Source organism: Pseudoxanthomonas sp. 134C1 (genome assembly GCF_057773065.1).
Window position 1 is genome coordinate 1 of the sequence record NZ_JBYMTH010000005.1, and the last position, 57,671, is coordinate 57,671.

Annotated in this window: 44 protein-coding genes and 1 riboswitch (1 of these 45 running past the window's edge); of the genes, 15 read left to right on the forward strand and 29 right to left on the reverse strand. The window is 68.0% G+C overall.

What is annotated here, in order from left to right; all coding sequences use genetic code 11:
- Nucleotides 1–39: 39 nt before the first annotated feature.
- The 9 genes from AC3DEZ_RS11335 to AC3DEZ_RS11375 form a co-directional block, all read right to left on the reverse strand.
- A complete protein-coding gene (locus AC3DEZ_RS11335) occupies nucleotides 40–1,758 on the reverse strand; it encodes a putative porin (RefSeq protein WP_488388304.1) in 1,719 nt (572 codons plus the stop codon).
- A gap of 54 nt (nucleotides 1,759–1,812) precedes the next feature.
- Nucleotides 1,813–2,499, reverse strand: coding sequence for a cell envelope integrity protein TolA (gene tolA, locus AC3DEZ_RS11340; protein ID WP_488388305.1), 687 nt, complete (start codon nucleotides 2,497–2,499; stop codon nucleotides 1,813–1,815).
- 4 nt (nucleotides 2,500–2,503) lie between these two features.
- Nucleotides 2,504–2,914 carry an ExbD/TolR family protein gene (locus AC3DEZ_RS11345; RefSeq protein WP_488388306.1) on the reverse strand — a complete coding sequence of 137 codons (411 nt, stop codon included), beginning with the start codon at nucleotides 2,912–2,914 and terminating at the stop codon, nucleotides 2,504–2,506.
- A 10-nt stretch (nucleotides 2,915–2,924) separates the two neighbouring features.
- Entirely contained in the window at nucleotides 2,925–4,730 is a 1,806-nt protein-coding gene (locus tag AC3DEZ_RS11350; protein WP_488388307.1) for a DUF2341 domain-containing protein, read from the reverse strand.
- Nucleotides 4,731–4,765: 35 nt separating this feature from the next.
- On the reverse strand, nucleotides 4,766–6,382 hold the full coding sequence (locus AC3DEZ_RS11355; protein WP_488388308.1) for a ShlB/FhaC/HecB family hemolysin secretion/activation protein: 1,617 nt from the start codon (nucleotides 6,380–6,382) through the stop codon (nucleotides 4,766–4,768).
- A 168-nt stretch (nucleotides 6,383–6,550) separates the two neighbouring features.
- Nucleotides 6,551–20,101 carry a filamentous hemagglutinin family protein gene (locus AC3DEZ_RS11360; RefSeq protein ID WP_488388309.1) on the reverse strand — a complete coding sequence of 4,517 codons (13,551 nt, stop codon included), beginning with the start codon at nucleotides 20,099–20,101 and terminating at the stop codon, nucleotides 6,551–6,553.
- Between the two features lie 301 nt (nucleotides 20,102–20,402).
- Nucleotides 20,403–21,431 carry a FecR family protein gene (locus AC3DEZ_RS11365; protein ID WP_488388498.1) on the reverse strand — a complete coding sequence of 343 codons (1,029 nt, stop codon included), beginning with the start codon at nucleotides 21,429–21,431 and terminating at the stop codon, nucleotides 20,403–20,405.
- Nucleotides 21,431–21,967: an RNA polymerase sigma factor gene (locus AC3DEZ_RS11370; RefSeq protein ID WP_488388310.1), complete on the reverse strand. Its 537-nt coding sequence runs from the start codon at nucleotides 21,965–21,967 to the stop codon at nucleotides 21,431–21,433. Before AC3DEZ_RS11370 ends, AC3DEZ_RS11365 begins: the two co-directional genes overlap by 1 nt.
- Nucleotides 21,964–22,635, reverse strand: coding sequence for a TonB C-terminal domain-containing protein (locus AC3DEZ_RS11375; protein ID WP_488388311.1), 672 nt, complete (start codon nucleotides 22,633–22,635; stop codon nucleotides 21,964–21,966). The genes AC3DEZ_RS11370 and AC3DEZ_RS11375 overlap by 4 nt, the downstream gene beginning before the upstream one ends.
- Before the next feature lie 147 nt (nucleotides 22,636–22,782).
- On the opposite strand from AC3DEZ_RS11375, the gene AC3DEZ_RS11380 reads away from it, so the two are divergent.
- The gene (locus tag AC3DEZ_RS11380) at nucleotides 22,783–23,181 is read left to right on the forward strand and encodes a hypothetical protein (RefSeq protein ID WP_488388312.1); all 399 of its coding nucleotides are present in this window, start codon (nucleotides 22,783–22,785) and stop codon (nucleotides 23,179–23,181) included.
- Nucleotides 23,182–23,194: 13 nt separating this feature from the next.
- Here the strand turns inward: AC3DEZ_RS11380 and AC3DEZ_RS11385 are convergent, their stop codons facing one another.
- On the reverse strand, nucleotides 23,195–23,671 hold the full coding sequence (locus tag AC3DEZ_RS11385; RefSeq protein WP_488388313.1) for a hypothetical protein: 477 nt from the start codon (nucleotides 23,669–23,671) through the stop codon (nucleotides 23,195–23,197).
- Between the two features lie 200 nt (nucleotides 23,672–23,871).
- Here AC3DEZ_RS11385 and AC3DEZ_RS11390 point away from each other — a divergent pair, with 200 nt between their 5' ends.
- Nucleotides 23,872–25,524, forward strand: a complete 1,653-nt coding sequence (locus AC3DEZ_RS11390; protein ID WP_488388314.1) for a GMC oxidoreductase — start codon at nucleotides 23,872–23,874, stop codon at nucleotides 25,522–25,524.
- A gap of 16 nt (nucleotides 25,525–25,540) precedes the next feature.
- On the opposite strand, the gene AC3DEZ_RS11395 is transcribed toward AC3DEZ_RS11390, so the two are convergent.
- The 5 genes from AC3DEZ_RS11395 to AC3DEZ_RS11415 all read right to left on the reverse strand — a co-directional run bounded on the left by AC3DEZ_RS11395 (nucleotide 25,541) and on the right by AC3DEZ_RS11415 (nucleotide 30,012).
- Complete coding sequence (locus AC3DEZ_RS11395; protein ID WP_488388315.1) at nucleotides 25,541–26,890, reverse strand: acetate kinase; 1,350 nt, start codon at nucleotides 26,888–26,890, stop codon at nucleotides 25,541–25,543.
- Between the two features lie 28 nt (nucleotides 26,891–26,918).
- On the reverse strand, nucleotides 26,919–27,425 hold the full coding sequence (locus AC3DEZ_RS11400) for a hypothetical protein (RefSeq protein WP_488388316.1): 507 nt from the start codon (nucleotides 27,423–27,425) through the stop codon (nucleotides 26,919–26,921).
- A 13-nt stretch (nucleotides 27,426–27,438) separates the two neighbouring features.
- Complete coding sequence (locus AC3DEZ_RS11405; RefSeq protein WP_488388317.1) at nucleotides 27,439–28,131, reverse strand: C39 family peptidase; 693 nt, start codon at nucleotides 28,129–28,131, stop codon at nucleotides 27,439–27,441.
- The gene (locus AC3DEZ_RS11410; protein ID WP_488388318.1) at nucleotides 28,128–28,607 is read right to left on the reverse strand and encodes a hypothetical protein; all 480 of its coding nucleotides are present in this window, start codon (nucleotides 28,605–28,607) and stop codon (nucleotides 28,128–28,130) included. Before AC3DEZ_RS11410 ends, AC3DEZ_RS11405 begins: the two co-directional genes overlap by 4 nt.
- A gap of 139 nt (nucleotides 28,608–28,746) precedes the next feature.
- Nucleotides 28,747–30,012: a hypothetical protein gene (locus tag AC3DEZ_RS11415; protein WP_488388319.1), complete on the reverse strand. Its 1,266-nt coding sequence runs from the start codon at nucleotides 30,010–30,012 to the stop codon at nucleotides 28,747–28,749.
- 278 nt (nucleotides 30,013–30,290) lie between these two features.
- Nucleotides 30,291–30,356, forward strand: a riboswitch (Fluoride riboswitch).
- Between the two features lie 56 nt (nucleotides 30,357–30,412).
- Here AC3DEZ_RS11415 and crcB point away from each other — a divergent pair.
- Entirely contained in the window at nucleotides 30,413–30,799 is a 387-nt protein-coding gene (gene crcB, locus AC3DEZ_RS11420; RefSeq protein WP_488388320.1) for a fluoride efflux transporter CrcB, read from the forward strand.
- Nucleotides 30,800–30,824: 25 nt separating this feature from the next.
- Here the strand turns inward: crcB and AC3DEZ_RS11425 are convergent, their stop codons facing one another.
- The 3 genes from AC3DEZ_RS11425 to AC3DEZ_RS11435 all read right to left on the reverse strand — a co-directional run bounded on the left by AC3DEZ_RS11425 (nucleotide 30,825) and on the right by AC3DEZ_RS11435 (nucleotide 35,464).
- Nucleotides 30,825–32,126, reverse strand: a complete 1,302-nt coding sequence (locus AC3DEZ_RS11425; RefSeq protein WP_488388499.1) for a replication-associated recombination protein A — start codon at nucleotides 32,124–32,126, stop codon at nucleotides 30,825–30,827.
- 187 nt (nucleotides 32,127–32,313) lie between these two features.
- A complete protein-coding gene (lolA, locus tag AC3DEZ_RS11430) occupies nucleotides 32,314–32,940 on the reverse strand; it encodes an outer membrane lipoprotein periplasmic chaperone LolA (RefSeq protein ID WP_488388321.1) in 627 nt (208 codons plus the stop codon).
- Nucleotides 32,941–33,097: 157 nt separating this feature from the next.
- Nucleotides 33,098–35,464 (reverse strand): DNA translocase FtsK, encoded by a 2,367-nt coding sequence (locus AC3DEZ_RS11435; protein ID WP_488388322.1) that lies wholly within the window; start codon nucleotides 35,462–35,464, stop codon nucleotides 33,098–33,100.
- A 310-nt stretch (nucleotides 35,465–35,774) separates the two neighbouring features.
- Here AC3DEZ_RS11435 and trxB point away from each other — a divergent pair, with 310 nt between their 5' ends.
- From trxB to AC3DEZ_RS11465, 6 genes are all read left to right on the forward strand, one after another.
- Complete coding sequence (gene trxB, locus AC3DEZ_RS11440) at nucleotides 35,775–36,728, forward strand: thioredoxin-disulfide reductase (protein ID WP_295380967.1); 954 nt, start codon at nucleotides 35,775–35,777, stop codon at nucleotides 36,726–36,728.
- A gap of 18 nt (nucleotides 36,729–36,746) precedes the next feature.
- Nucleotides 36,747–37,682 (forward strand): metallophosphoesterase, encoded by a 936-nt coding sequence (locus tag AC3DEZ_RS11445; RefSeq protein WP_488388323.1) that lies wholly within the window; start codon nucleotides 36,747–36,749, stop codon nucleotides 37,680–37,682.
- A 10-nt stretch (nucleotides 37,683–37,692) separates the two neighbouring features.
- Nucleotides 37,693–38,823, forward strand: coding sequence for a GNAT family N-acetyltransferase (locus tag AC3DEZ_RS11450; protein ID WP_488388324.1), 1,131 nt, complete (start codon nucleotides 37,693–37,695; stop codon nucleotides 38,821–38,823).
- Between the two features lie 46 nt (nucleotides 38,824–38,869).
- Nucleotides 38,870–39,616 (forward strand): leucyl/phenylalanyl-tRNA--protein transferase, encoded by a 747-nt coding sequence (aat, locus tag AC3DEZ_RS11455; RefSeq protein WP_488388325.1) that lies wholly within the window; start codon nucleotides 38,870–38,872, stop codon nucleotides 39,614–39,616.
- A gap of 84 nt (nucleotides 39,617–39,700) precedes the next feature.
- Nucleotides 39,701–39,919 carry a translation initiation factor IF-1 gene (gene infA / locus AC3DEZ_RS11460; RefSeq protein WP_079726088.1) on the forward strand — a complete coding sequence of 73 codons (219 nt, stop codon included), beginning with the start codon at nucleotides 39,701–39,703 and terminating at the stop codon, nucleotides 39,917–39,919.
- A 201-nt stretch (nucleotides 39,920–40,120) separates the two neighbouring features.
- The gene (locus AC3DEZ_RS11465; RefSeq protein ID WP_488388326.1) at nucleotides 40,121–40,474 is read left to right on the forward strand and encodes a hypothetical protein; all 354 of its coding nucleotides are present in this window, start codon (nucleotides 40,121–40,123) and stop codon (nucleotides 40,472–40,474) included.
- A gap of 103 nt (nucleotides 40,475–40,577) precedes the next feature.
- Here AC3DEZ_RS11465 and clpA read toward each other — a convergent pair whose 3' ends face one another.
- Both clpA and clpS read right to left on the reverse strand, forming a co-directional pair.
- Nucleotides 40,578–42,860, reverse strand: a complete 2,283-nt coding sequence (gene clpA, locus AC3DEZ_RS11470; RefSeq protein ID WP_488388327.1) for an ATP-dependent Clp protease ATP-binding subunit ClpA — start codon at nucleotides 42,858–42,860, stop codon at nucleotides 40,578–40,580.
- Between the two features lie 125 nt (nucleotides 42,861–42,985).
- Nucleotides 42,986–43,306, reverse strand: coding sequence for an ATP-dependent Clp protease adapter ClpS (gene clpS / locus AC3DEZ_RS11475; RefSeq protein WP_447102086.1), 321 nt, complete (start codon nucleotides 43,304–43,306; stop codon nucleotides 42,986–42,988).
- A 77-nt stretch (nucleotides 43,307–43,383) separates the two neighbouring features.
- On the opposite strand from clpS, the gene AC3DEZ_RS11480 reads away from it, so the two are divergent.
- Genes AC3DEZ_RS11480 through hflD form a run of 4 tightly spaced genes read left to right on the forward strand, consistent with a single transcriptional unit; the run spans nucleotide 43,384 to nucleotide 46,074 of the window.
- Nucleotides 43,384–43,872 carry a type III secretion system chaperone family protein gene (locus AC3DEZ_RS11480; protein WP_488388328.1) on the forward strand — a complete coding sequence of 163 codons (489 nt, stop codon included), beginning with the start codon at nucleotides 43,384–43,386 and terminating at the stop codon, nucleotides 43,870–43,872.
- 14 nt (nucleotides 43,873–43,886) lie between these two features.
- Nucleotides 43,887–44,351 (forward strand): NUDIX hydrolase, encoded by a 465-nt coding sequence (locus AC3DEZ_RS11485; RefSeq protein ID WP_488388329.1) that lies wholly within the window; start codon nucleotides 43,887–43,889, stop codon nucleotides 44,349–44,351.
- Complete coding sequence (gene mnmA, locus AC3DEZ_RS11490; RefSeq protein ID WP_488388330.1) at nucleotides 44,348–45,466, forward strand: tRNA 2-thiouridine(34) synthase MnmA; 1,119 nt, start codon at nucleotides 44,348–44,350, stop codon at nucleotides 45,464–45,466. Before AC3DEZ_RS11485 ends, mnmA begins: the two co-directional genes overlap by 4 nt.
- A complete protein-coding gene (gene hflD, locus AC3DEZ_RS11495; protein ID WP_447102082.1) occupies nucleotides 45,463–46,074 on the forward strand; it encodes a high frequency lysogenization protein HflD in 612 nt (203 codons plus the stop codon). The genes mnmA and hflD overlap by 4 nt, the downstream gene beginning before the upstream one ends.
- Nucleotides 46,075–46,099: 25 nt before the next feature.
- On the opposite strand, the gene AC3DEZ_RS11500 is transcribed toward hflD, so the two are convergent.
- On the reverse strand, nucleotides 46,100–47,608 hold the full coding sequence (locus AC3DEZ_RS11500; RefSeq protein WP_488388331.1) for an MFS transporter: 1,509 nt from the start codon (nucleotides 47,606–47,608) through the stop codon (nucleotides 46,100–46,102).
- 150 nt (nucleotides 47,609–47,758) lie between these two features.
- Here AC3DEZ_RS11500 and AC3DEZ_RS11505 point away from each other — a divergent pair, with 150 nt between their 5' ends.
- Complete coding sequence (locus AC3DEZ_RS11505; protein ID WP_488388332.1) at nucleotides 47,759–48,601, forward strand: LysR family transcriptional regulator; 843 nt, start codon at nucleotides 47,759–47,761, stop codon at nucleotides 48,599–48,601.
- A gap of 96 nt (nucleotides 48,602–48,697) precedes the next feature.
- Here the strand turns inward: AC3DEZ_RS11505 and acnB are convergent, their stop codons facing one another.
- The 8 genes from acnB to AC3DEZ_RS11545 all read right to left on the reverse strand — a co-directional run bounded on the left by acnB (nucleotide 48,698) and on the right by AC3DEZ_RS11545 (nucleotide 57,521).
- Entirely contained in the window at nucleotides 48,698–51,301 is a 2,604-nt protein-coding gene (gene acnB / locus AC3DEZ_RS11510) for a bifunctional aconitate hydratase 2/2-methylisocitrate dehydratase (protein WP_488388333.1), read from the reverse strand.
- A gap of 46 nt (nucleotides 51,302–51,347) precedes the next feature.
- The gene (locus tag AC3DEZ_RS11515) at nucleotides 51,348–51,752 is read right to left on the reverse strand and encodes a type II toxin-antitoxin system VapC family toxin (protein ID WP_488388334.1); all 405 of its coding nucleotides are present in this window, start codon (nucleotides 51,750–51,752) and stop codon (nucleotides 51,348–51,350) included.
- Nucleotides 51,753–51,762: 10 nt separating this feature from the next.
- Nucleotides 51,763–52,008, reverse strand: coding sequence for an AbrB/MazE/SpoVT family DNA-binding domain-containing protein (locus tag AC3DEZ_RS11520; protein ID WP_249887757.1), 246 nt, complete (start codon nucleotides 52,006–52,008; stop codon nucleotides 51,763–51,765).
- Between the two features lie 112 nt (nucleotides 52,009–52,120).
- The gene (locus tag AC3DEZ_RS11525; protein WP_488388335.1) at nucleotides 52,121–53,566 is read right to left on the reverse strand and encodes an OprO/OprP family phosphate-selective porin; all 1,446 of its coding nucleotides are present in this window, start codon (nucleotides 53,564–53,566) and stop codon (nucleotides 52,121–52,123) included.
- 102 nt (nucleotides 53,567–53,668) lie between these two features.
- Nucleotides 53,669–54,442: an ABC transporter permease gene (locus tag AC3DEZ_RS11530; RefSeq protein WP_488388336.1), complete on the reverse strand. Its 774-nt coding sequence runs from the start codon at nucleotides 54,440–54,442 to the stop codon at nucleotides 53,669–53,671.
- Nucleotides 54,426–55,199, reverse strand: coding sequence for an ABC transporter ATP-binding protein (locus tag AC3DEZ_RS11535; protein ID WP_488388500.1), 774 nt, complete (start codon nucleotides 55,197–55,199; stop codon nucleotides 54,426–54,428). Before AC3DEZ_RS11535 ends, AC3DEZ_RS11530 begins: the two co-directional genes overlap by 17 nt.
- 99 nt (nucleotides 55,200–55,298) lie before the next feature.
- Nucleotides 55,299–56,348 carry an ABC transporter substrate-binding protein gene (locus AC3DEZ_RS11540; protein WP_488388337.1) on the reverse strand — a complete coding sequence of 350 codons (1,050 nt, stop codon included), beginning with the start codon at nucleotides 56,346–56,348 and terminating at the stop codon, nucleotides 55,299–55,301.
- 57 nt (nucleotides 56,349–56,405) lie between these two features.
- Nucleotides 56,406–57,521, reverse strand: a complete 1,116-nt coding sequence (locus tag AC3DEZ_RS11545) for a 4-oxalomesaconate tautomerase (protein ID WP_488388338.1) — start codon at nucleotides 57,519–57,521, stop codon at nucleotides 56,406–56,408.
- A 91-nt stretch (nucleotides 57,522–57,612) separates the two neighbouring features.
- Here AC3DEZ_RS11545 and AC3DEZ_RS11550 point away from each other — a divergent pair, with 91 nt between their 5' ends.
- Nucleotides 57,613–57,671 carry the start of a LysR family transcriptional regulator gene (locus AC3DEZ_RS11550; RefSeq protein WP_488388339.1) on the forward strand. It continues 841 nt past the right edge of the window, so only the first 59 of its 900 coding nucleotides appear in the window; it begins with the start codon at nucleotides 57,613–57,615; its stop codon lies beyond the right edge, outside the window.

Consider the following 57,671-nt stretch of genomic DNA (forward strand, 5'->3'; position numbering starts at 1 on the left):
GGATACGCGGCCACCGCAGGGGGGCCGCGGCGTACGGCCTCAAAACCCGGCGTTGACCTCCAGCTGGAACACGTCGATGGACAGCGGCGGGCCGAACACCTCCTTGGCCGCCATCCAGCGGCCGGTGAGCCAGACGTTGCGGTCGAAGGCATACGAGGCGCCCAGGGTGTAGCCGCGCGCATTGGTGCCGCCCAGGTGGAAGTTGGAGTCGTTGAACCCGTCGGGCAGCGCGTCCGGGTCGATGTGCTTGTAGCCCAGCCACAGGTTCCAGTCCCCGGCCTGGCGCAAGGCCAGGTCCCCGAAGGTGGCCTGGAACAGCCAGGCGGTGTCGCCGCTGCGGATGTCCGCGGCGGTGGGGGCCGCGCCGGCCGGGGTGGCCAGGTTGGTGACGATGCCGCCGTGGGCGCGGGTCCACAGGGCCTGCGGGTCGTAGGCGGTGTTCTTCAGCCAGTGGCCTTCCAGGCGCAGGCGGGTGTCGGCCAGGGCCGGGGTTTCCCAGCTCAGGTTCACGTCCACCAGCTTGAAGCTGGCGGCCAGGCCCACGTACTGCGGCAGCGGGGTGTTGGCCGGGTCCAGCGGGTCCAGGGCCAGGTTGCGCAGGAGCATGAGGGTGTTGCCCTTCTGCATGAAGGCCGGGCGGGTGCCGTCGGTGCTGCAGACCTGGGCGCCGGCATACAGCGCGCAGGGGGCCGAGTACTCGCCGGAGATGTTGCGGAACTGGTAGTAGGCCAGGGCCGCGCGCAGGCGCTGGTCGTCCCCGAAGCGCCAGTTGGCCCCCACCTGCAGGCCGTTGAGCCACTTGTCGCGGCTGGCCTGCTTGTCCTGACTGGTGGCCGGGAAGTTGTCGGCCGAGTACTCCAGCGGGCTCAGGCCCAGGGTGGCGAACAGGTCCAGCCCTTCGCCCGCGGCCCGTTCGTACTTGACCGCCACGCCGTCGAAGTTCAGGTCATTGGAGAACAGGATGTCGGTGGAGCGGTACGGGTTGGCGAAGCGTCCGCCGGTCAGTTCCAGGCCCGGCAGCGGTGTCCAGGCCAGCCAGGCCTGGTCCAGCCAGGCGTCCTTCTTGGCCAGTCCGCCGCCCAGGGTCTGGGTGGTGGAGACCGGGCTGGTGTCGTTGCCGGTGGCCAGGCGCACGCCGGCGCGGGTGTGTTGGCCCAGTTGCGCCAGCACGCCCAGGCGGGCGCGGATGCGCCAGGAGTTGTTGCGGTCCTGGCGGGTGTTGCGCAGCGGCGGCAGGTCCAGGTGGGTGTTGGGGTTGATGTCGTAGCCGGCCCCGGCGTTGATGCGGGCCCAGTCGGTCTCGATGGGGCTGTTGCGTTCGGAGAACAGGCGCGACTCGTTGCGCACGCGCACGTCCCCGGTCACCTGCACCCGCTGGGTCCACTCGGGCACCGCGTCCGGGGCGGCCCAGCGTTCGGCCTGGGCCTGGGCCAGCACGTCGGCCTTGACCTCCTCGCGCAGGCCCTGGCGCACGGACTCGGACAGGTAGGGCACGCGCACGTCGCCCGGTTCCAGCGCCGGGCCGGCGGCGGTGGCCGGGCGGGCGGCGGCTTCGCGGCGGGCCTCGTCCAGCAGTGCCTGGCCCACCTCCGGGGTGAGGGCGCCGCTGTCGATGAGGCCGCGGATGAGCTTGACCAGGGTGCTGTCGGGGGCCGGGGCGTCCTGGGCCCGGGCGGCGGTGGACAGGGCCAGGGCCAGGCCCAGGCCGGCGGCCAGGGCGGCCAGCGGGCGGGCGCTACGGAGGGGGGAACGGGTCATGGGGGGCTCGCAGAAAGTCATCAGGAAAAGAGGAAGAAAGGCGGACGGGCCGGCTCAGCCGGCCGGCCGGCGGCCCTGCACCAGCACCCGGGCCGGGAAGGCCAGCGAGGCCGGCGGGCGTTCGTCCAGGCGGCCCACGGCGCGGATGGCCGCCAGCACCGCCTGGTCGGCCTCGGGGTTGCCGCTGCCGCGCACCAGTTCGACCCGGCTCAGTTCGCCGCCGGGGTCGAGCCAGATGTTGAGGGTCAGCTGGAAGGCCAGCGGGCGCAGGCGCTCCTCGCGGGCCACGGCCTGCTGCAGCACGTAGCCCAGGTAGCGGCCATAGGCGGCGTTGCCCGCGCCGCCCGCGCCCGCGCCGCTCATGCCGCCGCCGCTGCCGGACTGGATGCCGAAGTTGTCGCTGCCGGCCTGGGCGTCGGCGTTCATGGTCACCGGGTCGGCGGTGTCCGGGGTGGGGGCTTCCTCGGTGGGCTTGGGCACGTCCTCCAGCGGTTCGGGCTCGGGCATGACCTCTTCGGGTTCCACGTCCGGTTCGGGCGTGGGTTCCGGTTCCGGCGGCGGCGGCGGGGGTGGCGGCAGGGCCAGCAGCGGCACCGGGGCGACCGGCCGCTTGCTGCTGGCCGGGCCCTGGAACAGCAGCCACCCGACCGTCAGGGCCAGCAGCGCCAGCAGGCCCAGCACGCCGGCGGCCACCGGCCAGCGCCGCGCGCGGGCCGGCGGGGGGGACGGGGGCAGGCTCATGCGCTCACCCCGGCACCTTGCCGGTGACCAGGCCGACCTGGGTCAGTTCCAGCTTGCGCAGCAGGTCCAGCACCTCCACCACCCGCGCGTACTGCACCTGCGCGTCTCCGCGCACGATGACCGGCAGGTCCGGGTTGACCGCCTGCTCGGTGCGCAGGCGCTCTTCCAGTTCGGCCAGGCTCACCGGGTAGGCGTCCAGGAAAACCTGCCCGGCGTTGTCCACCGTGATGGCCTTGGTCTGCGGCTTCTCCAGCGCCACCGAGGCGCTGGCCTTGGGCAGGTTCACTTCAATGCCGGGGATGGTGGCGTTGCTGGTCAGAATGAAAATGACCAGCACCACCAGCAGCACGTCCACGAACGGGGTGACGTTGATGCCCTTCTCGCGCTTCTTGACGCCGAATCTCTTGGCGGCCATGGCGCGCTCCTCAGGCCCGCACCGAGTGCAGCACCGGCGGCGCGGCGCCGGCGGCGTCGAACTCTTCGGCCAGGCGGGCGCTGAACTCGTCCACGAACACCGCCATGTCCGCGGCGATGGCCTCGGCGCGGGCGGCCAGCCAGTTGTAGCCAAACAGCGCCGGGATGGCCACGCCCAGGCCGGCGGCCGTGCACAGCAGCGCCGCGGCCATGCCCGGGGCCACCGAGTTGATGTCCACCGCCCCGGCCATGGCCGCCACGGCGAACACCAGCATGATGCCGATGACGGTGCCGAACAGGCCCACGTAGGGCGCCCCTTCAATGGTGGTGGAGAGCCAGTTCATGCGCCGGCCCATGCGTTCGGTCTCGCGGATGAGTTCGGCGTCCATGGCCGCGCGGATGGCCGCCAGCGCGGCCGCGCTCAGGCCGTGGGCGTGGGCCTGGCGGCCCTTGAGTTCGGCCATGGCGATGGCGTACAGCCGCCACAGGGAGGAGGCCTGGCACACGTCCTGGCCCAGGGCGCCGGTGCCGGCGCGTTCCTGCAGGGCGGCGGCCGGCTGGCCGGCGACCTGCTGGTACTGGGCCGAGAAGGCCGCGTTGGCCCGGGTCACGGCCCCGAAATAGCGGCCCTTGGTCAGCATGAGGGCCCAGGACAGCAGCAGCATGGCGGTCAGGATGGCCACCACCACCCAGGCATCGACCGGCATGGCCTTCAGGATGAACCCGAAATGGCTCACCCCGGCGTTCTGTTCGTCTTCCCCGAAGGCGGTCAGGCGCGAGGCCGCCCCCTGCGAGAGCGCCTCGGCCCGCAGCAGGCCGGCCGGGCGCGCGACCTTGGACAGGCGCACCTCGTCCAGGGCCCCGGCGAAGGGCTGGGCGGCCGGCACCGGGGCGCTGGCTTCGGCGGCCAGCGGGTCGGCGCCCAGCCGCGCCGGGCCGGCCAGCGCCGGCAGCGGACTGGCCAGCCGCGCCGCTTCGCGCCCGCCCACATACAGCACCACCCCGCCGGCATCGGCGGTGAAGGCCAGGTGGCTCCACTGCCCGGCCGTCAGCGCCGGCACCGGCGCGCTGCGCGCCTGGTCCACCTGCACGAACGGCACGCCGTTGTCCACGCCCAGCAGCAGCACGTGCTCGCCGTCGCGGCGCGCGTACACCGCCTGGGTCGGGCCCAGCTGCTCGGGCTTGACCCAGGCCGAGAACGTCAGGGAGCCGCCGGCCGGCACCGCCAGCGAGGCCGAGGCCGGCAACTGCAACGCCTCCCCGCGCTGCGCGCCGCGGCCGATGACCGCCGCGGCCAGCGGGGTGAACGCGCCGGTGGCGTGGTTGGCGTAGGCGGTGACGTCGCGGGCCTGGGTGTCCGGACCGGCGAAGTGGTACACCGCGGTGTAGTCCGGGTCGAACACCAGTTGCCCGTTGCCGGCGGCCGGGGCCTTCGGGTTGCCGTAATACATCCACAGGGTCTGCGCGCTGGCCGTCACCGCCGGCACGTCCACCCAGATGAGGGCCATGCCCAGGTCCGCGTCGTACAGCTCGACCTGGTGGTTGAGCACCGTGCGGCCGTCGGCGGCCAGGAAGCGCAGGTCCTTGCCGCCCTGGCCCACCCCGTCGAAAGCGAAATTGCCGGTGTGCAGGCGCACCAGCACCGGCATGCGCCCGACGCTGGCGCCCAGCCCGGCGCCCTGCGGACCGGCGTCCACGGTGATGGGCTTGCGGTACTTCCAGTCGGCCTGCCACCACGGGGCCGGGGCCTGGGCCCAGGCCAGCCCGGGCAGGAACAGGCCCAGGCACGTCAACAACAGAATGAGCACGCGTTGCATGTGAATCTCCAGAAAAGAAAGACGGGGGAAGGCGCTCAGTAGCTGGCGCCCACGCTGATGTGCAGGCGGTCGGCGCCGCGGGTGGTGGTGGGGCCGTCCAGCAGGCTGTGGCCGTAGTCCAGGCGCACGTTGAAATGCTCGGTCACCTGGAAACTGGTCCCGAACCCCAGCGCGGCCAGCGAGGCCTCGGCGGCCTGCTCGGGCAGCGGCTTGCGCAGCCCCAGCCAGGCCCCGTCCAGGTAGCCGTGGAAGCGCCAGTCGCGCAGGCCCCAGCGCGCCACCGGCGCGCTGCGCCACTCCAGGGTGAACATCGCCCCGTAGTCGCCGATGGCCTCGGCCGAGCGGTAGCCGCGGGTGGTGTACATGCCGCCGGCGGCGAACTGCTCGCCGGACACCAGCGGCTGGTCGGTCAGCTGCGCCGAGACCTTGGCGAACCACTGCGCCCCGCTGGCCAGGGTGAGGGTGTCGCTGACATCGGCCTTGAGCACGAAAAAGCTGGCATCGGCATAGGCCCGCTTCCAGTCGAACGCGTCCGCGCCGCTGCCGTAGCCCAGCAGGCTGCGCGCCCCGAACACCGCCTGCAGCCCCAGCGCGAACTGGTGCCGCTCGCCCTGCCGGAACCCGCTGTAGGCCAGGCTCACCGGCGCGTACTTCAGCGGCGCGAAGTCGGCCGCCATCCCGGTCAGGGCCACCGCCTCGTCCATGTCCTTGAAGTCCACCCCCACCGCGACCTGGTGCCACCAGGGCCCGCTCACCGGCAGGGTGCGGCTGAACTTGACCCCCAGCGCGTGGCCCTTGCCGGTGACCTGGGTCTGCCCGCTGGACACCACGTTGCTGTCGGAACGGTAGCCGGACACCTCCAGCGCCCCGTCCGGGCCGCCCAGCGGCAGCCGGTAGGACCCGGACCACACGCTGGCCTCGTCCCGGTCCTGCGGGGCGGCGAACCAGGTCAGCGAGGCGCTGTGCTCGCGCTGCCACAGGTTCTCGTGGCCCACCGTCAGAATGCTGCGGGTCGGGGTGGTGTCCACGCTGTGGTCGTTGTTGACCGTGGCGCTGACCCGCCACGGCGAGGCGTCCTCCACCTTCAGGTCCACGTCCATCGTCCCCTCGCCCGCCCCGGGCTTGACCAGCGGCACCACCTGCCGGCGCGCGGTGCGGTTGAGCGCGGCCAGTTCGGCCTGGGCGCGGGTGAAGTCCGGCACCTGGCCGGCCGCCAGCGCCGGCACCGCCGCGCGCAGCCGCGCCGGGTCGTGGTAACGCGCCCCCACCACCTGCACCGTCCCCACCCGGGTCTGGGTCACCTGCAGCAGCACCACCCCGCCGCTGACCTGCTGCCCGGGCAGGTCCACGTACACGGACTGGTAGCCGCGCTGCTGGTAGGCCGCCTGCAGCGCCGCGCGCGCGGCTTCCACGTCGGCCAGGGTCCGCCCCGGGCCCAGGTACGGGCTCACCGCCTGCTCGATGGCCCGCGCCTCCAGCACCGTGTTGCCCCGCACCCGGTACTCCTGGATGTTCACCCGCGCCACCGGCGCGCTCGCCCCCGCTCCCGGCTCGCCGGCCTGCGCCTGCGCCTGCGCGAGGGGGGGACTGCCGAGCATGAGCAGGCACATGCCCAGGGGCGCCAGCATCGGCGCGTTCTTGGTTGACGACATCGGTTCGGTTCTCAATGCGTGAAGAAGGACGAAAGCGGTGGGTGGATGGCTCTCGCCGGGTGACGCCGCCGCGTTCGCGGGAACGTCACGGAGTTCGTGGCGGCGGAATTGCCGGGGACGGCGCGTCGCACGGAAGGCGTCCGATCGCGACGCGTCGTCGTTTCATTCTCAGTGGCGTCCTTGACGTGGATTTGACGATGCGGGACGCCTGCGCGATTCGGTCGCCGGTTCCCCCATGCTCACCTGCACCACGCTGTTGGCGTCGTAACCATCGTCTTCGTTGCGACGCGGCGCCGCGCTGCCGGCGTCCGCGCCGAAACCGATCACCTGCACGCTGATCACGGAAGGACGGTTTTTCGCGGTCTGCCGTCTGACCACGTCCTGCGCCGCCTGCACCGCGTTGGTGGCGGCCGCGCTGGCGTTGGACAGCGCGTTGACATTCACCGTCGCGATCACCGGAATGCCCTTGGCTTCGCCCTGCACCTGGATGTTTTCCGCGTTGACCACCCGCAGGGCGGCCAGGTTGACGTTGCCGGACACCCGGATACCCGCTTCGCCCGCGTCGATCGTGCCCAGCGGCGCGATCAGATCCACGTCGCCCGGCGGCACTTCCGCGATGGGATTGAGCGTGGCGATGCCCGCGCCGGTGTTCGGCGTGGTCGGCGACAGCGACACATTGCCGATGTCGTCGTAGGCGCGCCGCTGCGGGGTATAGACGATGGTGGTCTTGCTGCCGCGACCGGCGTTGATGTCGCCTTCCGCCGACCACGCCAGGATGTTGCCGCCGAACGTGGTGAAGATGCGGCTCTGCCCCAGCAGGATGCTGCCCAGCGAATAGATGTTGATGTCGCCATCGCCCTGGGTCAGCACGCCGGAGCCTTCCGCCGGAGTGAATCCCCCGTCCACGCCGACCAGCGTGCGGCCACCCGGCACCAGCAGGTTGATGTCGCCGCCGAAGTCGGTGTGGATGCCGGCGTCGAGGACCTTGTAGAACGGCACGCCGCCGGGCCTGCCGCGGGCGAACCATTCGTCCTCGCGGATGTAGCTCTGTCCCTGCCGGGGCCGCGCGGAGGGGGTCTCGCCGAAGTTCTCGTAGTACAGGGCGCTGCTGAACATGGTCAGGCCGCCTTCGTAGCGGATGGCGTTGCCGGCAGCGTCCTTCGCCGGCAGCAGCGTGGCGATCGCTTCGCGTCCGCGCAGATAGCTGCCCTCGCGCGGGCCATCCGCCTGGTTGTATTCGCGGCCGGCGGCCTTGAGTTCGTTGTAGTAGGCATTGCGCAGGAACACACGCTGCTGTTCCGGCGGCAATGCCGCGAAGAATGCGCGTGCATCCATCTGCGCCGCATCGAAATGCAGGCCCAGGCCGTTGGCGCCGCCGAAACGCGCGGTGAGCCAGTTCACCAGATGCAGATCGCTCTCGCGCTGGAACTCGCTTGTCAGGTTGCGGTTGCTGGCGCTCTTGCCCGCCGCCAGCGCGGTGTTGCGAATCCGATCCAGTTCCGCCTGCTTCTCGAGCATGAATGTCGTCGCGCCGGCATCGTCTCCGCTGTAGCCGAACTCGCGTGCCAGCCATTGCGCCAGGGTCAGGCTGCCGTCGTAGATGCGCACCGCCTTGCCGGGCTGTTCGGCCAGCGTGCGTTCCGGATCGGCCTGGTTCGCCGGGTCAAGGTAGCGCGCGGCGAAAGCCGCCCAATCCGCGCCATGCTCGCCCACCCCGGCCATGACGGTGATGCCCGCGCCGCTGCCCCGATCGCCGGGAGTGACGTTGTAGACCGGACCGATGCTGCGCAACTCGGCCTTGTCGGCCATGTACACGTCGCGGCCGGCGGTGAGTTCCAACTGGCCGGGACCGGCGATGTAGAAGGTGCTGTAGCGGATGTCACGCCCCGCTTCGACCACCGATACGTCGTCGGCGCGGGTGTGCACGATCAGATTGCCGCGCGACGTGCCGGTGCCGACGTGGTCGGGCTTGTGGGGAGCGGAGAGGTCGAGGGTCGTCGGGACACCGAACCAGCCGAGCGCTCCACTCTCCTGCCCATAGGTCTGGCCAAGCGTATCGAACTGACCCAGCTGGGTGCCCGCGTTGACGATGTCGCGGCCCGCGCGGATCGCGACCGTGCCGCCCCCGTCGTACCACGACGGATACTTGCCGCGTTCGCCGGTATGCAGACCACGATAGACGATGCCGCCGAGTTGCAACCCCACCAGATCGCCATCCACCGCGTAGTAACGCGCGGGCTGGCGACCCGCATACACATGGCCCGACGCGGTGGGCGGCGTGAACGAGAACAGCGGATAGGCCTGCGATGTACCCAGCGGCCCGTCGCGGCCGACGCCGAACAGCGCCGCCGGCGCCAGCGCATCGGGACTGACGTTGTGCCAGACGCGACGCCCGTACCAGACGTTTTCATCAAAGCCTACGAAGCCGGGATTGAAGGGGCTGGGCAAGCGGGTGGGATCCGCGCCCGACATCGAGAATCCATTGCCACCCGCGTAGATGGAATCGCGTGCCAGCAATTCGAGTTGGCCGGCGCCTTCCACCGCGAAGCGCGCGTCCACGGGCGAAGGCGCCAGGACCACGCCGTTGGCGTTGTTGTTGATGCCATAGAACAAGCTGCCGCTGGCGGCGACCGCGCGCACGATCGAGGGATAGATGAAATTGCCGTCGGTGGCCTGGAAGTCGCTGTAGGCGCCCCGATCCAGTTCACCCAGCGTCGGGGTCAGGTTGCCGCCGGCGGCGAACAGATCGACCGATGTCGAAGGTGTCCACAGCGAGAACCAGGTCCAGCCGCCGCCATCGCGCAGCGTGTTGTTGATCCGGTACGGGGTGCCGCCGTGGAACTGCGGCACCCGGCCGCCGTCGGCGGCGCCGGTCAGGACCAGATCGCCGCGCGCGTCGATGCGCGCGGTCGCGTCGCCCAGCACCAGCAACGGGCCACCACCGGAGGTCGACGCCGTTGCCGTATACACGTCATTGGCGCGCGACTCCTTGGGATCCATGCCGCCAAAACGAAGTTCGATACCGCCGACCGATCCCGCCTCCATGCGCAGCGCGCCACGCAGATTGGTGAAACTGCCGTTGAGATCCAGGCGATGGACATTGTTGGCCGGGAAGACATTGGCCTCCGGCACCAGATTTCCGACCGGGAAACTGCGCTGGGACGGTTCCGGATTCAGGCCCCCGCCGATACGGATGTCCAGATCGCCGCCGCCGGTCTGCACCAGTTCACCGGACGCGGTCACCCGGCCCGTGCTGGCCACCGCCAGGTTCACGCCCTGGCTGCGGCTGATCACGTAGCCCATATCGCCACGCCCCTGCAGCATGCCGGCGTCACCCCCCGTTTCCAGCAGCAGATTGCCGCCACCCAGGGTGCCGAAACCGGTGAACGCCATCATCCGCGGCATGGCATCGAATCCGGACATGCCGTTGTCCCGGTTCGGCGCGACGTAGCTGCCGAAGTTGATCCACCACGCCGTAGCCACGTTGCCGCCGGCGTCGCCGACGCTGCCGCTGCCCTGGCGCCATAGCCAGTTGCCGATGGACGCGCTGCCGGTCAGCGGCATGGTCCGGTAGCCATTCGCATCCGGGCGGATCACGCTGGTCGGTTTGCCGAGGCTGTCACCCATGATGTCGCCGCGTGCGCGCAGCAGCAGATTGCCGCCGGCTTCCGGGAACCAAGCCTGGTACAGACTCCCGCTACCGCCATCGACCAGATGTTCGAAGAGGCCGCCGCTTGGCCCCAGTATCGTCCCGTCCACAACCGCGCCACGCGGCAGGTTGAACGGCTCGCCGCCATCGGCCGCGATGATGCGCGCCGACGGCGTGCCGGCGGTGTAGACGCCGTACAGCGAGGTGGTCAGGATGTCGTCACCGGACACCAGTTTCAGGTCGCCGGTGCCGGTACGCACCACGCTGGCCAGTTGCTCGCGCACCGGCAGGGTCACGAATTCCATGTCCGGAGGCGTGGCCGGGGTGACCATTGCGGTCAGGTCGCCGTAACCCCAGATGTTCAGTTCACCCGGGTCGACGCCGACGATGCCCAGCAGCTTCAGCTCCTCGACTTCCGCGGGCGTGATCACCGCGCCCGCGACGATCGGGAACGAATACCCGAACAACGACACCAGGTCGACGAATTCCGGGTTGGGTGCGTCGTCCCAGCGGTACACCGCCGGTGAGCCCGTGCCCGGCACCGGCAATTCCTGCATGCCCATGCCGTAGTGGTTGTCGGACAGGCGCAGGCCGCCGGTGCGTTCGCGCGCGACCGCCAAGCGATCCGCCGCCTCCGGATCCGCACCGCCGACCAGGGTGATGTCCCAGGACTGCGAACCGGCCGCGAGCATCGGCGCCAGCGTCCACTGGCGACCCTGATGGCCGTCGGCATCCTTGTCGCGCAGATCCACCAGTTGCACGTCGCCCGGCAGCTTGACGTCGGTCTCGCTGGGAATGAAGGCGCCCTTGGCGAGAATCAGGTCGGCCGCCAGGGTGACGCCCGAACCACGCGACGGTGCCGGCAAGGCGACGCCGGCCGGCCAGATCATTTCCTGTGCCCACGCGGCCACCGGCAGACGCAGTCCCGCACCCAGGCGCGTATCGGCCGGCAGCACCACCGCGTCCGCCAGCACCGTGCCCGCGGCGTACAACAGATTTCCACCCGCGTCGAACACCGGCGCTCCGAGCACGGTGCCGCGTGCCAGCGTCATCGGCTGCGCGAGCGTAACGTCGGCAGGCAAGCGGGTGCCCGCCGCCACTTCCATGCCGGCGATGCGCACGTCGTAGTTGAGTACCTTGCCGGAAGGGAACACCGTTCCGGCGACCAGGGTGACCATGCCGCCATGCGGCACCACGACGTCCGCGCCGTGCGGCTGCCGCCCCCGGGTCAGGATCCAGCCCTGATCATCGAAGCCAGGGGTCAAGCGCGAGCCGTCGAAACCGTCGCTGACGCTGCCGAATACTTCCAGATCGCCGCGCGCGCGGATCACCAGCGCGCCGGCTTCGCCGGATCCGCGTACGCCGGTCCGCTGCGAATGCGGATTGACGCTGGCATAGCGATAGCCGGACAAATCCAGATCGCCGTCCACGTGCAGGTTGCCGTCCGGATTGATGGCCGGATCGGTGCTGCTGACGATCTGCACGCCGGGGCGCAGGTGGAACTGGTCGCGATAGTCGCGCAGGCCCGCCAGGCGATGCTCCATCAAGTCCGCATTGCCCAGGGCGGCATTGATGAAGGTGGTGTTCTGCCCGTGCAGGCGATCCAGGTAGTCTTGATCGATGATCTGGTAGCTGCCGCCGTCGGTCGCGGCATCGGTGCCCGGCCGTGCGCTGTCGTCGCTGATGAAGGCATTGACGGTGATGGATTTGGCGCCTTCGATGGCGATGTCGCCACGGGCATCGATCGCGACATCGTCGCCGCCGACGCGCGGCGCATTGAGCGCCACCGTGCCGTAGCCGCGATCGGCGCCGGCCACGCGCAGGTCCATCCGCGCGCCGCTGTCGATCCGCAACAGGCCTGCGCCGGAATCCACTTCGATGACCGCGCGGTTGGGTGCTTCGATGACCTGTCCATAGCTGTCCCGGCGCAGCACGTCGGCGCTGGCATCCAGTACGGCGGTGCCGGCCAGGGTGATCCCGTCACGCGCGGCCAGGCGGATACTGCCGGCCTGTTCGCCGCTGGCATCGATCCTGCCGTTGACGGCGAGCTGCCCGCGATCGAGCGCGACATTGATCTCGTGCGCCTTCAGCTCGTCGCCGATGATCAGGTCGCCCTCGCCCAGCCGGAAGCCGCGGCCGCCGGTCACGCCGTCGGCGGTCAGCCGCGCATTGAGTCCGCTGAAATCGGCGATGTGGCGACCATGCACGTCGATGCGCCCGGCCATGAACGGCACGTCGGTGCCACCGGCGTCGTAATGGCCGCTGCTGGTACCGAGAATGCGACCTGCCAGATCCACCGTGCCGGCCTGCGCGATCGCGTCGAGCTTGCCGGCGCGGTTGAAGCGCGCGGACAGATCGATCTGCGCCGCCGCGGCCTGGCGCACGTCGCCGGCCCGGCTTTCCAGCACCACCTCGCCACCCCAGCTGTACTTGCTGACGTCGAAGAACTCGAGCCTGCGACCGGCCAGATCCAGCCGCGCGGCGTCGCCCAGCAATACATCGTCCCGCGCGCTCAGCGTGAGCTTGCCACTGGGCAGCCAGGCCAGGCCATCGAACGCCAACCGGCCGCCCCGGCTGTCCAGCGCGATCTCCGCGCCCAACGCGTCGCTGGCCGCGGTTTCCGGAACCGCGGCGGTGCCGGAGCCGGTCACGTGGATGTCGCCACCGGCGGTGATCCGGTTGACCGAACCCGCCGCGCCGGTCAGCAGCGGCGTGGTGATGTTCAGATCGCCACCGTGGTACGTGAACGCCTTGCCTGCCGGATCCCATTCGCCCAGCGACTGGTACACCGACAGCGTTCCCTTGTGCGAGGCGGTGACCCGTTCGCTCGCGTTGAGGTTCACGCCCGCGAAGCCGAGCGCCAGACGGTCATAGCTGCGTGCGGTGTCCGGCTGGCTCCTGGTCGCATGACCGAAATCGATGACGCGCGCGTCGATCACCAGTTGTCCGCTGCCGGTGCCGGGACCTTGCGCGACCACGCTGCCGCCCGCCAACCGCGAGCCGGTCCAGACCAGGGTATCGGTGTGGATGCGCGCCACATCATCCGTGTCGCCGTAGCCGAATATCGCGGGGGTACCGAGGACCAGCTGTTCCAGCGCGGACTTGCCGGTCTCCGGGTTGAAGGTGGACAGGGTGACCGACTCGTAGAAATTGATTGACTCGCGCACGGTCAGCGCCAGGTTCTGCAACGCCGGCGCGCCGTTGCGGGTATCGCCAAGCAGCAGCCGATCCAGAACCTGCTGGTTGAGGGTCATGCCCGCCGGAAGTGCGCCACGCTGTGCCGCGGCGGCCAGCGCGGCCTCGCTGCCGACATTGATGCCGCCCACCGCGAGCACCAGATTGCGGGTGCCGTAGCGGACCTCGTCGCCCAGCACGAAGCGGTTGTCGGTCGCGGTGGCGATGGTGCCTTCGGAATAGAGCCGGGTTTCGCCCTGGCAGACCTTGCCGATCGCGCAGACGCCGATCTCGATGGCCCCCGCACCGTCGCCCGATGAGTTGGCCGCCGTGGGCGCCAGCAGGTCGAGTCCGCCATTGGAGACGGCGAGCATCGAATTGGCACCCGGGCTGTACACGTACCCCTGCCCGGCCCCCTGCGTGGAAGCGCCCTTGCCCAGCGTGTTGATGCCGGCGCCCTGCTCCAGCGTGATCGCGCCATCGACCCGACTGGTGATCAGGAAGACGTCGGTGCCTTCCAGTACCGCGCCCTCGCGTAGCACGATGTTCGTCGTCGAGTTGCCGAAGATGCCGATCTGGTTGGCTCTCTGCTGGCTGCCGGTATGGTCCCGCTGCGTACTGACCAGGCGTCCGCCGATGACCAGGCGCGCGCCACCAAGGGCGTTCAGCTCGCTCGCATGGACCGAAACGCCGGTGAAGCCCTCGGTAGGCGCGGCGCCATCGGCGAGAATTTCGTAGCTCCGGGCGTACCAGAGGTTGGTCAGGCTGCCATGCCCGCCTTCTTCAGGCTTCGCCAGCACGGTGGCATCGAAACGCAACGAGGGCGCGCCGAGCGATCCTTCCTGGCTCATTTCAATCAGGCGAAGACTGATCGCCTTGGCGTCGCGTTCCAGCAGCGCACGCGGCACCCCGTCGCGCACGGCGCTGTCGATGGCGAACTGCGCGTAGGACGTCTCGTTGTACTGCGAATAGCTGCGCAGGGTATCGGCGGAGGTCAGGATCACCTGGGTCGGCAGCACGTCGCGCAGCCCGGTGTTGGCGGTTCCCAACTGCGCCGCGGTGCTCCAGGACCCGTTGCGCATCGGCGTGATGCTGCCGAACGTCGCCGCGGAACCGGCCAATCCGTTGACCTCGACGCGGAACGCGCCCGGCAGCAACGCATAAGTCGACGGCAGCAGCGTGTAGGTTCCCGGCGGCAGGCCAGGCACCCCCGCGCCGATGGTGATCTGGCGGCCCAGCGCGGGCGCGCCCGCCCCCATCTCTCCATCCGTCGGCGCCTGGCCGGCCTGTACCCCCGGGACGATCGCATAGACCGGATTGGTCGACAGGCCCGGCAAGGTGAAGCCGCCGCCGTCAGCCGCCATCTGCACCAGAGGATGCAGGCGCGCATCGGTGGAACCGCCACGTCCGGAAAGGAATGCCGCGCCGGCAAGTTCGCCGCCGCCGGACAGGTCCACCGTCGCACCGGCCTGCGCATTCACCGCATGGCTCTGGAATTCGACCTTGGGCTCGCTGCCGATGCCCCGGAAATCCACGTCGACGCCGTCGTACTGATAGACCAATCCATCGACCGTGCCGCCGTACGGCATGATCAGATCCCGGGCGCTGACCGAGGTGATGCTGCCCGGAAGCAGATTGACCAGGCCGGTCTTGCCGTTGCTGTCCGCGCTGCCGAGGGTGATGGCGCCCAGCGGCGCCCGCAGCACACCGCCCTGGTTGACGGTGGCGGCGGCGAAACTCATCGCGCCGAACACGCTGTAGGGCATCGGCGGCAGTTCGTTGCCAACCCGGGCGATGTCGAGACGACTGTCCGGATCGTAGTACTGCTCCAGATTGTTCCACTGGTTGACACGGGTGCGCAGGCCGACGACGACGCTGCCGTTGCCGTAGATCTGGCGTGCCGCCAGCCGCGTGTCGCCCGGCGAGAACAGCTTGGCGCCGCGCAGGCGCAGATCGCCGCGGCTGTGCAATTGCAGGGCTTCGAATGCGTCGCGCCGGACCTGCAGCGGCGTGCCGCTGTTGTGGATGATCTCGCCATTGACGCCCATGCCGACTTCGCCGACGAGATCAATCAGATCCGCTTCCAGACGCAGCGTGGAGCCTTCGGCGATGCCGGGGGTGCCGAGGGTACCGGCGCCGGCGCCGGCATTGCGGGAGCCGAACACCGGGTTGGGCATCATCTCGCCGTCGCCCTGCCGACGCGCGCTACCGGACACTCTCAGGTAGGGCGCCGCGAGCGTCACCCGGCTGTCGCGGGCGGCATCGGCGCCCAGGCCGATGCCGCTGGCGGTGAGATAGAGCGCCTGCCGCATGCGCAGATCAATGTCGCCGGCGAAGCTCAGCAGGCCATTGGCGTACAGCGAAGTGGTGTCGAATCCACCCGCATGGATGGCGTCCACGCCATAACGGGCGTTGCCGTACTGCAGGCTCTGGTGCGCCACCCCGGCTTCGGCGTCCGCGGCCAGGCCGCTGCCGCCGTAGATCTGTTCCAGCAGCAGTTCGCGCGGTACCCGCACGCCGTCGCGGACATCGTCACCCAGATAGTCCCAGCGTCCGACTTCACCGTAGCGCGGTGTCTCCAGGTTGAGCGCGAGCGTGCCGCCGGCCGCACCGGCGCCGCCGGCGGAGGCGCGCAACCGGCCATCGACGTACAGGCCGTTGCTCGCGCTGAGCGCGATGACGCCGCCATGGCTCGGGATGAGCGTGCTTCCCAGGCCCGGCAAATCGAGCGTCGCCTGAGCACCCGACGCCTCCAGGCGCGCACCGGGGCGAACCACCAGGAAAGCATCCACGGCATTGATGTCGCGCGACTCGAGATTGTGGCTCGCGCCTATTTCGATGGTGCCACCATCCAGCACCTGGCCAAAGCGGCGGCCCTGCGTATCGACGCCCGTGTAGGCGCGTCCGGAGACATCCAGAAGCGCCTGGTCGCCAATCCAGATGGACCGCGCGTTCGGCTGTCCATTCGGACGATTCCTTGCGCTCCCCTGCCCCGACTCGCCCGGCAGAATGGAAATGCGCCCGCCGTGCGCCCTCAACTCGCCCTCGACGGTGATCTGGTCATTGCCGACCATGCGGATCGACTGACCCGGGTCCACCGCGATCCGGCTGCCTTTTCCGATTTCAAGAAGGCCGTTGGCGTAGATCGAACCAGCAACCAGCGACAGGCTCGCACCCGAACGCAACGTGGTGCGCCCCTTCGCGGCGTCATCCTGCTGCAGCGGAGGAAGCCAGGCATTCAGGACATCGGCAGGATCCGCGCCGGTCAAGACCTGACGCGCGCGTTCACGATCGTAGTCGAGCACCGGCATCACCACCGACAGATCGGTGCCCGGCTGCACGATCACGCCGTCCCGACCCTGGACGGTGTACGACTTGAAGCCGGACTGGAACAGCGCGCCATCCAGGGTCAGGAACGACAGCACGTCGACGCTGTCCGGCCACACCGTGCCGGGTGGGATGCGTTGCCCGCGCGGCACCACGATCGATGTCGTGGCAATGCTGCCCGCGGTGTATGTCGCGGTGTACGAATTGATCGGCAGACCTTCCGGAAAGACGTCGCGTGGCACGACGAAACCGGCATCCAGCTCGGTGATCGTGTGCAGTACCGTGCCGGCGGGCAATACCGTGCCCGCATAGCGATAGACGCCGTCAGCCGTCATCACGGTCACCGGCACGCGCCAGTCGGCCTGCAACGTGACCGGATTGCCTTCATTGACGAGCGGGCGGGTGCGCGTGGGTATCGCCTGGCCGCCCATCACGCGGGTAAGGGTGACGCTGAAATCGAGCGGAATCCTTTCCCCGGCCTCGAGCACGTAGTCGTTGGCCAGACGCAGCGGAAGTTTGCTGGTCTCCCCTGCCGGCAGCGTCTCGACCGCCTGCGGCGCGTCGCCGCCGATGCTGATCAGGGTGCCGTTCTCGATCTCGAGCCGGCCGCCACCCTTGACGCCATAGCCACGCACCGCGCCATCCAGCGCGAGTACGCCGGCGCCGCCGTGCATGCCGGCGGCCAGGGTCACGTTGCCGCCACGTCCGCCCTGCAGGCGATCATCGACGGCGAGAGTGGCACCCGAGGACACATCGATCAGGCTGTCCTTGCCCAGCATCACATGGCCGTCGCTGCGCAGTGACACGCTGCCGCCATCCACATACGGCAGGCCGGAGATGTCGCTGCCTTCGCGCTGCCGGTTGTTCCAGATACCGCGCGCATCGAGCGTGACCCCATCGGCCAGACTCACCTGGCGGACATGGCCCTCGGGCGTGACCTCGCTTATCGCGAGATCCAGCCAGCTCCCTCCGCTACTGGTGGTGTGCTGGGTGACGATGTTGCCGAGCCGGATCTGACCGCTGCGCGCGGTCAGATCCGCATTGACGTCCACCTGGCTCGCGTGCAGGGCGATTGTGCCCCCCGGCGAAACCGTCAGCGCCTCGTCCACCCGCACGCCGCCACGCGCATGGACCTCCAGGCCGCCCAATCCCTGGCGGTTCAACCAACCCGCGTCCAGCGAGATCCGACCCGCTTCCGGTTCGGCGTCCTGCGCCGCTTCGCCGATGGTCACCGTGGTGACGACCGCTCCCGGCGAGTAACGCAGATCGCCGGTTTCCTTGTCGTAGACCGGGCGGTGGCTGCCAATCACCAGGGTCGAGCCGCGCGCGACCGCGGTCTGCGCCTGCTGGTAACTCTCCAGCGCGACGTCACGCGCCCGCTGCTGGCGGTCCCCCTGGAAGGTGCTGCCTTCGACGTCGCCTTCGAGCACGGCGCCGCGCGTGGCGACCACCAGCTTGCCCGCGTCGCGGCCCACGACGTAGCCGCTTTCGAGCCGCGTGCGCGGCGCGATCAGCGGGTTGTAGTAGTACGAGGTGGTCTGGGATCCCCAACGCTCGTGACGATCCTCGAAGCCCTTGTACAGGCCGGTGTAGAGCAGATCGCCGGGGGCGTTCGACGCGTTGTAGAGATTGCCGTCGGCCCCCTTGAGGAAGGTCTGGTTGACGTAGCCGGTCTGCACATCCAGGGTGCCGCCGGACAGATTGATCCGGGATCCCGCCCGGGTCACGACCTCGCCGCCGCTGAACTGCACGGTGCCACCCTGTGCGGACCATTCGCCGATGCCATGGCCGGTGACCCCCAGGTAACCACCGACTTCGAGCAGGCCGCCGGCGGTGTACCAGCGATCGGTCTCGTAGCCGTTGGTGCCGGCCGGGACCAGCACCAGATCGCGGCGGTCCAGCCAGATGTTGCTGTTGTTGAGGCTCTTGTCGTCGCGATTGCCGGACGCATCACGCTGTTCATTGCCCTGCACATTGATCAGGACGTTGTTGGCTTCCATCGCGATGCGCACGCCGACCGCGCCGGACACGTCGATGCGGGCGCCATCGGCCACCGTCGACCTGCCGGCGGCGTCCACCAGCACCTGGCCGCCCGTGGCCAGGGTCAATGATTGGCCCTGGAAATCGACGTCGCCGCCACTGCTGATCTGGATCAGCGACTGATCCCGGCGGTGGGTGATGTTGCCATCGGGCTTGTCGGTATCGCGCACCAGGGTTTCGCGCTGGACGTCCAGCGCGGTGGTCGCGCTTTCGTCCAGCACCACCGCGGTGACGCTGTCCCGATCCAGGACGATGCGTCCATCGGTATCGGCGGCCGCATTGGTGAGGTGGATGGTGCCGCGGGTGTGCACCGAAGTGGTCGCGACGGCGGTGCCCTGCTGGCGGATATCGTGGCCCACCAGGCTAATGTCGCCGGTGCTGGCCTGGATCAGGCCGGTATTGGTGACCTGGCCAGTCGCCGTGCCTTCACTGCCCTGCGAGCGCAGGACGGACACCAGGTTGCCGCGCGTGGTCGAGGCCTGGTTGCCATCGGTGTCCATGCCCTTGCGGATGACGAAGGCGTCGCCCGCGGCCAGCGTGGTCTGACCGTTGGCGGTGGCGATCTGGCCGTGGTTCTCGACCTGTTGGCCCAGCAGCAGCACATAGCCGCCGCCTTCGGTCACGGAAGTGGGCACATGCGTGGTGATCTGCGCGCCCTGCTCGACGATGACGGCGCCGGTCGCCGCGCCGTGCTGGAAGCTGCTGGCCGTGGACGTCAGATCGTTGGCGAAGGTGGGAATGAAATCCTTGCCCTGCGCCTGGCTGTACAGCCCGTTGCGGAACTGCGCGTCACTGATGTTGACCGCCGAAGCGGCGAGGTTCTTGACGTTCACCTGGCTGGTGCCGTTGAACACCACGCCGTTGCGGTTGATCAGGAACACCGTGCCATCGGCCTTGATCTGGCCCTGGATCTGGGACGGCCGCGCGCCCGGATCGTTGATCCGGTTGAGCACCGACCAGGCCGCGTCCTGTTTGAAATCGACCGTGGTGTTGCGGCCGACATTGAAGGTTTCCCAGTTGAGAATGGCCTTGTCGGCGGTCTGCTCGATGGTGACGGTGGTCTTGCCGTCCGCCACCTGCTGGGTCGGATCCTTGGCGTTGTGCCAGCCGCGGGTGAGCGCGTCCTGATCGACCTTCAACCCGCCCTCGCCCAGGCCATCGGGAATCGTCGGCGCCTGCAGGCGGGCCGCTTCGCGCGCGGCCTGCTGCAGGCGCTGCTGCATGGCGATGGCCTGCGCGGCGGTGGCGAGGTTGTCCACCGAGGTCTTGAGCTTGTCCCGCGCCTCGCGGTTCTGCTGCTCCGGGCGCGGCAGGTTGCTGGGCATGCCGTTGGGGAGCCGCCCGGATTGCGCGGCGGTCTGCTGGTTGGCGCCCTTGGTGGCGAACCAGGCCGCGCTGAAAGCCTGCTGGGCGCTGGCGGTTCCGATCATGCCGCCGGCCACCAGCAACGCGGTGATCGCATGGGCCAGAGGCTTGATGCCGAGGCCATCGGCCGTGGAAGGAGTGCCCGTGCGTTGCGCCTGCTTCACCATTGCTCTCACCCGTGGAATGTCGTTCGCTGGATGCGCGTCCCGTTTCCTCCCGTGCCTGCGATCATCACGGTGGAATGCGTTGCGCGCGTTACGATGGGTAAGACCGCCGCCGCCGACGACGACTGAACTCCTGCAACAAAAAATTCATCTGCGCGGCCAATCGACGGCTTCCGACGATGAATTTCATGTTTCCGTCATATCGACGTGCTAAGGCACCGCATGGACGTGCGAGGACTCGTCGTCGCATCCGCGTACTTTTGCGAAGAACCGCATGGGCGACGTGACGTCGCCCGCGCACTCAGCCGAGCAGGGTCACGCCACCGGGCATCTGCACGACGCGCGCGCCGTAGACATCCTTGACCAGGGCCAGGAAGGTATCCGCCTGACGGATCGGAATACGTGCCTGCACCTTCCTGCGTCCCAGTTCCGCGCGCGTGATCAGGATGCGTCCCGGCCGGTAGCGGTTGATCTCTTCGACGACCTGCGCCAGCGGTTCGTTGTCGAACACCAGGAATCCTTGCCGCCATGCATCGACGCGCGTCGCATCCACCGGCGCCACCGACGCAATCCGGCGTCCGGCCAGCCGCACCTGCCAAGCGGGTTGCAGCACCACCACGCGCCCACCCTGCTCCACCCGCGCCTGTCCGGACAGGCAGGTGACACGTTGGTCCTCGGCCACGCAGCGAAGATTGACGCGCGACCCCGCCGCAAGCGTGACCACGCCATCCCCCACCCGTACGCGCAGCGGTGACGGAGCCGCACGCGATGTGGTGATCTGGGCTTCTCCCTGCACCAGTTCCATCCAGGCGGAACCTGCTCGTTCCTCCCGGTTCAGGGCGGTACGCGCGCCCAGCGCCACCTGCACTCCCGCGATCTCCAGATCGCGCCGCTCGCCCACCGCGGTGCGGTAGTCGGCTGCCGCTTCCTCCCAGCCAGGCCACAGGCCCAGCGGAGGGCGCGCGATCAGCCAACCCGCGGATGCCGCGACCGCGCCACCGATGAACGCCCGCCGGCCCCGATTGATCGCCCGTGGCCGACGCGTGGCCTGCGCCGTCTTCGGGTGGGCAGGCGTGCGGACGGGATGATGGGCCAGGACGGCCGGCATGGGCGCGGCAGGAGCCGCCGCCAGTTCCGCCGCCGGCCCCAGCGCCGTCCACAGGCGGCGCGCTTCGCCGAACGCGCGCGCGTTCACCGGATCCGCGCGCCAGCGGCGGAACGCCTCCGCGTCCTCGGTGGTCGCGCGTCCGGAGAACAGGCGCAGCAACCAGTCATGGGCCTGGGCCTGCGCGGCGGATGCCTGGGGGGATTCTTCCGGCCTCATATCCATCACGACTGTTTTCCCGCGCCGGGACCGAACCGTTGCACGACCCGACGGTCGAGCCGGGTCGCGCAGTGCTGCAACGCCTTCTTCAGATCCTTGCCGATCATCCGCAGCGAAACGCCGTGGCGGCGCGCGATCAGATCCAGCGGTTCCTGCTCGACCCGCGCGGCCAGCAGGATGGCGCGCTGGCGGCGCGGCAGCTCCTGCAGGGCCTCGGCCAGCGCCGCGATGTCCGCCTGGCCGAGCGCGATACGGGCGGGATCCTGATCGTCGGCCACTTCGTCCATCAATGCTTCGATTTCCATCCCGGTGAGCACCCGCGCCTGCGCCACCCGCTGGTCGGTGGCGGCATTGACGGCCATGCGGAACAGGTAAGCCACCGGATTGCGGTCCGGCTGCGCGCTCTCGCGCATGCGTTCCACCCGCAGCCAGGTTTCCTGCAGGGCGTCCAGCGCCAGATCGTCCGAACCCAGGCGTCGGCGCAGGCGTCTGCGGAACTCCTCGTAGTGATCGAGCAGCAATGTGCGCAGGCCGGCGCTCATCCTCCGTTCCCCTGGCATGGCGGGGTTGACGTCGATGTCCGCGGCAACAGGGTCAGGGTGATCGGTTGCGGCAGATCATCCGGCAAGCCGGGCAGTGGCAGGCCTGTCACGCGGGCCAGGATGGCCCCATCGCGCGCGGCCTCGCCACTGGATTCGCGCAATTCCGGTTGCTGGATACGCCCTTGCCTGTCGAGGCGAAAGCTTATCGTCGCGCGATAGCCGCCCGGGCGCGTCAGCGGGTCGGCGCAGAGCGCGTCTTCCAGTCCACGCTGGAGCGCGCGCGCGCTCCGTCGGCGGCTTGCGGCATCGGCGACCGCATCGTGGCGAGCGGGCGCGATGACCGGAGCCGGAAGCGCTTCTTCCTCGCTCGCGACAACCAGGGTGAACGCATCGTCACCGACGAACCGGGGCGCGAGTCCCGTCCCCGCCAGCATCCGCCGCAGCGCCTCGTCGTCGCGGAAACGCCCGCGAACCTCGCGGGAATCCAGATCGACCAGCATGCGCGCATCGACCAGCACCGCCAGGCCCGTCATCTGGCCGTATGTCTGCAGGGCGCGCTCCAGCGGTTGCGCGGGCAGATCGAACCAGCGCGAATCGGATTCATTCGCGGACGTTCCCGCGAACGGCGACAACAGCGATGCCAGCAACATCGCGAGCTTCGGCATCATCGGATGCCGGCTCGCCGTGCGGCGTGGTCCCAGGGGGGCAGCGGTCGTCCCGCAAATGACTGTCATCAAACTGCAGGCAGAACGCGCCAGTATCGAAACGCCAGGCACGGCACACTATTCGGCCATCGTTGCAGTCCGGTGACACTCATGCCACGAATCCTTCTCCCTGCGGCGGCGCTGTTGATCCTCGCGAATGGCATCGCCCCCATCGCCTTGTCCGCCGGCGAACCGCAGGCTTCATCCACGCCCGCACCCGCGACCGTTCCCGCCGGGACCCGGCGCGACACGCGCTGCCTGGAGGTGGAGGTCAACGGCGAACGCATCCCCGACTATGCCTGCCTGGGCCAGTTGATGACCGCGACGCCCGCTACGTCGCCCCCCACGGCTCTTCCGGGCTCGGAACGGATCGCGCGACGTCCGCCTGCCGAACTCGGTCTGGCCAATCGGGCAGCCACCCAGCAGCGGATGGGCAATGCCTTCGGGGTCTCGACCCGACCGCAGCGCCCACCGCCACCACCGCCGCCGCCCGTGATTCCGGGACGCTGACGACGACCCGCCACTAGGGAGAAACGGTTTCCTTCGACGCCGCGCCGGTCGTGTCCGCTTCGCCGTCTCCCAGCGACAGGCCCAGTACCAGCGGCTGGCGCATGTCCGCGGGAGGCTGCGCCAGGCGGGTGCCCCGCAGCAGTGCCTTCAACGCCGCGTCGGCGCCGGCATCACCCAGCGAATCGAATTCACTGCGCTCGACCTCGCCGCCGGCGTCGATCCACAGTTTCACCACGATCGGATCCTGGCGCTGCGGCTGTGCCGCAGAACGCTCCATCCAGCCGTGCAGTTCGGTGGTGGTGACGTTCTCCTCGGCCAATCGCTGCTGCAAGGTCATGCCCGCCTGCTGCGCGTAAGCCAGCCAGTGCGCGGGAATCTCCGCCGGCGCGGCGGAGGCCGCGCCCACCGCGCTCCAGGCCAGCACCGCGGCCAGCCATCGCCGCAGCAGGCCGGATGCGCCATGACCGGCGGCATTCTTCGCATCCTTCATCGCATCCATCCGTTGCCCAAACCAACGGACTGTGCCCGTTCCAGATGACGGGATGATGGCACCCGCCGGGTATCGGGCGGCGGCATGGCCTGCTTCCGCCACGGCTTGCGTAGCTTCTCCCTGTGCGGCCCGGATCGCGGGCCGGGCGAGGCGATTCCGATGAGGAAGCCAATCCTTGATCACGCGAAAGGCACGTCGGCGTGCTGATCGACTATCGCCACGCCTCCGCGCCCGATGACTTCGACGCCCACCTGTGCATCGTGGGTGCGGGCCCGGCGGGCATCACGATCGCACGCCAGTTCGTCGGCACGGCGATCCGCGTTTGTCTGCTGGAAGGCGGTGGGCTGTCCGGTGACGCCGACAACCAGTCGCTGTATGCCGGTGACTCGATTGGCGTCCCCGAACTGGACCCGGGCGCCAGCCGGCTGCGTGCCTTCGGCGGCAGCACCAATGTCTGGGGTGGCGGCTGCATTCCGCTGGGCCGGCTGGATCTGGCGCCACGGGACTGGGTGCCCAACAGCGGCTGGCCGATCTCTTATGCGGAACTGGAGCCCTACTACGCGCGGGCACGCGACATGTTCGCGATCGAAGAGCACGAATTCGAAGCCGGCGGATTCCTGACCTCGCCGGCGCGGCAGCCGCCCGCCTTCGATCGGCAACATCTGGTCAATCGCAATTTCGTGCTCAGCCCGGTGTTCTTCGGCCGCACCTACCGGACCGAACTGGAGCGCGCGCCGAACATCCAGGTGGTGCTGCACGCCAACGTGCTGGAACTGCTGGCCGATGCGGAGGGCGAGCATGTGCGCCAGGCCAGCATCGGCACGTTGCAGGGACGTCGTGGACACGTGCGCGCGCATCGCTACGTGCTGGCCTGCGGCGGTATCGAGAATGCGCGCCTGTTGCTGCTGTCGAACTCGTCCCTGCCGCGCGGCCTGGGCAACCGCCAGGATCTGGTTGGACGCTACTTCATGGATCATCCGCGTGGGCGTCTGGGCACCCTGCGCGCCCGCGCGGTCACCCCGCTCACCCGTCCATATGATCGTTCCGGCGGCAAAGGCGCGGCACCCGCCTTTCCGGAACTATGCCTGTCCGACGACGCCATGCGCGTCCATCGTCTGCTGGCGGGACGCGTGCGGCCGGTCGCGGTGGAAGGCCCGGTGCCACGCGGCATCCATGCCGCGCGCAGGTTGCGCTCGGCATTGCGCAAACCGCGCCCCGACGAAGGCCGCTCGCTCGAGGGACAGATGTCGCAGTCGCTGAGCCTGCATGCGCCCTCGCAGGACGATGCGCCGGTCCGCGAGAACATCGCCCGCCTTGCGCTGGCGTTGGCGCCCGGCGTGGGCGACCTGGCGCGCGGTGTGCTCAACAAACTCGCCGACCGTCCGATCGTGCGTCCGGATCACGTCGACGTGATCGGCTACTTCGAGCAGGCGCCCAATCCCGACAGCCGCGTGCACCTGGGTCGGGAACTGGATGCCCTGGGGCAGCGCCGGGTGTGCGTCGACTGGCGGCTGACGCCGCTGGACTGGCACACCTACCGGACCGCCGCGCAGTTGTTCGGCGACCAGCTCGCGCGCGCCTGCGCGGGAAGCTTCCAGCTCGAGCCGTGGCTGCGCGGGGACAACACACCGCAGTTGCAAGGCACCGCGCATCACATGGGCACCACGCGGATGGCCGACGATCCCGCCGGGGGCGTGGTCGATCGCAATCTGCGCGTCCATGGCATGGACAACCTGCACGTGGCCGGCAGTTCGGTGTTCCCGACCAGCGGCTGGGCCTTCCCCACCTTCACCCTGGTCGCACTCAGCATGCGCCTGGCCGAGCACCTGCGCGACTGCCTGTTCCTGCTGTAGCGGCCGGCAGCCGTGTTCAGAAGGTGATCGGCACCCGCGCGGTGAAGGTCACGTCGGGCGTATCGCGGGTCAGCCCGGCACCCAGCGCCACGTTGAGCGAGACCCGTTCGTTGAACCGGTAGGTACCGCCCAGCAGCAGCGTGGCGAGGGTCACCCGCACCGCGCCCGCCACGTCCTGTCCGTTCTGCCGGGTCTTGTCGACCACGTTCATGTCGTAACCGATGCTGATGGCGGCCTTCTCGTTCAACGCCAGGCCCATGCCCAGGTTGAAGCCGATGATGTCACCGGCCTCGATGTCGCCCAGGGACTCGCGCTTGCCGTCGACCAGCAGACGCGACACGTTGCGGCGCTTGAAGTTGTGCAGATAGCTGAGACTGCCGAAGAACACCACCGGATCGGAGGGATACAGCCAGGTCACGCCGGGTTGCAGCGCCTCGAATCCGGAGCCGGTCGGCAGGTCCAGCGGCAGGCCGGTGCCCGTGGTGTTGGCGACGCAGCGGGTCACGCAATCGGTGACCACCTCGAACAGATCCTTGCCGGTGCGGCTCTTGTAGCGCAGCCAGCCGATGTAGAACGCCTGGTCGGGACCGCCCTGGTTGATCTGATACCGTGCCGTCAGCTCGACGTCGCCGATGCCATTGCCGCTGGCGTTGAACACCCGATCCTGTGCCGACCCGGTGAAGATCTCGCGACTGACCGTATCGCCGTTGATGTAGACATACGGCAGCTTGGCTTCCAGTTCGAAACGCCGGTTGAGTCCGTAGCGCCCGGTCAGCGTGGCCACCGCGGTGGTGGTCTTGACCTGGCGCACGTCGATCAGGCCGATCAGGATGGCGGGAATGACGGTGTAACCGACCAGCGCGACGCGATCGTTCGCCGAGTACCCGTACTGCAGGGAGGGTTCCAGCACGAACTTCCCGGGCGGCGTCAGCACGCCGGGCTGGTCGAAGATCTGCGCCACTTCCGGTGGGCGCGAATCCGATTCGGGAGCCTGCCCGACCGGCTGCGAAGCCGGCCGCGCGGGCGGTGTGGTCTGCGCCGGCGCGGCCTGCGCGGCCAGTACCGGGGCCTGGCCGAGCACCGGCATCACCACCGGCGCGGGCGCGCCGCGCGCCCGGGCATTGGCCAGCACTTCCTCGTTCAGCGCGGACTGCAGCCGGGCGAGGGTCAGCTGTTGTTGCTCCAGGGATTGCCGGGTCTGTTCGAGCTGACGGGTCTGCTCGTTGATCTGGCGTTGCAGGTTGTCCAGGCGGTCCTCGCCTTCGACGGATGCGGGTGATGCCTGCTGCGCCCAGGCCGGACAGGCGGCCAGCAGACCGGCGGCGAGCGGCAACGGCAGCAGGCGGGATAGCGACGTCCTTTTCATCGGGTTGTCTCCGTGGCGGAAGTGCGGATCAGCGGGTACCGGCCGAACCGATCAGCGCGTCCTGCAGGGCGCTGCCGGCATTGAGTCCCTGGAAGCCGCCCAGCACATGGCTGTCCACCTCCAGGCGGGTGATGGTGATGATGTGCTGGTCATTGAGCGTGTTCTGGATCACCACGCCGCCGGGCAGGTGCATCGGCTCGAAGCGGTTGCCGTCACCGCGCTGGACCACGATCCCCCGGTTGAATTCGCCGAGCGCGCGGGCCTCCTCCGCGGTCAGCCGCGACAGATCCGCGACCCTGACCGAGGTGCTGGCCGCCAGCTCGCCGTTGACGTACACCATCCGCTCGATCCCGAACGACAGCATCGCTCCGGAAGGCAACTGGAAGCCTCCCCGCATCGTATCCAGCCGCGCGGGATCGATCGGTGTCCATTCCGCGCCCAGGCCATCGCCGTCGTCACCGTTCCCGCCATGCGCCGCCAGCGAAACGGCGGTGCCGGAAATCAGGATGCAGAAGGCACCGAGACCGGTTTTCATGTGTCTGTTCATGTCAGATATCTCCCGGGCCGCGTCGCGGCACCGCGATGTTGCGCAGGCCGTCGCGATGCAGGCCGACGTCCAGCGGCGCCGGCGGCGCGGTGCGCCAGTCCTGCGCCTGGTTGAACCGCGCCTGCGCGCGGCGGTTGTGGATGACGAACAACACCCGGTTGTCCCACAGCGCCTCGAAGCGCGACTTCGGCATCGCGCGGGTGCCGCGCGCCGGGTCTCCCAGCAACACCCGGCCGTTCTTCAGACCCTTGACCACCACGAAGTGCCGATAGCCACGGTCATTGAGCAGCACGATCGCCGGCACGCCCTCTTCCTGCAGTTTTTCCAGCGGCAGCTCGAAGCCGTCCGCCTCGAAACCCTGCGACTGCAGGTAGCGGCGCATGTCCAGCAGCGAGAACCCCTCCTTGCGGATGCGCGCCTGATCGCCATAGGTGTACATCCGCACGAACACGTCCTGCTCGCTGACCGGATGCCCGTACTGGAACGTCAACAGGGTGGCGGTCGCGGCGGATCCGCAGCTGAAGTCGAACTGTTGCGGGATGGTCGTGCGGAAGCGCGCTTCCTTCAGGCTGGTCACCCGCAACTGGTACGCGCCGCTGACAGGCACCCTGAGATCCATGTCCGCCGCGGCGACGTTCATGGCGACGCAGGTCGCCAGGACCAGGCCCGCCACGGCGGCATGGACGGATCTCATCGAGCGGGATCCGCGAAGTTCACGGTCACCACCATCGCGTTCTGGATGAGCACGTTGGTGCCGGTGTTCTGGATGACCGTGTTGATGCCGTTGGCATTGTCGAAGGCGCCCTGGTTGATGGTGTTGCTTCCGCTGATGATCCGATCGGCGGTGTTGCCATCGACGGTACCGTCGACATCGATGATCACCGTGCTGCCGTGGTCGTCTTCGCCACCACGCATGCCGGCCAGCCGCGTCACGTCCACCGGCGCGCCGATCTCGATGACGCCGCGTTCGCGGACCTGCAACCAGCCGGGCGGTACTTCGGCCCGCAACGGCACCGCCATGCCCGGTTCCGGGGCTCCGGCGTCGGTCGGAATCGAGGACGAAGGCATCGGCTCACCGGCGAATGACGCCGCCGCGCCGAAGCACGACAGTGCAAACGCCACCCAGGACGCGGCACGGAAATGCCGCGTGAAACGATAACGGGGATGCATGGTCATTCTCCCTTGCCATGCGTTCCGTCCTGGCACGTCGCGCCACGCGCCCCCTGTCGATCCCGCCGCGGAGGCGGCGGGATCATCCTGCGCACGGCGCGCCGGATCGCCGCAGCGGTCCGGTGTGCCCGGGGAGCGCTTACGGACCTACGGTCAGGTTGGCCTGCACGGTGATGCCCTGCTGGATCAGCGACGCGAAGCCACTGTTCTGCGCAGCCACCATCACACCGGCGGCCGACTGGCCGACGCTGCTCATGGTGTTGGACATGTTGAACGTGCCCGCGTCGTTGGCCACGGAGCCACCCGCGCCACCGGCACCGCCCATCGCGCCGTTGCCGACGCCACCGTTGCCGACGCCGCCGTTGCCGTCACCGCCCACGCCACCTTCCGCACCGACCGCGCCCATCGCGCCGTCGCCGGCGGTGGCGTCGCCATTGCTGGCGGTCGAGGAAGCGTCACCGTTGGTGGCATCGCCGTTGGTGGCCGAACCACCCGCGCCGCCATCGCCCGCGGTCGCGCTCAGGCTGCCGCCCGCGCCGCCGGTCGCGGTGCCGTCGCCGCCGGTACCGGTGGCCGAGCCACCCGTGCCCGCGCCTGCGGTCGCCGTGCTGGAACCACCGGTCGCGCTCGCGCCGCCGGAGGTGCCGTTGCCGCCAGTCGCGGTGCTGGTGCCACCGGTGGCATCGCCCGCGCCGCGCTCACGCACGCGGCCGCTGTTGGCACCGGCATCGCCGCCCGCCGCGCCATCGGCCGCAACCGCGTCGCCACTGGCGCTGCCGGCGTCGCCGCCCCAGCCGCCACTGGCGCCACCGCCCCAGCCGCCCGCCGCACCGGCGTCGCCGCCGCGACCGCCGCGGTTGTGATCGGCGCGTCCGCCGTTCCCGCCGTCGCCGGCCACGGCGTCGCCAATGGACGCACCGCCATTGCTGACATCGCCCGCGCTGGCGCTGCCGTTGATGGCATCGCCGCCGTTGCCACCGCTGCCACCGTCACCGCCGTTGCCGCCACGGCCACCGGTGCCTTCGCCACCGTAGCCGTCGCCGCCGCGCCCGGTGCCACCGCGTCCGCCATTTCCGCCGTTGGCGTCGCCCCAGTTCTTGGCGACGTTGCCGATGTCATGCACGGTGATGCCGCTGACCGAGCCGATGAGCTTGGTTTCGGCCACCGCCTTGCTGTGATTGAACGCGTTGGAGAAAGTGGCGGTCGCGGTGCCACCGTTGTTGGCGGCCGCGGTGCCATAGCCATCGGCATAAGCGACGCCGTCGTTGTCGCGGTTGTCACCGTCGTGGGTACTGCTGTCGGTCGCATCGAAATCGACGGCGACGAGCGTATCGGCCCCAGGTCCGTTTTCCGTGTTGGTTGCCTGTGCGAAAGCCTGTCCCGTCAGACCAAGTCCCAGTAACACTGCAGATGCAATGAGAGTCTTACGCATGCACATGTTTATTCTCCTGTGCCGTTCTGGCGCCCAGGGGAGGCGCTAAAAAACGACGTCGGTCACGCTCACATACGAAACGTTAGTCAGCCGGGGGACGAATGTTATATTTTCGTTATCCATTGTGCCGCTCGTCTGCCGCCACCGGAACGCCTTCGCACGCCGACGATCGGTAGCCGGATCAAGGTGATGGGTGGCGTTCTTGCATCCCGAGTGAAGTCTTTTTCGCCCGCCGCGGGCGATGTAGGCTGTGTGCCCCGGGAGATGGCATTCCTCCCTGAACCGCCGGCATGACGGCTGATGATGCCTGCCGAGAAACCCGCAACCGGGACGGTGGGCATGCGCCATCGCTCCTTTTCTGGAGAAGTTGGCGATGTATTCCTTCCTGGCCATCGCGTTCGGCGCGGCACTGGGTGCATGGGCGCGCTGGGGCCTGAGCGTCTGGCTCAATCCGAACCATGCGCAATTGCCGCTCGGCACGCTGGCGGCCAACCTGATCGGTGGCTACGCCATCGGCGTGGCGATGGGCTGGTTGGCGCACCATCCTTCGATCGCGCCCGAATGGCGCCTGTTCGTGATCACCGGCCTGCTGGGTGGACTGACCACCTTCTCCAGCTTCTCGGCCGAAGCCATGCAGTTGATCCTGCGGTTGCAGTACGGCTGGGCGTTCCTGCTCATCGCGGTGCACGTGGCGGGTTCGCTGCTGATGACCGGCCTCGGGCTGATGACGGTGCGGTTGGCGCGCAGCCTGGCCGGCTGAGACGCATTCGGAGCGCCGGGCGTGGTCAGCGGCCCGGCTTGGCCGCCCTCGCCTCGCGCCGTTGTTCGCGCAGGCGATCGAGTTTTTCCTTCAACTTGATTTCCAGGCCGCGCTCGACCGGTTCGTAGTACACGCGTTCGCCCATGGCATCGGGAAACGCGGTCTGATCCAGGGCGATACCGCCCTCGGCATCGTGATCGTACTGGTAGCCACCGCCATAGCCGAGCTGCTTCATCAGCTTGGTCGGCGCATTGCGCAGGTGCAACGGCACGTCCTGCGTGCCATGTTCGCGCACGTCCTGCTTCGCCATCCCGAAAGCCTTGTAGCCGGCGTTCGACTTGGCGGTGCTGGCCAGATAAATCGCCACCTGCGCCAGCGCCAGATCGCCCTCCGGACTGCCCAGCCGTTCGTAGGTGTCCCAGGCGTCCACCGCCATCTGCAGCGCGCGCGGATCGGCCAGGCCGATGTCTTCCACCGCCATCCGGGTCAGCCGTCGCGCCAGATAGACCGGATCGCAGCCGCCGTCCAGCATCCGCGCCAGCCAGTACAGCGCACCATCCGGGTTGGAACTGCGTATGGATTTGTGCAGCGCCGAGATCTGGTCGTAGAACTGCTCGCCGCCCTTGTCGAAGCGGCGCGTGCGATCCGCCAGCACCTGCTGCAGGGTCTGCGGGGTGATGGTATTGTCCTCGCCGGCCGCCAGTTCGGCGGCGATTTCCAGCAGAGTCAGCGCGCGACGCACATCGCCGTCGGCCGCGCCCGCGATTTCGCGCAGGGCGTCATCGCTGGCCAGCAGGCCCTGCCCGCCCAGACCCCGCTCCTCGTCGTCCGCCGCCCGCCGCAGCGCATGCCGGATGTCGTCGGTCGAGACCGCCTCCATCACATGCACGCGACAGCGCGACAACAATGCCGAATTGAGTTCGAACGACGGATTTTCGGTGGTCGCGCCGACAAACAGGATGGTGCCGCGTTCGATATGCGGCAGGAACGCGTCCTGCTGGGCCTTGTTGAAGCGATGCACCTCGTCCACGAACAGCACGGTGCGCCGTCCTTCGGCGAAGCGCTGCGCCGCTTCGGCCAACACCGCGCGCACGTCCGGCAGGCCGGACAGCACCGCCGAGATGGCATGGAATTCCGCATCCGCATACTGCGCCAGCAGCAGCGCGAGAGTGGTCTTGCCGCAACCCGGCGGCCCCCACAGGATCATCGAATGCACCCTTCCGGACTCCACCGCGCGGCGCAGCGCGCTGCCCGGTGCGAGCAGCCTGCGTTGTCCCACCATCTCGTCAACGGTGCGCGGCCTCATGCGTTCGGCCAATGGCCGCATCGCCGAACGGTCGACACTCAGCAGATCGGATTCCTGGGGAAAGGGATTTCGGGTTTTGGGAGATCTCGCCACCGGTCGATTCTACCGTCCGCGAGACGGGATCGGCCCGTGGAAACGAAAGGACCGGGCTCCCGACGGAACCCGGTCCTCGATGCTCGATGGTCCTGCGGATGCCCGGCCGCGACGCTCAGGAACCGCCGACCACGTCCACGCCCGGACCCGGCGCGTACTTGAAGGTGCCGCCGGCGAACGACGGATTGCGTTTCCAGCCACTGAACTTGATGGTGGTGCGCTGGCCGACCGCGTCGATCACTTCCATCTGCGCCAGGCCCTTGCCATCGAAGCCAAGGCGCGCGGACTGGAAGTTCGCGTCGCCGTCGCGCTTCGGGGTCAGGGTCAGCCATTCCAGTCCGTTCTGGTTGCCGGTTTCCTTGACGTTGAACTGCTGGTCCAGCTTGCCGGGATCAATCAGCGCCGACAGCGGACTGTTCTGCTCCTCGATGCCCTGTTCGCGCACCGTGGCCTGCTTCAGATCCGGGTCGTAGACCCAGACCTGCTTGCCGTCGGCGACGATCAGCTGTTCGTAGGGCTTGTTGTACTCCCAGCGGAACAGGCGCGGCGCGGACAGCGCGACGCGGCCGTTGGAGGTTTCCTTGAGCTTGCCGCCGCCGTCGTGGACCTGCTGGACGAACTGGCCGTCCAGGCCCTTCAGGCCGGTGGTGAAGACCTTGAGCTGATCACGGGCGCCGGCGAAGGCGTTGCCGGCGAACAACGCGGCGGCGATGAGGAAGGCGGGACGGGCGATTGAGATCATGGTGTGGTGGCTTGGAGGGTCGGGTTCGGTGCCGAGTGTGCCCCGGCAAATCTGAATAGCGCACATCGCGACTGCCCCGCATCGCCGTGCCATGAATCGGCATTCAGGGACGCGGCGCCGGCGAGATGCGGGGTGGTACCGGCGGGCCCCGTGGCCCTCACCGGGGTGGTGGCGGCGCCAGTACCTGGCGGTCGCCGTTGTGTTCCGGCGGCGAGACCACGCCGGCCGCTTCCATCGCTTCGATCAGTCGGGCGGCACGGTTGTAGCCGATCTTCAGCCGGCGCTGCACCCCGGAGATGGAAGCGCGCCGGCTTTCGGTGACGATGCGCACCGCCTCGTCGTACAGCGGATCGCTTTCGTCACCGCCGCCGCCGCTGCTTTCCGGCAAGCCGGTCGGCCCGACCACCACGCCGTCGCCCATCGTCTGGATTTCCTCCAGCACGCCCTCGATGTAGTCGGCGCTACCGGTAGCCTTGAGATGCTCGACGACGCGATGCACCTCATCGTCGCTGACGAAGGCGCCATGGATGCGCTCGGGCATGGCGGTGCCCGGCGGCAGGTACAGCATGTCGCCGTGGCCCAGCAGCGTTTCCGCGCCGGACTGATCCAGGATCGTGCGCGAGTCGATCTTCGAGCTCACCTGGAACGCGATGCGAGTCGGGATGTTGGCCTTGATCAGGCCGGTAATCACGTCCACAGACGGACGCTGGGTGGCGAGGATCAGGTGGATGCCGGCCGCGCGGGCCTTCTGCGCCAGGCGCGCGATCAACTCTTCGACCTTCTTGCCGACGATCATCATCATGTCGGCGAATTCGTCGATGAAGATGACGATGAACGGCAGCGGCTCCAGCGGGCGCGGCGCCTCCTCCAGATCCGGATTGGGCTTGAACAGCGGATCCATCAACGGCTGGCCGGCGTCCTGCGCGTCCTTGACCTTCTTGTTGAAGCCGGCCAGGTTGCGCACGCCCACCGCGCTCATCAGCTTGTAGCGGCGCTCCATCTCCGCCACGCACCAGCGCAGGCCGTTGGCAGCCTCCTTCATGTCGGTGACCACCGGCGCCAGCAGGTGCGGGATGCCCTGGTAGACGCTGAGTTCCAGCATCTTCGGGTCGATCATCAGCATCCGCAGTTCTTTCGGCGAGGCCTTGTACAGCAGGCTCAGCACCATCGCGTTGACCGCCACCGACTTGCCCGAGCCGGTGGTGCCGGCGACCAGCAAATGCGGCATGCGCGCCAGATCGGCAACGGTCGGGCGGCCGGCGATGTCCTTGCCCAGCGCCAGGGTCAGCGCGCTGCCGGACTTGTCGTATTCCTTCGAGCGCAGCAGCTCGCTGAGGAAGATCATCTCGCGGCTGGTGTTGGGGATTTCCAGGCCGATCACCGACTTGCCCGGAATCACGTCGACCACGCGTACCGACTTCACGCTCAGGCCGCGGGCGATGTCCTTGTCCAGCGAACTGATCTGGCTGACCTTCACGCCCGGCGCCGGCTCCATCTCGAAGCGGGTGATCACCGGGCCCGGATAGGCGCCGACCACCTGCGCGTCGATGCGGAAGTCCTTGAGCTTGAATTCGATCTGGCGCGACAGGGTTTCCAGGGTTTCCTCGGAATAGCCCTTGGTCTGCGGCTTCGGATCGTCCAGCAGCGACAGCGGCGGCAAGCCGGACGCATCGCCGCCGGTGCCATGGAACAACGGGATCTGCTGCTCGCGCTTGGCCCGCTCGCTCTTTTCGATCACCGGCGCCGGCGGCGGCTCGATCTTCACCGGCTCCCGCTTGGCGCGCAGCACCGCGTCGGCGCGGCGCACTTCCTCGCGTTCCTCGCGCATCACCCGCGTCTGCTGCCATTCGGCCGCCTGCTGGCTGCCCTTGCGGAACATGCCCGGCAGCGCCAGCACGCCCTTGCCGATGCGCTCCATCACCGCGAGCCAGGACAGGCCCGTGGCCAGCGTCACGGACACCAGGAACAGCGCCAGCAGAAACAGATTGCCGCCCAGTCCACCGAAACCGCTGAGCAACGATTTGCCGACCAGGGTGCCGAGGATGCCGCCCGGGCCATCGGAGAAATGCTCGGCCGGCACGCCACGCAGGAACAGCAGGCCGGTGGAGGAAATCAGGAAGCCGACCATGCCGATCAGCCGCAGCGCCGGCCCCAGATCCGCTTCGCCGTCGCCGTCGGTGTCCATGCCGAACAACGCGATCCAGGCGACCGCGCCAAGGATCACCGGCAGCAGGAAGGCCACGTAGCCACACAGCGACAGCAGCAGCGCCGACAACCAGGCGCCGACCTTGCCGCCCCAGTTGTGGATAGGCGCGGTGACGCTGCCCGCCTGCGACCAACTGGGATCGTCCGGCGAATACGAGAACAGGCTGGCGAACAGATAGAGCAGCAGCGGCGCGATCACGATCAGCGCCAGATCACGCCACAGGCGCTGCCGGCGTGGATTCATCGCCGCGGTGGCCTGCTTGCGCGCGGCCGCGTTGGCGCCTTTGCCCTTGCCATTTTCGGGTGCTGGTTTTGCCACCTTTCGATTAGACCTTAGGAATATGCCATTAGTCTTTGATAATAAACGAAACATTGGCGAATTTCAGCCCTCGGAATCGCATCAGCCTGGCGCCGCGTCATGGAAGGCCCGCAGAAAAAAAGGCGCTACGGTGGCGCCCTGTCGCAGATCGCCGGCATCACGCCGACCTGTCGCTCGCATGTTGTTCCGCATCACCGCATTCCATCCGCGCGCCTTGATCGAACCTGATCACACCCGCACTCTATGTCGCCTGCGATGGCGTGCCAGCCGTTGCGATCGCAAGGCCAATCCACCTTCTCCGCGAGTATACATGAGCACTTCGAAGCACTGCCGCCTGTTGATCCTGGGCTCCGGCCCGGCCGGCTGGACCGCCGCCGTCTACGCGGCCCGCGCCAATCTCAAGCCCGTCGTCGTCACCGGCCTGCAGCAGGGCGGCCAGCTGATGACCACCACCGAGGTGGACAACTGGCCCGGTGACGCCCACGGCCTGATGGGCCCGGATCTGATGGCGCGCATGCAGGCGCACGCCGAGCGCTTCGACACCGAAGTCATCTTCGACCACATCCATACCGCCGACCTGGGCCAGCGTCCGTTCAAACTCATCGGCGACAACGGCGAGTACACCGCCGACGCCCTGATCCTGGCCACCGGCGCCACCGCCAAGTACCTGGGCCTGCCGTCCGAAGAGGCTTTCAAGGGCCGCGGCGTGTCCGCCTGCGCCACCTGCGACGGTTTCTTCTATCGCGATCAGGACGTGGCCGTGGTCGGCGGCGGCAACACCGCCGTGGAAGAGGCCCTGTACCTGGCCAACATCGCCCGCAAGGTCTACCTGGTCCATCGCCGCGACACCCTGCGCGCGGAGAAAATCATGCAGGACAAGCTGTTCGCCAAGATCCAGGCCGGCAAGATCGAGCCGGTGTGGCACCACACCGTGGACGAGGTGCTGGGCAACGAGGCCGGGGTGACCGGCCTGCGGGTCAAGTCGGTGCAGGATGGCAGCACCCGCGACCTGGACGTGCACGGCTTCTTCGTGGCCATCGGCCACACCCCCAACACCAGCCTGTTCGAGGGCCAGTTGGGGATGAACAACGGCTACCTGACCATCAAGTCGGGGCTGGATGGCGGCGCCACGGCGACCACCGTGCCGGGCGTGTTCGCCGCCGGCGACGTGGCCGACCAGCATTACCGCCAGGCCATCACCTCGGCCGGCTTCGGCTGCATGGCCGCGCTGGACGCCGAGCGGTTCCTCGACAAGGACGCCTGATCCCCGCCCCGGTCCGAGGTGGACAAGATCCTGCTCAAGCAGGCGCTGTTCTACGGCAGCTACCTGGCGTTCCCCTGTCTGGCTTGGCTGGCCTGGCGCCTGCGCAGGCCAGGCAGGCGCTGGTTCACCGCCTGCGTGCTGGCGGCGGGCCTGGTGTTCGTGTGGGCGCGGTTCGTCGAACCACAGATGATCCGGGTCAGGGAAACTACCCTCCCTGGCACTGGTGCCACAGCGAACATCGCGCTGATCAGCGATATCCATCTCGGCATCTACAAGGACTCGCGGTTCCTGCACCGATTGGTGGATCGGATCAATGATCTGCCCGTCGATGCCGTCGTGATCGCGGGCGATCTGACCTACGAACCACAATCCCGGCCGCAGTGTCCGCGGGAGTCCGAACCCCGGCAGGCGCAGCAGTGTGCGCTGGAAGCGATGTTCGCACCGCTGTCGCGCATGCGCGTTCCGATCCTCGCGGTGTTGGGCAACCATGACCAGCAGGCTCCCGGCCCCGATATCGATCAGGCACTGCGGGCCGCGCTCGGCCACCATGGCGTGAAGATCATCGAGGGAAAACTGTTGACCACCGCCGCCGGCTATCGCTGGGCCGGACTCGGTGATCGATGGGCGGGCAAGGACGATCCGGCATTCCTGGCCGCCGCCCCGTCCTCCCTGCCCACCTTCGTGGTTGCGCACAATCCGGACAGCGCCGTGGATCTGGATCCGGCGAGTACCCGCCTGCTCCTGGCCGGCCATACCCATGGCGGACAGATCCGCATTCCCGGACTGTATCGCCGGGTGATTCCGAGCGCGCACGGCTTCGACCGGGGCGAACAGTTCGCATCGACGCCGCGCGGACGCATACGCGTGTTCACGACGTCGGGCGTGGGCGAAATCGGATTGCCCATGCGCCTGTTCAATCCGCCGACGATCGACGTCCTGCATCTACGCCCCTGATACTCGCGACATGGCGAAATTCCGCACGCTGGCCTCTCTGGCAGAAATCGCCCCGGTAGCGTGGGACGCGCTGCATGATGGCCGCAACCCGTTCATTGCCCACGCCTTCCTGGCCGGACTCGAACAGCACGGCTGCCTGCGCGGGGACTGGGGCTGGACACCGCATCACGCCACCCTGTGGGAAGGCGACACACTGGTCGCCGCCGCGCCGGGTTACCTGAAGAACAACTCCCACGGCGAGTTCGTGTTCGATCACGCCTGGGCGCAGGCCTACGCACGCTACGGACGCGAATACTTCCCGAAATGGCTGTGCGCGGTGCCCTACTCGCCCGTGACCGGTCCGCGCCTGCTGGCGTCGACGCCTGCGCGGCAGCGACAACTGGTCGCGGCGCTGGCCATGCAGGCGGCCGAAGCGGGCCTGTCCTCCGTCCACGTCAACTTCCATCCAGAAGAGGAAGACGGCGCATTCGATGGCGACTGGCTGTCCCGCGCCGACATGCAGTACCACTGGCGCAACGACACCGGCTGGACGGATTTCGATGCCTTCCTGGCCGCCTTCGACCACAAGCATCGCAAGAACATCCGCCAGGAGCGCGCGCGGGTCGCGCGCGCCGGGGTCACCTTCCGGACCGTCCACGGCGACGAAGCCAGCGATGCCGACCTGGAGGCGATGTTCGGCTTCTACCTGCAGACCTTCCAGGACTACGGCAACTCACCTGCCCTGACCTTCGACTTCTTCCGTCATCTGGCCCGGGCCCTTCCGCGGCAACTGGTGCTGTTTCTGGCCGAGCGTGACGGCGAAGCCATCGCGGGCGCGCTCTGCCTGCGCGGTGGTGACACCCTGTACGGACGCTACTGGGGCTGCCGGCACAACCTGCCCGGCCTGCATTTCGAGACCTGCTACTACCAGGGCATCGAGTACTGCCTGCGCGAGGGCCTGCGGGTGTTCGAACCCGGCGCACAGGGCGAGCACAAGATCGCGCGCGGCTTCCTGCCGGTGTTCGTGCGCAGCCGGCACTGGATTGCCGACCCCGCATTCGCCGAGGCACTGGGACGCTGGTGCGAGGAGGAAACGCTGGCGGTGCGCCGCTACGCCACCACCCTGGCCACGCATTCACCGTTCAAGGCCGCCGCGACCTGACCTCGACACGTGGCGATGCGCCACGCCGGATGCCGATAATGCCGGCATGAGCCAGCGCCCCTTCCTGCTTGCCCCCGAACCCGACGCACCGTTTCCACCGGCGGAGCTCGCCCTGCGCCAACCCGACGGCCTGCTGGCGGTGGGCGGCGATCTGAGTCTGCCAAGGCTGCTCAACGCCTATCGGGGTGGCATCTTCCCCTGGTTCTCGGAGGGCCAACCGCCGCTGTGGTGGTCACCGGATCCGCGGCTGGTGTTCCGGACTGATGGCCTGCGCCTGGCATCGCGGTTCCGGCGCAGCCTGCGCTGCTCGACCTGGCGGATCCGCGCCGACACCGCTTTCGAGGCGGTGATCGCCGAATGCGCCACCCGTCCGCGGCCGGGTCAGGACGGTACCTGGATCACTCCTGCCATGCAGGAGGCCTACGGCGCTCTCCATCGGGCGGGCCATGCCCATTCCATCGAAGTCTTCGACGGCGCACGCCTGGTCGGCGGTCTCTACGGCATCGCCATCGGCCGGATGTTCTTCGGCGAGAGCATGTTCAGCGCGGAAAGCGGTGGTTCCAAGATCGCCATCGCCGCGCTCGCCCTCACCCTGCGCGAATGGGGCTGGCCGCTCATCGACGCGCAGGTGGAAAACCCGCACCTGCTGAGCCTGGGCGCGGAGCGCTGGCCGCGCCACGTGTTCCTGGAAAGGGTGCGGGAGCTCGTGGCCGTCCCCGAACCGGTGGCAGGCTGGACCACGCGGTTCGGCGACCTGGCCGCCTCACGGCTGGCCCGGTTGCCTGGGGATTAACGGGATTTTTGCGCCGGAAGCCGCGGCGGCGTACAATGGCGGACTTTATCGCCCTGGCCTTCCGGCCGCACAGCACAGGTCTGCATGTCGAAAGACGATTCCATCGAGTTTGAAGGCACCGTCACCGAAACGCTGCCGAACACCATGTTCCGGGTCAAGCTGGAAAACGGGCACGAAATCATCGCCCACATTTCCGGCCGCATGCGCAAGAACTACATTCGCATTCTGACTGGTGACAAGGTCAAGGTCGAAATGACCCCCTACGACCTGACCAAGGGTCGTATCACCTATCGCATGAAATAACTGCGATAACGCATTGATTGAAAAGGGCGACTTGGTCGCCCTTTTTGTTTGTGCGTCCGGCAGCCGGTGTCGGGATGCAACGGCGGGGCAAAGGGTCGCGGGATCGCCTCCCTCTGGTCGTCAGTCATGGGCCCTTTCGCCAGATTCCGTGCCCGGCCCGCCGACCTAAGGTGGTGGCTTTCCACCACACCGGAGATTCCGATGACACGTTTCCCGCCACGGGCCGCCATCGCCCTCATCCTGCTGCTGCCCGCGCTCGCGCAGGCCCAGGACACCCCGTGCGTCGATTTGGCCGCAGGCCACGAAATCGTCCGCGGCGGTACCCAGTCCTTCCTTCTGAAAGATGGCGAGCGGCACTATCGGGTCAAGCTGCGAGGAGCCTGCGACAAGCTGCCCCTGGCCTCGCGCCTGCGGATCACCACGGCGGGCCAGGACAGTCGCCTGTGTCCCGCGGGCAGCCGGGTCGAAACCAATCGCGGCACGTGCGATATCGCCGGTCTCGAAAACATCAGCGCGGAGGAGTTCAGCCGCCAGAAGGCCCGTCTCCGCCGCTGAGCCTTCCCTGTCTCTGAGCAGAAAAAGCCGGTGCAGCAAGGCACCGGCTTTTCTCGTTTCCACGGGGTTCCCCACCGCGCGGGCGCCCCGGCCCGCCGGACAATCAGACCGTCGCCGGCAGCAGCTTTTCCGGTTCGGCCTGGCTTTCCACCACCAACTCGCCATCGCGCACGTCGATGCTGACCCGGCCTCCGTTGATCAATTTGCCGAACAGCAATTCGTCGGCCAGCGGACGCTTGACCTTGTCCTGGATCAGGCGCGCCATCGGGCGCGCGCCCATCAACGGATCGAAACCGTGCTGGGCCAGCCAGTCACGCGCGGCCGGCGTGGCCGACAGGCTGACGTGCTTCTCCTGCAGCAGCATCTCCAGTTCGATCAGGAACTTGTCCACCACCCGCAGGATGTGCTCGAAGCCCAGCGCCTGGAACTGCACCACCGCGTCAAGACGGTTGCGGAATTCCGGCGTGAAGCTGCGACGGATGACTTCCATCGCGTCGGTCGAATGATCCTGCTGGGTGAAGCCAATCGAGCGCCGCGACGCCTGGGCCGCGCCGGCATTGGTGGTCATCACCAGGATCACGTTCTTGAAGTTCGCTTCACGGCCGTTGGTGTCGGTCAGCACGCCGCGGTCCATCACCTGCAACAGGATGTTGAAGATGTCCGGGTGCGCTTTCTCGACCTCGTCCAGCAGCAACACGCAATGCGGCGTCTTGACGATCTTCTCGGTCAGCAGACCACCCTGATCGAAACCGACGTAACCCGGGGGCGCGCCAATCAGGCGGCTGACCGAATGCGGCTCCATGTACTCGGACATGTCGAAGCGGACCAGTTCGATGCCCAATTGCAGCGCCAGCTGCTTGGTCACCTCGGTCTTGCCCACGCCGGTGGGACCGGCGAACAGGAAATTGCCGATCGGCTTGTCCGGATTGCCGAGGCCGGAGCGGGCCAGCTTGATGGCCGAGGCCAGGGTCTCGATGGCCGGATCCTGCCCGAAGATCACCATCTTCAGATTGCGCTCCAGGTGCTGCAGCACGTCCTTGTCGGACGAAGTGACCTGCTTGGCCGGGATGCGCGCCATCTTGGCGATGATGGTCTCGATTTCCTCGATGTCGATCAGGTCCTTGCGCTGGCCTTCGGGCAGCAGCCGCTGGCGCGCGCCGGCCTCGTCGATCACGTCGATGGCCTTGTCCGGCAACAGGCGGTCGCCGATGTGCTTGACCGACAGATCGACCGCGGCCTGCAGCGCCTCGTCGGCATAGGTCACGCCGTGGTGCGCCTCGTACTTCGGCTTCAGGCCCTGCAGGATCTGGAACGCCTCGCCCACGGTCGGCTCGACGATGTCGATCTTCTGGAAGCGCCGCGCGAGCGCGCGATCCTTCTCGAAGATGCCGCGGTATTCCTGGAACGTGGTCGAACCGATGCAGCGCAGCTCGCCGGACGCCAACGCCGGCTTGATCAGATTGCTGGCATCCATGGTGCCGCCGCTGGCGGAACCGGCGCCGATGATGGTGTGGATCTCGTCGATGAAGAGGACCGCCCCCGGAATCTTCCGGATCGCCGCCAGCACGCCCTTCAGGCGCTTCTCGAAATCGCCGCGATACTTGGTGCCCGCCACCAGCGCGCCCAGGTCCAGCGAATAGATGGTGGCGTCCAGCAGGACGTCCGGCACCTCGCCTTCCACGATGCGCTTGGCCAGGCCCTCGGCCAGGGCGGTCTTGCCCACGCCGGCCTCGCCGACGTAGAGCGGATTGTTCTTGCGGCGCCGGCACAGGACCTGGATGGTCCGTTCGACCTCGTCCGCGCGGCCGACCAGCGGGTCGATCTTGCCCTGCCGGGCCAGGTCGTTGAGGTTGCTGGCGAACTCGGTCAGGGCATCGCCCTTGCCGTCGCCCTCGCCGGCCTCGGCCTTGCCGCCCTCGCCCTCGTGCGCGCCCTGACCCTCGCCTTCCTCGCCCTGCTTGGCGATGCCGTGCGACAGGTAGTTCACCACGTCCAGGCGGGTGACATCCTGCTGGTTGAGGAAATAGACCGCGTGCGAGTCCTTCTCGCCGAAGATCGCCACCAGCACATTGGCGCCGGTGACCTCCTTCTTGCCCGAGGACTGCACGTGGTAGACCGCGCGCTGGAGCACGCGCTGGAAGCCCAGGGTGGGCTGGGTGTCGCGGCCGTCATCCTCGGCCAGGCGGGACACCGACGCCTCGATGGCCTGCTCCAGGTCGTGCTGCAGGCGGGCCGAGTCCGCGCCGCAGGCCTTGAGCACCGCCTGCGCGGACGGGTTCTCCAACAGCGAGAGCAGCAGGTGCTCCACCGTCATGAACTCGTGCCGTGCTTCGCGGGCGCGCTTGTAGCACTGGCCGATGGTTTGCTCGAGATCTTTGCTGAACATGGTCGCCTCCGGGGCCGATGCCGACAATATGCGGCCTGAGGGGTGGATTTCCATCACCCGCCCGGATTTCAGTGTTCAGGAATCGTTGCCTTGCAAGGGCCCGACGGCGCCCCAACACCGAAACCTCAGGATTTTTCCATCGTGCACAGCAGCGGGTGCTGGTTCACCCGCGAAAACTCGTTGACCTGGGCCACCTTGGATTCTGCCACCTCGCGGGTGTAGACCCCGCAAATGGCGCGCCCCCGGGTGTGGACATGCAACATGATCTGGGTGGCCTTTTCCAGGTCCATGGAAAAGAACTGCTGGAGTACGACCACCACGAAATCCATCGGGGTGTAATCGTCGTTGAGCAGTACCACCTGGAAAAGCGGCGGCGGCGCCACTTCGGGCTTGCTGGTCTCCACCAGCACGCCGTGGTCGCGTTCGTTTTCGGTCTTGCGGGACATGTGCCAATTATACGGATTGGACGCCCACCGAGGTTGCACGCACAATTAACTCCTTTCCCCCAATGGATTGAAACCCGATGAAACCAGCCGCTCTCGTCCTCGCCCTCGCCGCCGCCTTTGCCGGCGTATCCGGCGCGCATGCCGCCGAGGCCGACCCGACCATCGCCAAGCAATTGAAGGCGCTGGGCTATGAATACGAAGTGGACGAGGACGGCGACTACAAGCTGCTGATGGCCACGGGCGACAACGAAGAGCGCAGCCAGATCGTCTATATCCGTTCCACCGTGGAAACCTACGGCAAGCACCGGGTCCGCGAGCTGTGGTCCTATGCCTACCGGTCGCCGAGCGATTCGCTGCCGGCGGTGGTCGCCAACCGCCTGCTGGACGCCTCCAACGCGCTGATCATCGGCTCCTGGGCCAAGCAGGATCGCAGCGCGGTCTACGTGGCCAAGATTCCGGCCGACGCCAGCACCGAACTGCTGGAGGACGCAATCTCCGCCGCCGCCGTCTCCGCCGATGCGATGGAAGTCGAACTGGCCGAAGATCCGGCGTCCGACGACTACTGAGCCGGGAATCCACCATGAGCTACCGCGAAGGCCGGTTCTGGCAGCCCGACGTGACCGTCGCCACCATCGTGGTGCGCGGCGGCCGCCTGCTCATGGTCGAAGAACGCGCCCAGGGCCGGGTGGTGTTCAACCAACCGGCCGGGCATCTGGAACCGGACGAGACCCTGCTCGACGCCGCCCTGCGCGAGACCCGCGAGGAAACCGGCTGGGACGTGCGGTTGACCGCATTCGTCGGCGCTTATCAGTGGAAGGCCACCGAGACCGGCCGGCACTACCTGCGCTTCGCCTTCGCGGCCGAGCCGGTGCGGCATGACCCGGGGCGGCCGCTGGACGACGGCATCCTGCAGACCCACTGGCTGACCCCCGCCGAACTCCAGCAAGCCCGCGAGCGGCACCGCAGCCCACTGGTCTGGCAGGTGGTCGAGGACTATCTGGCCGGCCGCCGCTACCCGCTGGACATGCTCCACCAACTGGCATGAGCACGCCCCGCGTCATCGTCGGTGTCTCGGGCGGGGTCGACTCGTCGGTGGCCGCGCTGCGCCTGGTCCAGGCCGGAGAATCCGTGGCCGGCCTGTTCATGCAGAACTGGGCCGACGACGGCAGCGGCGAATGCCGGGCCGAGGAAGATCGCCGCGACGCGGTCGCCGTATGCGGCCGGCTCGGCGTCCCGTTCCATTTCCGCGACTTTTCGAGCGAGTACTGGCAGGGCGTGTTCGAACACTTCCTCGCCGAGTACGCCGCCGGCCGCACGCCCAATCCCGACGTGCTGTGCAACCGCGAGGTCAAGTTCAAGCACTTCCTGGACGCCGCCCGCGAACTGGGCGCGGAAAAGATCGCCACCGGCCACTACGCGCGGGTGGCCTTCCACGCCGGCCGCTGGCAACTGCTTCGCGGCATCGATCGCGGCAAGGACCAGAGCTATTTCCTGCACCAGTTGGGACAGGAGCAGTTGTCGGCGACGCTGTTCCCGATCGGCGACATGCGTAAACAGGATCTGCGCGGCGTGGCCCGCGAGGCCGGACTGCCGACCCACGACAAGAAGGATTCGACCGGCATCTGCTTCATCGGCGAGCGGGATTTCCGCGAATTCCTGGGCCGCTACCTGCCGGCCCGTCGCGGCGAGATGCGCGACCCGCAGGAGCGGCGCATCGGCGAGCACGCCGGTGTGTTCTATTTCACTCTCGGACAGCGCGAAGGCCTGCAGATCGGCGGCGTGCGTGGTCGACCCGCCGCGCCCTGGTACGTGGTCGGCAAGGATGTCGCCAACAACATCCTGTATGTGGACCAGGACACCGCAAGTCCCTACCTGCAATCGCACCGGCTGTGGTCGGAAGCCGCCCACTGGACGTCCGGCAGCGCGCCGGCGGCACGTTTCGAATGCACCGCTCAGACGCGTTACCGGCAGGCCGACGAGCCCTGCACGGTGACGGTCGCCGACGATGGCCGGCTCGAAGTCGCGTTCGCGCGTCCGCAACGCGCGGTCACGCCCGGCCAGTCGGTGGTGCTGTATGACGGCGACATCTGCCTCGGCGGCGCCGTCATCGCCACCACCGACGCCCCCCTGGAACGAAGAATCGCGGAGCAAGCCGCTTGAGCAATCAGTTTTCCGAACGCGTCCTGGCCCTGGCCGGCCTGGCGCAAGCCCTGCACCAGGTCCGCCGCATCGCCGAGACCGGCCATTCCGAAGCCGGGGTGGTACAGACTGCGCTGGACAGCGTGTTCCGGATCGACGCGGCCGATGCCGCCGGCGTCTTCGGCCGTATTTCCGAACTCAATCCCGGCCTGCGCCTGCTGCGTGGCTACCTGATTGGCGAGAACAAGGAAGACGCCCTGCCTCGTCTCGGCATGGCCGTGCTCCAGTTGGAGCGCCGGTTCATCCGCCGCAACGATCTGGGCGACGCCGTGAGCCAGGCGGTGGACCGGCTGGCGCCGCAGGCCCGGCAAGCCGGCAGCACGCATCCGGAGGTGATCGCCGCGCTCGGCAACGTGTATGCGGAAACCCTCAGCCAGTTGCGCCCCCGCGTGATGGTCCAGGGCAATCCGCACTACCTCGGCCAGCCCGGCGTCGTGGCCGAAATCCGCGCCATCCTGCTCGCGGCCGTGCGCGCGGCGGTGTTGTGGCGGCAACTGGGCGGCAGCTACTGGGATTTCCTGTTCTCGCGCCGCGCGATGGCCGCGGCCATCGACGGTTGGCTGAACTGATCGGCCAGGGTCCCGCTCACCCCGCTCACCCCGCGCAGGCCACCTGCGGGCTCCGGCGTGCATCCGCCGTCCCGAACACGAGCAGGCTGGCGACCGCCAACAGGCAGACGCTGACCCCGCCGTAGAGAGTGACCCAGCCGAATCCGTGCGCCAGCGCGACGGTCCCGGCCGGATCCCCGCCCACGTCACCGGCGGCGATCCGTTCGGCGAGCAAGCGCAGAGCCGTGTTTGGCGCCGCGCCGCCCGACAAGTCGCGCAATCCGGACTGGACGCCACGCAGCAGTATCAACCCCATCAGGGCGATGTTGATCGCCAGCGAGATCAGGCGCGCGCTCATGTCCAGTCCCGACGCCATGCCGGCGCGATCCGGCGACACCGAGCCCGTCGTCGTATTGGTCACCGGCGTGTTGGTGATGCCCAGTCCGATCCCCGCGACCAGCGCGCCCGGCAACACGCTCCACAGGCCCGGCGCCTCCTGGCCGGTGGCCCAGTGCATCCACAGCAGGCCAAGGCCGATGGTGAACAGACCCGCCGGGATCACCAGGCCGGGGCGATAGCGCAGCGAGAGGCGTTCGCCCACCGGCGGAAACACCAGCGCGGGCAGCGTGTAGGCGAGCAGCGCGACGCCCGAGGACAATTCGCCCAATCCAAGCACGCCATGGAAATAGATCGGCAAATAGACCATCAGCGGCCAGAAGCTGAAATTCATTCCCATCGAACCCAGCAACGCGCCGGAGAAAGCACGATGGCGCAGGACCGAGAAATCGAACATCGGATGCTCGACCCGGCGCTCGATCGCAACGAATGCCGCCAGGCAGATCAGCGTGGCCGCCAGCACGACCAGCGACAGCGGACGGGTGAAGCCCATTTCGCCGCCCTGGGTCAGGTAGAACGCCAACCCCAGCACCGCCAGCGACAGCGAGATCATTCCGCCCCAATCGAGCCGGCGCGCCTGGGGATCCCGTGATTCGTCCACGCTGGTGATCACCAGCACCAGGGTCAGCAGGGCAATCGGCCCATGCACCAGGAACACCCAGGTCCAATCGGACAGGGCGACGATCGCGCCACCGATCAGCGGACCGAAACCGAGTCCGAAACCGAACACCACGCCCCACGCCGCGAACGCCTTGCCGCGCTCGCGGCCATCGCGGAACTGGTGCGACAGAATCGCCAGCATGCTGATCAGCAGCACGCCGCCGCTCATGCCCTGCAGGGCACGCGCCAGGATCAACATCCCGACCCCGCCGGCCAGACCGCACATCACCGAGCTGGCGCCGAACAACACGCCGCTGACGAGGAACACCCGCCGTCGCCCGAAGCGGTCGGCAAGCGCGCCGGCGGCCATCAGCACCGTGGTGCTGGCGATGGTGTAGGCATTCATCACCCACTGCATCTGGCGGAAGTCCCCGCCGAGCACCCGCTCCAGAGTCGGCAGAATCACCGGCACACTGGAGATCTCCAGGCCGAACATCAGCGAGGCGAGGCAGACGGCGAACAGCGCCGTCCTGTTCCGGGAAGACAGGGAAGCAGACATGGGGGACTCCGATGGACTGGGGCCGCGGGCGGTCTTCGCGGAGGGGTGCGGAGCGGCCGGCGGGGATACCGCGGCATTGTCGGAAACCCCATTCAATGAGGGAAATGATTTAATTTATTCCCATTCAGTAATTTCCGTCATTTGTCAGCCATGGACTTCGACCCCGCCCTGCTGCGCGCCTTCATCGCGGTCACCGAGACCGGCGGCTTCACCCGCGCCGCCGAACGCCTGCACCTGACCCAGTCGGCGATCAGCCACCAGATCCGCCGCCTGGAGGAGCAGGTCGGACGTCCCCTGCTCCACCGCACCACCCGCCGCCTGACCCTGACCGAGGACGGCGAGGAGTTCCTCAGCCACGCGCAGCGCATCCTCGATGCGTCCGACGCGCTGACCCGGCGGTTCCATCTGTCGCCGGTGTCCGGCGTGATCCGTTTCGGCGTGGCCGATACCTATCTGGGCGCGCGCCTGCCTGCTCTGCTGGGCCAGTTCGCGCGCAGCCATCCATGCGTACGACTGGAAGTGAACGTCTCGTCCAGTCCGGATTTCCGCGCGATGGTCGCGGCCGGCGAACTCGACATGGCGGTGGTGCTGGCCGAACCGGGCCAGGAAGACGATCTGCTGTTGCGCAGCACCCAGTTCGTGTGGAGCGCGGCGGACAATTTCGCGCCACCCGCGGGCGATTCGTTGCCGCTCGCATTCGCACCGTCTCCCTGCCTGCGCAGGCAGATCGGCCTGGCAGCGCTGGAGCGCGTCGCCCGGCCCTGGCATTTCACTTTCACTTCGGCCAGCAACGAGGGCCTGCGCGCGGCGACGCTGGCCGGCCTCGGCGTCGCGGTGATGACGAAAACCGAGCTGGTGCCCGGCCTCAGGATCGTCAACGACGAACTGGGCCTGCCGGCGTTGCCGAAGGCCGAGTACGTGCTGGTGCGCCGTCCGGGTGAGCAGACCGCGGCGGACGAGGAATTCGTCCGGTTGCTGCAGGACCATTCGTGACGGCCCTTCGATGCGAGGCGGAAAGGAATGCCTTTCCAACAACGGGAAACCCCGGCTTTCGCCGGGGTTTCCATGCAGCGACTGCCACCGGTGTGATTACGCGGCGACGGTATCGGCCACGTCCTTGTAGTCCGCGATCTGATCGAAGTTCATGTAGCGGTAGATCTGATCGCCATTGGCGTTGATGACGCCGATGTCGGCCATGTATTCGGCCTTGGTCGGGATCCGGCCCAGACGCGAGCAGATCGCCGCCAGTTCCGCCGAACCCAGGTAGACATTGGAGTTCTTGCCCAGACGGTTGGGGAAGTTGCGGGTGCTGGTGGAGAACACCGTGGCGCCCTCCTTCACCTGCGCCTGGTTGCCCATGCACAGCGAGCAGCCCGGCATCTCCATGCGCGCGCCGGCGGTGCCGAAGGTGCCGTAGTGGCCTTCCTTGGTCAGCTCGGCGGCATCCATCTTGGTCGGCGGCGCGACCCACAGCTTGGTCGGGATGTCACGCTTGCCTTCCAGCAGCTTGGATGCTGCACGGAAGTGGCCGATGTTGGTCATGCACGAACCGATGAACACTTCGTCGATGACCGCGCCGGACACTTCCGACAGGGTCTTCACGTCGTCGGGATCGTTCGGGCAGGCCACGATCGGCTCATGCACGTCGGCCAGATCGATCTCGATGACCGCCGCGTACTCGGCGTCGGCGTCGCCCTTGAGCAATTGCGGATCGGCCAGCCACGCCTCCATCGCCTTGATCCGGCGCTGCAGGCTGCGCGGATCCTGATAACCCTCCGCGATCATCCACTTCAGCAGCGTGATGTTGCTGTTGATGTACTCGATGATCGGTTCCTTGTTGAGGTGCACCGTGCAACCGGCGGCCGAGCGCTCGGCCGACGCGTCGGACAGCTCGAACGCCTGTTCGACCTTCAGATCCGGCAGGCCTTCGATTTCCAGGATGCGGCCGGAGAAGATGTTTTTCTTGCCCTGTTTGGCGACCGTCAGCAGACCCTGCTTGATGGCGTACAACGGGATGGCGTTGACCAGATCGCGCAGGGTCACGCCCGGCTGCATCTGTCCCTTGAACCGGACCAGCACCGATTCCGGCATGTCCAGCGGCATCACCCCGGTGGCCGCGGCGAAGGCGACCAGACCGGAGCCGGCCGGGAACGAAATGCCCACCGGGAAGCGCGTATGCGAATCGCCACCGGTGCCGACGGTGTCGGGCAGCAGCATGCGGTTGAGCCAGCTGTGGATCACGCCGTCGCCCGGACGCAGCGAGATGCCGCCACGGTTGCTGATGAAGGCCGGCAGTTCGTGGTGGGTCTTGACGTCGACCGGCTTCGGATAGGCGGCGGTGTGGCAGAACGACTGCATCACCAGATCCGCACTGAAGCCCAGGCAGGCCAGATCCTTCAGCTCGTCGCGGGTCATCGGGCCGGTGGTGTCCTGCGAACCCACCGAGGTCATCTTCGGCTCGCAGTAGGTCCCCGGGCGGATGCCTGTCTGCACACCGTTGACTTCGGGCAGGCCGCAGGCGCGGCCGACCATCTTCTGTGCCAAGGTGTAGCCCTTGCCGGTGTCGGCGGGGTTCTGCGGCAGGCGGAACAGGGTCGACGCCGGCAGGCCCAGCGCCTCGCGCGCCTTGGTGGTCAAACCGCGACCGATGATCAGCGGGATGCGGCCACCGGCGCGCACCTCGTCGAACAGCACGTCGCTCTTGACCTGAAACTCGGCGATCACCTCGCCGTTCTTCAGCGCCTTGCCTTCATACGGACGCAGCTCGACCACGTCGCCCATGTCCATTTTCGACACGTCGAGTTCGATCGGCAGCGCACCGGCGTCTTCCATCGTGTTGTAGAAGATCGGCGCGATCTTGCTGCCCAGGCAGACGCCGCCGAAGCGCTTGTTCGGAATGAACGGGATGTCCTCGCCGGTCCACCACAACACCGAGTTGGTGGCGGACTTTCGGCTGGATCCGGTGCCGACCACGTCGCCGACGTAGGCGACCGGATGGCCTTTCTCGGTCAGCGACTGGATGAACGCGATCGGACCGCGCTTGCCGTCTTCCTCCGGGGTGAACGGCGCGCCATCGCGCTTGTTCTTCAGCATCGCCAGCGCGTGCATCGGAATGTCGGGACGGGTGGTCGCGTCGGGCGCCGGCGACAGATCGTCGGTGTTGGTCTCGCCCGGCACCTTGAACACGGTGACGGTCAGCGACTGCGGCACTTCCGGGCGGCTGGTGAACCATTCGGCGTCGGCCCAGCTCTGCAGCACCGACTGGGCATTCGCGTTGCCTTTCTGCGCTTTTTCCTGCACGTCGTGGAAAGCGTCGAACATCAGCAGGGTGTGCTTGAGCGCGTTGGCGGCGATGGTGCCGACCTGGGCGTCATCCAGCAGTTCCACCAGCGGATGGATGTTGTAACCGCCGAGCATGGTGCCCAGCAGTTCGGTGGCGCGCTCGCGGCTGATCAGCGGGCATTGCTCGCTGCCGAAAGCGACCGCGGCCAGATAGGAGGCCTTGACCTTGGCGGCGTCGTCCACGCCGGCGGGCACGCGATTGGTGATCAGGTCCAGCAGGAAGTCGCCCTCGCCGGCCGGCGGCGCCTTCAGCAGTTCGATGACCTCGGCGGTCTGCTGGGCCGACAGCGGCAGCGGCGGGATGCCCAGCGCGGCGCGCTCGGCTACGTGGTGGCGATAGGCTTCCAACATGGTGACTCCGGAATGCGGTGAGGTGACGGGAAACAACGGGTGGGACTTATTCCGCGGCGGGAACGATCAACTTCAGGCCCTTGAAGTATTCGCGGTAGAACCGATCGTCGCGGGTGATCAGGCCATTGCACTGGAGCAGCGCATGCGCGCCGATCAGGAAATCGGGCGCGGCGCGGTGGCTGCCGCCATCGCGCTGGCGATGGCGGCGCTGCATTTCGCCGGCGCGCAGCGCCGACTTGGCTTCCAGCGGACTGAAACGGATGCTCATTTCCTCCAGCACCGCCAGCGCCTCGGAACCATCGCGCAGCGCGCTGCACACTTCGGCCAGGGCGACTTCGCAGACCACCACCGGCCCGGCGCTCAGGCACTGCCGAAGGCAGGCCTCGGCGGCATCGGCCTGCGGGCCGTCGGCCAGCAGATCGATGAGGACGGAGGAATCCAGGGCGATCATCGCGTCGGCCTCACTGTTCCGGCGTCTCGCCAGGCGCGTGGCCGCGCAGGGCGCGCATGGCCGCGTCGGTGCTGTCGAAACCGTCCAGCTTGAAGCGGCCGCGGGCACGCGAGATGGCGTCGTCCACGCTCTTGCGCAGGATGATCCGGCTGCCTTCCAGTTCGACCTTGAGCACGCTGCCCTTGGTTAGCCCCAGGGCGTCACGCACGGCCTTGGGCAGGGTGATCTGGCCACGTTCGGCGACGGTCGCTTCCATCCGGGGCTCCTGCAAAGTATGTACGGATTATACATACTTTCCTCGGCATACCCTAGCCGCCAGCTTCGGGAAACGATGGCCGGGGCCCTTCCGGGTCCCGGCCGATGCCGTCTCAGAAGGAGACCTGGAAACGCATGTTGACCGTATACCCGCGGTCGTCCCCGGCGTACCGCCCTGTCGGCTGGCGGGTCCGCCAGCGCACGGCATCCAGCATCAGCCGGCTCCAGTTGTTGAGATACCAGTTGGCGCCTACGGTCCACGCGTTGCCCCGCCCGCCGCCGGCTATGTCGGCATAGTCGGTGGACTCGTAACGGGTCTTGAGCTCCCAGGCACCGCTGCCGCCTTCGCTCACCGGCGTGCCGACCTTGACCCGGCCCCAGGTTCCGGACCTGGCCGAGTACGCCGGCCGTGCCTCGCCCAGGAACCAGCCGGCACCCAGCGCATGGGCACGGTGGATGAAGGTCCCGCGCTCTCCCGACTCCCCGCCGTGCACCCGCCGCGCGCCCCACTCGCCCTGGACCCACGCCGGTCCGGCCAACGCTGCCAACTCCAGTCCCAGCGCCTCACTCCTGTCGGCACCGGCGACGCGACCCGGGGCTATCCGCAGGTTGTCGTTGAAGGTGCCGCCGATGGCGGCACCACGTACGGCCCGGGCCGGCCCCCGGATCTGCTCGCGGAATCCCCAGCCGCCCAGATGGATCGTCGTCCGCTCGGTGCGCACCGGGTTCCAGTGGCCGCGCAGCGTGTAGGCCAGCGCGCCATTGCCACTGCCCTGCTCATCCGGTCCGTCGCCGCTGACATGCAGCGCGGCATGCCAGCCCTCGCCCTGCAGCCGCTGCATCATGCCGAGATCAGAGGCGCCGTGCTGCGGAATGATCACTGCCCCTACCACATTGCGGCTCTGGAACGGCGTATTGGAGACCCCACTGGCGCCGTCCATGCTCCGGTCGTTGAGGCGCAGGCCAATCGAGAATTCGGCCGGAATGCCGAACAAGTGGTGCTCGAACGCACCATAGGCCGACTTCCAACTGACCGCATCGCCGGCAAAATCCGCTTCCAACACGTAGCCCAGTCGCCCGTAGCTGCCTTCCGCACCGAGCCGTGCCGAGCTGATCTCGGTTCCGGACAGGTTGCGCGAAGCGGCGCCGGATCCGCCGGTGCTGGATGCATCCGCGAAGAAGCGGCCGCGCGGACGGAACCGCGCCTTGCCATCCGCACTGGTGAATTCGGGGGCACCCTTGGCCAGGCTGATTCTGGACTGCGTCGACGAGGCGGCTTCCAGCCGGTCCAGCCGCGTGGCCAGGGCATTGGCATCCACCGCTTGCGCGGGCACGTCGACGGCCGCATCCGCTGCGCGCACCGGCGTCCCGGCGAGACGAGACTCGATGTCGGCCAGACGCGCCTCCAGCGTCCGGATATGGACCGCCTGTTGCTTGACGATCTGCTCGAGGGTCGCGACCGGCGCATCCTCCGCATCGGAGTCGGACTGCGCCCAGGCCGGTGCGCACAAGGACAGACAAGCCGTTGCCAACAGGGTTGGCATTCGTTTCGTATTCATCATGTTTCTCCAGGCAAAGCGGTGCCCTCGGCACCGATGCCGTTGGGTCATCAAGGAAGAGAAGCCGCCACCGGACGCGCGCCGGAGGCGGGAACCTGTCCGCTAGCGGGTGGCTTCCGCCCCGCGTGGACGCCATGTGATCAGGCGGTGTTCGGCGACATCGAGCACGCGGTCGATGAGCAGCACGAACATCGCCAGCACGACGATGCCGGCGAACACGCCCACCGCGTTGAAGTTGCCCTCGGCCTGCGCGATCAGGTATCCAAGCCCCGCCGACGCGCCCAGGTATTCGCCGATGATCGCGCCGACCACGGCGAATCCCACCGAGGTGCGCAGCGATGACAGGATCCAGCTGGCGGCCGCGGGGAAATAGACATGCCGCAACAGATCACGCCGGTTGGCGCCGAGGATGCGGGCGTTCGCCAGCACGGTCGGATTGACCTCGCGCACACCCTGCATGGCGTTGAAGAAGGTGATGAAAAACACCAGCGTCACTGCCAGGGCCACTTTCGACCACAAACCCAGTCCCAGCCACAGCACGAAGATGGGCGCCAGCACCACCCGCGGGATGGCGTTGAAGCTCTTGATGAAGGGATCCAGGATGCGGGCGACGGTGGTGTTCAGGCCCAGCCAGACACCGGCCGCAACGCCCAGCACGGTGCCGATGACATAGCCCAGCGCGGTCTCGGTCAGGGTCACCGACACGTGCTTGTAGAACCCGGTATCGCTCAGCCATTCGTACATCTGCCGCACGATGTCCCAAGGCGCCGGGAAGAAGAAGGGATCGATGACCCGTGCGGCCACGCCGGCCTGCCATCCCCCGAACACAACCACCACCAGGGTGGCCTGGATCAGCCGCTCAGTCCCCGTACGCATAACTCTTCTCCACTTCGCCGCGCAGGCAGGCCCAGATGTCGCGATATAGATCGGTGAAGCGCGGATCCAGCTTGATCTCGGCCACGTTGCGCGGCCGCTCCAGCGGTACGTGGAAACTCTCCACCACACGGCTGCCCGGCCCCGACGCCAGCACCACCACCCGATCCCCCAGCGCGATGGCCTCTTCCAGATCGTGGGTAATCAGGATCACCGAGCGCCGATCCTCCTGCCACAGGCGCAGCAGTTCGTTCTGCATGAGATGACGGGTATGGATGTCCAGCGCCGAGAACGGCTCGTCCATCAGAATCACCTTCGGCTCCACGATCAGGGCCTGCGCCATCTGCACGCGTTTGCGCTGTCCGCCGGAAAGCTGGTGCGGATAGCGGTGCTCGAAACCGGACAGCCCGACCTTGGCCAGCCAATCGCGCGCGCGCCGGCCACGCTCGTCGGCGGGCACGCCGCGGAAACGCAAGCCCAGTTCGACGTTTTCCAGCGCGGTCTTCCACGGCAGCAGCGCGTCCTGCTGGAACAGGTAGCCCACGCTGTCCTGCACGCCGGCCACCGCGCGGCCATCGATGGTCACGCCGCCCGACGCCGGCGCCAGCAGTCCCGCCGCCGCATTGAGGATGGTGCTCTTGCCGCAACCGGTGGGACCGACGATGGCGAGGAACTCGCCGTCCCCCACCCGGATGTCGACGTCGCGCACGGCGACGAAGTCGCCGAACGCCATCGTCATCCGCTCGATCGCGACCATCATGCGGACCGGTTCCGCGACCGCGATACCCGCCGGTGGCGCCTCCTGGCGCGGACGCGCCTGTGCAACTGCTGTCATGACATTGCCCTCCCAGACAAGGCGTCAGTGTTCGGCCGAGGCCTGCTCGACGAATCGGTTGGTATAGGTTCGCGCCAGATCGACCTTGGTCGCGGCGACATCGGCATTGAATTCGCGGAGCACCGCCAGCGGCGTGGCCATGTCGGCCTCGGCGAACCGGCCGTCCGCGGAGAAGATGGCGCGGGCCGCCTCCACCGCCTTGGCATAGGTGGCGCGATCGCCGGAGACATAACTGTCGGGAAGCGCGGCGACAATGGCTTCGGCGCTGCTTTCGGCGATGAACTTCAGGGCGCGTCGTTCGGCGCGGACGATCTTCCCGATGGTTTCAGGATTCGCATCGATGAAGGACTGCTGGGCGTACAACACCGAGGTCGGATAGATGCCGCCGTAGACCTCGCGCGCGCCCGCATCACTGCGCGCATCGATGAGGATCCGGCCGACGCCGCGTTCCTGGATCAGGGTCGCCGCCGGGTCGTAATTGACCAGCAGGTCCACTTTGCCCTGTTGCAGCGCAGCCACCGCGGCCGCACCGGAACCCACGCCGATCAGCGATACATCCGACACCGGGATGCCATGCCGTTCCAGGTAGTAGCGGACGAAGAAATCCGAGGACGATCCCGGCGCGGTGATGCCCACGCGTGCGCCACGGATGGTGTCCGGCCTGGCCGGTTCGAAGCGGCTGCCGTTGCCGCCGGCCAGCACCAGCCCGGAATTGCGCGACAGCAGCACGAAGGCGGTGACCGACTTGCCCTTGGCCTGCATCTGGATGGTGTGATCGTAGAAACCCACCGCGACGTCGGTGGAACCGGCCACGAGCGCCTGCAGCACCTTGGATCCACCCTGGGCGAAGTTCTCCGTGCGCACGTTCAGGCCTTCGTCCTTGAAGTAACCCTGTGCATCGGCGATGAAGAACGGCAGATTGTTGAGGTTGTAGGAACCGACGCTGATCCGCACTTCCCGCGCGCCCTGCGCCGGCGCGCCTCCGCCCGCCTCGTCGCCCGGCGCGGATGCGCCACCGCAACCACCCAACAGCAACAGCGCGGTCGCGCCGATACCCAGCATTGCCTTGTACATGTTCCCCTCCCGGAGAGTTCGTGAATCGGAGTACGACCGTCCGTGGCGCCAGCCGGCTCAGGCCGCCTGGCTGCGCCGCGCGTCCTGGCGCAGTTCGCCGGCAAATACGCGGCCCTCGAACAGGCGTCGCGCCGTGCGCACGACGCTGGCCACGACCGGCGCGTCCGGAGCGTTGCGCTCCAGTACCACTTCCATGCATCCCCCCGGATGTTCCAGCAGCAGCGGGCCGACAGTTTCCTGCCGTCCCGCCAACGCATGCGCGACGGTACCGGCGGTCACTGTGGCGGTCGCTATGCCAACGCCACCGGTAATGGCCAGTGCGCTGTGGCATTGACGCGGCATGAAGTAGCGCACCCGCAACGCGGCGCCGGAGTCCGAACGCGACAGCAGCACCGGCTTGGGGATCACCCGTTCACCGGCATCGGCGATGCCCATCCGCCTGCCCGCCTCGATCCGGATGGCTTCCAGCCGGCGCAACAGCGCGGCATCGGCGTTCAACCGCGCCGGCGATTCATCGCCCGACAGGCCAAGGTCCGATGCCTGCATCATCACCATCGGAATCGCGCAATCCACGCAACTGATGTCCACGCCATCGATGCGTTCGCGCGGCGTGCCGGTGGGCAGCAACGCGCCGGTGCGGGTTCCCGCCGCGTCCAGGAATGTCAACGTGATCGGTGCGGCCTGCCCCGGAACCCCTGCGATGCGGGTATCGCCGCGATAGGACACCCGGCCCCGCGGGGTCTGCACGGTGGCGCGGATGAGCTTGCCGGTGTTGACGTTGTGGATGCACACCTGGGTCTGCGGATGACGGGCGGCCACCAGGCCGGCCTCGATCGCGAACGGCGCCACCGCGGCGAGCATGTTGCCGCAGTTGGGGCTGGTATCGACGACCTGACGATCGCTCACCACCTGCGCGAACAGGTAGTCGACGTCGGCATCCTGGCGACTGGCACGATCCACGATGGCGACCTTGCTGGACAGCGCGTTGCCGCCGCCGACGCCGTCGATCTGCAACGGATGGCCCGCGCCCATCACCGCCAGCAGCACGCGGTCACGCAATGCCGGCTCGGCGGGCAGATCCGAGGCCAGGAAGAAGGGGCCCTTGGAGGTCCCACCGCGCATGAGCACGCACGGCAGGCTGAGCAGGTCGTTCGAACGGACAAGCGAATCCATGCAAAAATCACATTAATTCAGGAGCACGATTCGATACTGGCATGGACCCCATCCATTTGAGAATTGCAAATTTTTCGATTATTGATAGGCCATGAGCATCAATTGCGAAATCCTCGACCTGCGTGCGTTTCTGCTGGTCAGCGAGACCCG

What these genes read in the sequence shown, in the direction of transcription:
- AC3DEZ_RS11545 (WP_488388338.1), bottom strand. Translation starts at nt 57,521, where the DNA reads ATGGATTCGCTTGTCCGTTCGAACGACCTGCTCAGCCTGCCGTGCGTG.
- AC3DEZ_RS11400 (WP_488388316.1), bottom strand. Translation starts at nt 27,425, where the DNA reads ATGAAAACCGGTCTCGGTGCCTTCTGCATCCTGATTTCCGGCACCGCC.
- mnmA (WP_488388330.1), top strand. Translation starts at nt 44,348, where the DNA reads ATGAGCACGCCCCGCGTCATCGTCGGTGTCTCGGGCGGGGTCGACTCG.
- AC3DEZ_RS11425 (WP_488388499.1), bottom strand. Translation starts at nt 32,126, where the DNA reads ATGCGGCCATTGGCCGAACGCATGAGGCCGCGCACCGTTGACGAGATG.
- AC3DEZ_RS11395 (WP_488388315.1), bottom strand. Translation starts at nt 26,890, where the DNA reads ATGAAAAGGACGTCGCTATCCCGCCTGCTGCCGTTGCCGCTCGCCGCC.
- AC3DEZ_RS11410 (WP_488388318.1), bottom strand. Translation starts at nt 28,607, where the DNA reads ATGCATCCCCGTTATCGTTTCACGCGGCATTTCCGTGCCGCGTCCTGG.
- trxB (WP_295380967.1), top strand. Translation starts at nt 35,775, where the DNA reads ATGAGCACTTCGAAGCACTGCCGCCTGTTGATCCTGGGCTCCGGCCCG.
- AC3DEZ_RS11540 (WP_488388337.1), bottom strand. Translation starts at nt 56,348, where the DNA reads ATGTACAAGGCAATGCTGGGTATCGGCGCGACCGCGCTGTTGCTGTTG.
- AC3DEZ_RS11465 (WP_488388326.1), top strand. Translation starts at nt 40,121, where the DNA reads ATGACACGTTTCCCGCCACGGGCCGCCATCGCCCTCATCCTGCTGCTG.
- AC3DEZ_RS11505 (WP_488388332.1), top strand. Translation starts at nt 47,759, where the DNA reads ATGGACTTCGACCCCGCCCTGCTGCGCGCCTTCATCGCGGTCACCGAG.
- AC3DEZ_RS11375 (WP_488388311.1), bottom strand. Translation starts at nt 22,635, where the DNA reads ATGATGCCGAAGCTCGCGATGTTGCTGGCATCGCTGTTGTCGCCGTTC.
- clpA (WP_488388327.1), bottom strand. Translation starts at nt 42,860, where the DNA reads ATGTTCAGCAAAGATCTCGAGCAAACCATCGGCCAGTGCTACAAGCGC.
- AC3DEZ_RS11405 (WP_488388317.1), bottom strand. Translation starts at nt 28,131, where the DNA reads ATGAGATCCGTCCATGCCGCCGTGGCGGGCCTGGTCCTGGCGACCTGC.
- AC3DEZ_RS11350 (WP_488388307.1), bottom strand. Translation starts at nt 4,730, where the DNA reads ATGCAACGCGTGCTCATTCTGTTGTTGACGTGCCTGGGCCTGTTCCTG.
- AC3DEZ_RS11520 (WP_249887757.1), bottom strand. Translation starts at nt 52,008, where the DNA reads ATGGAAGCGACCGTCGCCGAACGTGGCCAGATCACCCTGCCCAAGGCC.
- AC3DEZ_RS11355 (WP_488388308.1), bottom strand. Translation starts at nt 6,382, where the DNA reads ATGTCGTCAACCAAGAACGCGCCGATGCTGGCGCCCCTGGGCATGTGC.
- AC3DEZ_RS11530 (WP_488388336.1), bottom strand. Translation starts at nt 54,442, where the DNA reads ATGCGTACGGGGACTGAGCGGCTGATCCAGGCCACCCTGGTGGTGGTT.
- AC3DEZ_RS11485 (WP_488388329.1), top strand. Translation starts at nt 43,887, where the DNA reads ATGAGCTACCGCGAAGGCCGGTTCTGGCAGCCCGACGTGACCGTCGCC.
- AC3DEZ_RS11480 (WP_488388328.1), top strand. Translation starts at nt 43,384, where the DNA reads ATGAAACCAGCCGCTCTCGTCCTCGCCCTCGCCGCCGCCTTTGCCGGC.
- crcB (WP_488388320.1), top strand. Translation starts at nt 30,413, where the DNA reads ATGTATTCCTTCCTGGCCATCGCGTTCGGCGCGGCACTGGGTGCATGG.
- AC3DEZ_RS11385 (WP_488388313.1), bottom strand. Translation starts at nt 23,671, where the DNA reads ATGAAGGATGCGAAGAATGCCGCCGGTCATGGCGCATCCGGCCTGCTG.
- acnB (WP_488388333.1), bottom strand. Translation starts at nt 51,301, where the DNA reads ATGTTGGAAGCCTATCGCCACCACGTAGCCGAGCGCGCCGCGCTGGGC.
- AC3DEZ_RS11335 (WP_488388304.1), bottom strand. Translation starts at nt 1,758, where the DNA reads ATGACCCGTTCCCCCCTCCGTAGCGCCCGCCCGCTGGCCGCCCTGGCC.
- tolA (WP_488388305.1), bottom strand. Translation starts at nt 2,499, where the DNA reads ATGAGCCTGCCCCCGTCCCCCCCGCCGGCCCGCGCGCGGCGCTGGCCG.
- lolA (WP_488388321.1), bottom strand. Translation starts at nt 32,940, where the DNA reads ATGATCTCAATCGCCCGTCCCGCCTTCCTCATCGCCGCCGCGTTGTTC.
- AC3DEZ_RS11525 (WP_488388335.1), bottom strand. Translation starts at nt 53,566, where the DNA reads ATGAATACGAAACGAATGCCAACCCTGTTGGCAACGGCTTGTCTGTCC.
- clpS (WP_447102086.1), bottom strand. Translation starts at nt 43,306, where the DNA reads ATGTCCCGCAAGACCGAAAACGAACGCGACCACGGCGTGCTGGTGGAG.
- AC3DEZ_RS11535 (WP_488388500.1), bottom strand. Translation starts at nt 55,199, where the DNA reads ATGATGGTCGCGATCGAGCGGATGACGATGGCGTTCGGCGACTTCGTC.
- AC3DEZ_RS11345 (WP_488388306.1), bottom strand. Translation starts at nt 2,914, where the DNA reads ATGGCCGCCAAGAGATTCGGCGTCAAGAAGCGCGAGAAGGGCATCAAC.
- aat (WP_488388325.1), top strand. Translation starts at nt 38,870, where the DNA reads ATGAGCCAGCGCCCCTTCCTGCTTGCCCCCGAACCCGACGCACCGTTT.
- AC3DEZ_RS11500 (WP_488388331.1), bottom strand. Translation starts at nt 47,608, where the DNA reads ATGTCTGCTTCCCTGTCTTCCCGGAACAGGACGGCGCTGTTCGCCGTC.
- AC3DEZ_RS11370 (WP_488388310.1), bottom strand. Translation starts at nt 21,967, where the DNA reads ATGAGCGCCGGCCTGCGCACATTGCTGCTCGATCACTACGAGGAGTTC.
- infA (WP_079726088.1), top strand. Translation starts at nt 39,701, where the DNA reads ATGTCGAAAGACGATTCCATCGAGTTTGAAGGCACCGTCACCGAAACG.
- AC3DEZ_RS11380 (WP_488388312.1), top strand. Translation starts at nt 22,783, where the DNA reads ATGCCACGAATCCTTCTCCCTGCGGCGGCGCTGTTGATCCTCGCGAAT.
- AC3DEZ_RS11450 (WP_488388324.1), top strand. Translation starts at nt 37,693, where the DNA reads ATGGCGAAATTCCGCACGCTGGCCTCTCTGGCAGAAATCGCCCCGGTA.
- AC3DEZ_RS11515 (WP_488388334.1), bottom strand. Translation starts at nt 51,752, where the DNA reads ATGATCGCCCTGGATTCCTCCGTCCTCATCGATCTGCTGGCCGACGGC.
- AC3DEZ_RS11365 (WP_488388498.1), bottom strand. Translation starts at nt 21,431, where the DNA reads ATGGATATGAGGCCGGAAGAATCCCCCCAGGCATCCGCCGCGCAGGCC.